The organism is Actinomadura scrupuli, from assembly GCF_050971785.1.
Classification (GTDB): Bacteria; Actinomycetota; Actinomycetes; order Streptosporangiales; family Streptosporangiaceae; genus Actinomadura_E; species Actinomadura_E scrupuli.
Window position 1 is genome coordinate 1 of sequence record NZ_JBPCCU010000017.1, and the last position, 54,605, is coordinate 54,605.

The window sequence follows — 54,605 nt, forward strand, 5'->3', positions numbered from 1 at the left end:
GAACGCCGCGGCCTATCGATGGACCAAGCGTTCACCACCCTGCGTGGCTGGGCGCGCACCAACAACCGCAAACTCGCCGATGTCGCCCTGGCCCTCATCGACAACGACCACACCGTCACCGAACTCGCCCACCAAACCCCAAAGCGCCAGCAACCCTCCACGCCCGGGGCGCCGGTCCAACCGCCTCCGTAGGGCAAATGCTGGATAGTCAAGGGGCCGCGTACGGCACATACTGCATCGAGTGCAACATGGGCGTGGTGATCGGTCCTGGTGATGGGGCCCGCTCAGATCGCTGCTTTCCGCCGCCCGGGTGGACGGCTGAACTGTCGGTGACGGTCGGGGCCTTCCGCCTGGACCGGCCGTTGGGAGGCGTGGTCGCCGTGGCGGTGGGAGACACGCAACGTGGCGTGCCGCTCAGCGCGCGGGAGCGGCCACCGGGGACTGCCAAGCCGCGGCGGCGCGGTCGCACGGCACTTCGGACCGCGGTGTCGACGGCGCTCGTCGCACTCGTCTTCGTGTTCGCCCTCCCGCATTTCGCGTCCTACCGCAGCGCATGGGCCGGCCTACAGCTGATGACGTGGCCGTACGCCCTGGGTGTGGCCGCGGCGGCTGTCGCTAGCATGATCTGTTTCTGGATCATGATCTGTTCGGTGCTACCTTCACTACGGCTGCGTGAAGCGGCGCTGGTCAACCTCGCGTCCACCGCGGTGGCCAACACGTTTCCGGCCGGCGGCGCACTCGCCCTGGGGATCAGCTGGAGAATGCTGTCCAGTTGGGGAGTCAGCACCACCGACTACATGCTCTACACCCTGATATCGGGACTCTGGAACGTCTTCGCCCTCCTCGGGCTACCAGTATTCGCCCTGCTGGTCACAGCGGCGACCACCCGAGCCGACACCGTGCACATCGCCGCCGCCGCCACGGGTCTGGCAGCGTTGGTCGCCCTGGCGGCCGGACTCGGCCTCCTGCTGCACAGCGAGCCCGTTGCCCTCGCAGCCGCCCGCGCCCTGCGACGCGCCGCCGCCATCGCCTGCCGGTTGGCCCGCCGCCCCCCGCCTGCCCACCTCGCCGAACCCTCGCTCGCATTCCGTGACCGCGCCACCGACCTGCTGACCGTCCGCGGCTGGCGGATCAGCGCCGCCACCGCGGCCGGCCACCTCACCTTGTGGCTCACCCTGCTGACCTGCCTACGCGGCGTCGGGCTATCCCAGTCCCAGATCCCCTGGCAGACCTCCCTCGCGGCCTTCACGGCCGTACGGCTGATAACCGCCCTGCCCATCACCCCCGGCGGCGCCGGAATCACCGAACTCGGGCTGGTGGGCAGCCTGGCCAGCGGCGCCGGTCACCCCGCCGGCGCACAGATCGCCGCCGCAGTCCTGCTGTACCGGGCCGCCACGTACCTGCTCCCCATCCCGCTCGGCGCCCTCGCCTACCTCACCTGGCGACACGCCCCCGCGCCGAGACCGCAATCGACCAGCGTCTCAGCACCCCCTTGAGCAAGACGAACCCTCCCGAATGCGAGGACCCGTCGCAATGCCGGACCACGCATTAGTAGGCCCATGATCGGCACCCAGCTCAACGTCCAGGAGGCCCGCCACCGCCTGGCCCGCCGCATCGCCTTCGGCAACCGCGGGTAGTTGCGTCAGCGTTACCGCGAAGGAATGGAAGACCAGCTCGGCAGCCTGGGCCTGGCGCTCAATGCCGTGATCTGGTGGAACAGCCTCTACCTGGACGCCGCCGTCAAGCACCTGCGTGCCCAGGGCTTCCCCGCCACCGATGAGATGTGCGCCCGGCTCTCACCGATCTGCTACGACCACATCAACTTCCTCGGCCGCTACGCCTTCACCTGCGCCGAGCTCAACACCGGGCTCCGCCCCTTCCACGACCCCACCACCGAGCCGTAGCCCCCGACACCTCTGGATCAAATGGGCGGGTCGTCGTCGAAGCCGCCGTCGACAGGAACCGTCGGGCCGTCCGGCAGCAAAGCAGCGCGAGTCGCAGAAGCATGGTGGCCGGGGCCGGTGCTGCTGGACAGGATCGTGTTCACCCGCTGCAACGAGGCCGGGCGATGCGGGGCGAGGGAGAGGTCTTCCAACAAGGGGATTACCGCCAGGGCGGCGGCTTGGCGGACAGCGGGGTCGGGATCATCCAGCAGATCGTGCACGGCCGGGAACAATGAACGGCAGGAAATCGAGCACAGATCCGCTCGCTGCCCTCAGACAGCACGTCTTTGGCGTCCTCGTCAGCGCAGTGACCGTCAAGGACCACCACTTTCTGCTTGTGCGGCCAAGCGAGCCGCTGCGCTCTAGATCTAGAGCACGCCGGCTTCGGCCAGCCACTGCCATAGTTCGTCCTGCCGGACGATCGTGACGCCGAGTTTGTCGGCCTTGCCGGTCTTGGACGCGCCGACGTTCTCGCCAGCGAGGAGGTAGTCGGTATTGGTTGAGACCGACGAGGCGGTCGTCGCTCCCGCCTGCTCGACCAGGCGTGTGACGTCCGGGCGGCTGATCTTCGCGCCTGAGCGTGGGTCGGTGAACGCGCCGGTGATCACGGCCGACTTGCTTTTTAGCGGCGAGTCGCCCGCGGCCGCCGCGTCGAGTGGCCGGTCCTCGTCCAACACGTCGAGGTCCACGCCGCGCTCACGCAGCCTGGCGATCTCTTCCTTGACCTCTGCGCGGGCGAAGAAGGCGACGACGCTCGCGGCGACTTTCGGGCCGATGTCGCGGATCGCCACCAGGTCCTCGACCGTCGCCGCCGCGACGTCCTCGATGCGCTCGTAACCGGCCAGGCATAGGCGCTTGGCCGTGCCCTCAGACGCCATTGGGATCGCCAGGCCGATCAACGCACGCCGTAGCCCTATCCCCTTGGAGGACGCGATCGAGTCGACCATGTTCTTGGCACTGACCTCGCCCATCCGCTCATAGGCGAGCAACTGCTCAGCCGTCAGATCATAAAAACCGCTACGGCTCTTGAGCACACCGTCCTCGGTGAGCTTCTCGATCCAGACGTCGCCGACGCCCTCCATGTCGGCCGCCTGCCGCGAGGCCCAGTGCATCAACCGGCGCGTCGCCTGCGCCGGGCACTGCAGGTTCACACACCAGCGCTCCTCACCGGTGCCACGGACCTCCAGCTCCGAACCGCACGACGGGCAGTGCGCCGGCGGGACGATCTCGACCTCGGTCCCATCACGCTCCTCGGGCAGCGAGCGGCCTGCGAAAGGGATCACATCGCCGCGGCGTACGACCGCCACCGTGTCCCCGATCCGCAGGTCGCGCTCACGGATCAACCTGGGGTTATGGAGGGTGATGTTCTCCACGGTCACTCCGCCGACGAACACCGGCGCGACCTTCGCTCGCGGCGGAACCCGGCCGATCTTGCCCACCGGCCACTCCACCGACAGCAGCCTCGTCAGCTTCTCCTCCGGCGGATACTTGAACGCGATCGCCCCACGCGGCTCGGCGCTGTTGAAGCCCGCCGCGTCGAACGCCGCCGGCTCATGCAACCGCACGACCGCGCCGTCGATGTCGTAGTCAAGCCCGTCGCGGCGGCCGCCGATCTCATCGATCGCCGCCAGCACCTCCTCGACGCTCGCGCACACATACTGGGCAACCGGCTCGAAACCCGCCGGGATCTCCAGCGCGACGCCGTCACGATCGGCACCGAACGCAAAGAACCGCAACAGCCGTTCGGCCTTCGCGGCCGCCGCAGGATCCTTCAGCACCAGCGTCCCAGCCGCGCCCGACCGTGGGTTGGTCAGCGTCCGCTCCGGGTGCGCCTCGTTGTAGGCAGCCCACACCGACCGCAACATCACCGCCTCACCGCGAACCTCCACACGCCCAGGCACCTCGATCTCGACCGGCAGACCAGGAATCACATGACGCACCTTCTCGGTCACCAGCTCACCGACCGCGCCCGTGCCGCGCGTGGCGACATAGTCCAGGCTCCCGTCGACGTAGACCACACTGAGCGAAAGCCCGTCCAGCTTCTCCGACACGCGAAAGACCTGGCCGCCGAAACGCCCGCAGAAGGCACGGATCTGCTCCTGATCGGTCGCCTTCGCCAGCGAAAGCATCGGACGCGCGTGCCGCACCGTCGGACCGGTCAGCTCCGCCGGCGCATTGACCTTGCCAAGCGGGCTGTCGGCCGGCTCCAGCTCCGGGTGCTCAGCGACAAGCGCCGCCAGCTCATCCTTCAACGCGTCGTAATCGGCGTCCGGCAGCGGGCTGTCGCCGGTGCCGTAGTACAGGTCGTTCAGGCGCTTGACCTCAGCGGTCAGCTCAGCAATGCGCTCACCTATGTCCACCCCTCGATTAAACGTCAAGCCACCGACATCCACGCCTTGCCAGAGCTCGCCGCGTGGTTCGTCCCCGATCTACCCCGGCTGGCCGACGTACCGGCCGCCGGCGTCTCTGGGAGTGAACACCCACAGGTGAACGTGCTCGTCGCTCGCCAGAGCGGGCACACGCCCGGCCGCGACCCCGCGGGGATCCAGTGAGTCGACGGTGGCGGTCACGATCGCCGCGCGCATCGCCATGAAACCCTGGTTGCCGCGGTAGAGGACGCTGTCACGGTCACCAGCACCGCGCCAAGCAGTATAGGAACGAGCACCTCTCTGGGGCTGAAGTCGCGGTGCTCGCCACCGGTGGCCAGCCCCCGGGGAGAGCATCTGCAGTCCGGGCACATCCAAGTGGTGGCCCGGTTGGGGCGTGTCGCGCCGGAAGGTCCTGACATCCAGGACAAGCGCCAGCGCCCCCACCGAGAACTGTAGACAGGTAGTTAGCTAATTGCCATACTGCCTTAATGATCGACGTGGACCTGGTGAAGACGCTGGCCAACGACAAGCGCCTGCTGATCTTGGAGTGGTTGCGTGACCCCGAACGGCATTTCCCACCACAGCGCGACGGCGATCTGGCTCGCGACGGAGTCTGCTCGCTCTTCATCGCCGAAAAGCTCGGGGTAAGCCAGCCGACCTGCGGCGAGCACCTGAAGATCCTCAGCCAGGCGGGGCTGGTCCACGGCAAGAAGATCAAGCAATGGGTGTTCTACCAACGCAACGAAGACCGCATCGCGGAGGCCAAGGAGTTGTTGAGCGGTGACTGGTGAACCACAAGGCGATATCGCGGTGCCTGCGCCGACCCTGGACCCGTATGAGCGCCTGATCGCGGATCTGGAGGCCGCCGGGGCGCGCTATCGGCTGATCGACCATGCGCCCGAAGGGCGCACCGACCTGGTCAGCGCGCTTCGCGGGCATGACGTCGCACTCGCCGCCAAATGCCTGATCGTCATGATCAAGGTCGGCAAGAAGCAGACCCGATACGCGCTGGCCGTGGTGCCCGGCGATGCCCGGGTGGATCTACAGGCCATCAGAACGCTGCTGGACGGCACCTATGTGACCTTCGCGGGCAAGGACAAAGCCGAGGAATTGGCCGGCAGCGTGAGCGGAACCGTGCTGCCGTTCAGCTACCACCCCCGGCTGGAACTCATCGCAGATCCAGCGCTGCTCGACGTGCCGGAGTTGTACTTCAACGCCGCCCGGCTGGACCGCTCGATCGCCTTGGCCACCGACGACTACGTACGTCTGGCAGCCCCCCGGACCGCACCCATCACCACCACGCCCTGATCACCCCGGCCGCATGACCCAGCAGTCCGGCGCCCGCCACGGGCCAAGGAGCAGCCATGCCACAGCCCGAGTACGCCATGCACTGCGAGCCGCTATCCACCGCGCTGCAGATGATGGACGTCCAAGCACTGATCGACCAGGTCGACGACCCCTGGCCAACCAGACCCTCCTCCAGGTTGGTGAGGTCCTGGTGCGACCGGGGTCATGCAGGGCGAGTTCCACTGGCACAAACACGACGAGCAGACGAGTTCTTCTTCGTCCTGGACGGCCTGTTCCGCATCGATCTCGACGGCGCCGACACCATAGAGCTCGGTTCCCGCCAGGCGTTCGCCAACCCGGCCGGGATGGCGACCCCCCCATCCGCAGCGCCGTACTGATGATCGAAAAGGCCGGCGTCATCGCCACCGGAGACTGACCTGCGTTCGCTGAAGAGCCTGCGGCGGGCTGCGCGACGGATCGGGACATCCCAGCCTGTTCGCTGCGATCCGGAACACGACCGGCGGCAGCGCTGCGCCGGTCTTCTCCGGGACGGCGCCGGTGCCGTGATGGCCCTGCGCACCCGGGAACGGCACTGGCCAGACCGCGCACACCGGCAACGTGTTCGGCTGGCTGGACGGGTACGGCACCACGCACAACGACATCCTGTCCCAGCAGGTGGCGATCCCGGCCGGCTGCACCAGCACGCTGTCGTTCTGGCTGCACGTCAACACCGCCGAGACCGACAACGTGGCCTACGACAGGCTGACGGTACGGGCCGGCAACACCGTGCTGGCGACCTACTCCAACCTCAACGCGGCCGCCGGGTACGTACTGAAGAGCTTCAACGTCTCGTCCCTGGCCGGGCAGACCGTGACGCTCAGCTTCACCGGCAGCGAGGTCAAGTACGGGATCTGCCCGTCCTGCCACATCGGCCTGCTCTACAAGATCGGGTTTCCTGCCGACTGGCAGTTCAGCGGGCTCGGCAGGCTCGCCCTGGACCAGCTGGAGGCCCGCCACCCGGGCCTGACCTGGTACACCACCGCGCAGCACGCCTAGTCTCGAGGTTTCTACGAAAATTACCAGCAGACCAGCATCAGTCCTTGGACTCCGAAGCAGCACCCCTGCCCGCGTTTCGACTAGCTGAGTGATCTTGCTTGTTGGTGCTCGGCGCTGACGGCTACCGTTTCCCGCACCTGCTGATCGCCGACCACTTCGTGAGAATGGACCCACTGATCACGACCAGCCGCGCACCCCTGGACATGGCGAGGTCACCCGCGGCCGAGCCGGCCTCCGGTGAGGTGCAGCGGCGGCGGCTGTCACGCGCTGCCCCACGGCAGGAGCAGGGCAGGAGCCTTGGCCAAGCGTGGATCTTCGGCCAGGACCGGCTGGGCATCGAATGGCCAGGACTGCTCGCCGAGTTCGGATCTGAACAAGAAGAACAGGAAACGCCACAGGTCCGAGGCGACGACATAGCCGATACGGTCCGGATCGGTCACGGTGTCGATGAAGCCGACGAAGCCCGTCAGCGGGCCGGTGGTCAGCAACACGTAGCAGTTACCGCACCCGTCGCCGGCCACGGGCAACCAGCCCTCGGCCCGCCAACCGGGATGCAGAGCGGACCAGGCGGCGACGTCGACCGCCACCTGATCCGGTCGTGCTCCGAACACTCCCCCGGGGCCGATCACCTCGCCCTTGCAGACGCGAAGCCACGCAACCAGGTCATCGGGCAGATCAGCGCCCACTCGGCGGGCCAGATCCAGTAGATCCGCCTCGCCGGCTCCACCCGGAAACGGCTGTTCCGGCGCCCGCGCCACCCTGGCCAGCAACCGCGCACGTCGTCCTTCAGGTCACTGCCGTGCATGGCACCCACCTTGACACGCCGACCGCGGCGAAGTGACTCCGGTCAGAGGGCCATCATCAGGCTCGACTCAAGGGATGAACGAGATGCGGGGTCCCGCACTCCCGATCACGCGGTGATGAGACTCCCCCGGCTCTGATGCTCCGTTGGCGAGTCGGTCGGCGGTGGTGGCCGGGGTGATGAGGCTGAACCAGCCCGGCGCCTTTACGCTGTAGATCAGACAATGGGCTTCAGGCGGACTTCGTGCTGGCTGACAGGATGATCACGCGACCGAAGTTGTCGGTGAGGAGGACGGGCCCGTCGGCGAGGTCGCCGTGCACGGCGTCCCGCCAGTCGAGCACGATCGCCAGCGCCCAGTCCTCATCGAGGACGAACACCTTCCCGTTGTCGTGGACCAGGTCGACATCAGCGACGGTGGTGCCAGGTGGGCGCAGGGCTGAGGCGATCGCCCCGTACACCTCGCGGCCCGGGTAGGACGCCGTTTTCGGAGGCGACAGCACTGAGCGAAGGTGCCTTGTGAGAACCGATCTCCGAGCTTGGTGAAGCCGATGCGGAGGTGCCGCTCCAGCGTGCGTGGGCGAATGAACAGCTGGGCGCGACCTCGGAGTTGGCGCGCCCGGCTCCGACCAGTCGGGCGCACCTCGTGCTCTGAGGCGGCATGAACTACCGGTTCGGTTGATGACCGCTCTCGACTCTCTGCGGGTCGTCAGTCGGCGATGTGTTCGATGCATGGTTCTCCACGCCGGGCAACTGTCCCTGCTGAGCGACGAGACCGCGATGGCCGCACCCTCCTCGACGTCAACGAGGTGTGAATCGCGGTGAACATCGGCGCTCCGTCAGCGGGCCGCTGGGCATGATGGCGGCACTATGGCCTCCTCACCTTCATCGTCGGCTCAGGCAGCGCGGGAACTCCTGGGCTCGAAAGTTGCGCCCCCTGCGGGAGGGGTGCGAGATCTCGGGCCGGGCCTTCGCGGATCGCGCGGGCTGGAAAGCCCCATCGTCTGTGACGATGATCGAGAAGGAGCAACGGACGATCACTACTCGCCTGCTTGGAGCCGCCACAATCAGTCGGCGGCCTGGGCGGGGAGGTGAGCGCCGGAGCGTTGTGCGGGCGCTCTGTCAGACCTCCGTCCAGGTGAGGGGCTGGGCGGTGCAGGGGCCGCCGGGGTGGACAGCGAGGTGGCCTCTGGTGACGTCGAGGGACACGGTGGCCAGGGTTTCCCAGCGGTGGCCGAGTGGCGCGGTCGGGGCCGCGTGGCAGCACAGGGCCGCGCCCTCGGCGAGGTGGACGGTGAGGGTCTGCAGCAGGGCGCCGCGGTCCGGGGCATCCAGCGGGCGGGTGCGTTTCTGCAGGGCCTTGAAGCGGTGGTAAGTGTCGGGGTCCTGCGTTCCCACGGCCTCTCCGGGGGACAGCTTCGGGGCGAGGAAGTGATTGGTGTGGAGCAGGTAGCCGTCGTCGCCGGGCTGGAGCAGGGCGGGACCGGCCGGGCTGACTTCGACGGTGGCGGCGCGGGCGCGGCCTTCCTCGTAGTCGCACAGGGTGAAGGCGGAAGAGGCCGCGACCGGGGTGCCCATGGCCAGTGCCTTCGCCTCGTCGAGGGTCGCGCAGCGGTCGAGTACCAGGCGGGCCAGGACGTGGACGGGGAGCCATGGGCCGTGGTGTTCGGGGGACTGGTCGGAGCTATGGCCGAGGATGTTGAAGTGGAGGCCGAGTCCGCGGGAGTTGACTCCGATCTTGCCGACGATGCCGTATTCGGTGAGCGTGCGCACCACCCGGCCGTCCGGGTGCTCGACGGTCCACACGAACCAGCCATCGCGCATGCCGTCGTGCCAGTCCCAGGTCTGGGTGGTGACCGGTGGGCCGCCGCCGGCCGGGGTGTGGACGACGGTCGAGCACTCCGGGTGCTGCTGCCCGAGTCGGCCGAGGATCTCCGTGCGGGCATTGAGTGCGGCGATCTGATGCGGCGGCAGGCCGGAGCCGCGGGCGATGCCGTCGATCTCGGCGGTCAGGTCGGGGGCCAGCGCGCCGATGTGCTCCAAGGCCTCCTCGCCCCACTTGGTGACGTCCTGCCGAGCCGCCCCGGCGGTCGCGAACAGCTCGCCGTAGAACTCCCAAGTCCGCCGGATCCTGTCCGGGAAGGCCCGGCCGAGGAGCAGTCCTCGGTCGCCGGGGGCGGCGGAAGCTGATCGGAAGACCGTGGGGCTGGGCATGAAGTGGGTTCCCCCAATCCGAAAGTCGACGCGATGCACGCGACGATCATCCGTGTAGCCAAGCTGCGTTATACCGTCTTTCCAGCAGGTCGCGGCTCGGATAGGCGTCTAGTCAGTTGCCGCTGGGGCGGCCCGTGCCATACGGGAGAGCCAGGTCGTGAGCAGCGTTTCGAGTGTTGTGGTCTCGGTGGGCGTCAGCAAGTTCAGTAGGCGGCGCTCGTTGTGCATTTGGTCGGTGAAGGCCGTGCGTACGCAGACCAACCGGTCGGGGCTGCGAGGGAGGCTGCTGAGAGTTCGGCGGCGTCGCGGCCGAGCCGCTTCATCTCGTGCACCGTGCGGATGACCCGCCAGTCGGACCGTGGCCATCCACTCCCTACGGGCGTACACGGATGACTGTCTTCCCGCTGCGTCGCGTGGTCGGGTTAAGGGCACCAATGGCATCATCGAAGCTCGCGACGTCACCGATGTTCGTCCGCAGCCGTCCGTCCCGCACCCGCTGCACGATCTCACCCAGTTCGGCACGATCGGCCTCGACAACGAAGTCCACCGCCAGGCCGTCAGTGGGCCGCGCCTCGACCGGGCCGACGATGGACACCAGCATTCCTCCGGCCTTGATCAGGGCAGCGGACCGCTTCTGAACGTCGCCACCGATGACATCGAAGACCAGATCGACGCCGCCGACGTCTTTCAGCGCGTCGTTCTCGAGGTCGACGAACTCATGCGCGCCGAAGTCGAGTGCCTTCTCACGGTCGGCGGCGCGTCCGGTGCCGATGACGTAAGCGCCGACCTCACGTGCGAGCTGAGTCACCATCGTCCCGACTGCCCCGGCTGCGCCATGGGCGAGGACGGTCTGGCCACCCTGAAGGCGGCCGTGCTGGAACAGCCCCTGCCACGCGGTCAGACCCGAGATTGGCAGGGACGCGCCTACCGTGAAGTCGACGTCGCCGGGCAGCGGTGCGAGGTTGCGTGCTTCGATCGCCACATACTCCGCCAGGGTGCCGTCGCGATGCCAGTCGGCGAGGCCGAACACCCGCTGCCCGACCGACAGCCCCGTCGTGCCGTAGCCGAAGGCGGTGACCACTCCGGCCAGCTCGTGGCCGGGGATCGACGGTGTCCTGTCACGGCCGGCGCGATCGGTCCAGGTCGATGGCCACTCCATCTCAGTCGGGACGAAGCCCGATGCATGAATCTGAACGATGACGTCGTTGATCGCTGCGGGCGGCTCAGGCCGCTCCGTCAGCGTCATCCCGGCCGTTCCCGCAGCCTGGTCGGTTACCACAATGGCTTTCATTGAGATCGTCCCCTTCCTCGTATGAGCTCGTAACACGATCATGAGCGGTGCTTCTCCAGCCGCCTCCAGCAGATGAGGCTGCAGGCCAATGAGCCGCGTGCATCGTGAATTCGCAGGTCATGGGCCTGGTGTGCGTGGCGGTTCGGGTACTTGCGCCGGTCGGTGGCCGATGACCATGGCGTAGATCATCCGGCAGGTCCGGTTCTGGCGGGATGCCGTGTTCGGCTGCGCCCGAGACCCCCCGCCTACGATCCGTCAGTCGGTCGCCCGTGGCTGACCCCGGGCAGCGCCAGTGCCGTGTCGCGCGCTCTGTCCTGGAGCTTCTCGCCGCTGATGGGCATGACGAAGGTCAGGCGCGGCGGCCGTAGGTGCGCGGATCCACGGGCTGCTCGGACTTGGGAAGCCCGCCGACCACGAGACGGTAGGAGTCGATCACGAGCTCCTTCACTAGCTTCTCGTCGATGGTGCCCCCGCCTTCCACCGTAATCCAGTGCTTCTTGTTCATGTGATAGCCGGGGGTAATGTCTGCGTACTGCTCACGCAGGGCTGCGGCATCGTCCGGATCAGCTTTCAGGATCACGACGGGGCGCCCCGGCATGTCGGTCATGAGCATGAAGACCTTGCCGCGCACTTTGTAGACCTTCCAGTCGGGGCCGAAACGATGCTCCAGGTCGACGCCGGGCAGTCCCACAGTGCAGTCGCCCGCGATTCTCTGCAGCTCCTGTCCGTCCAAGGTGATCAACTCCTCTATCGATCCGAGTGCCCTGACCGGCCGGCCAAGGCCCAAGGTGGCGTCTCCCGCATGGCCGCCATGAACGGCTGCGCCCGCACGCCGGCAACCTCAACAAGATCGCGTTACGAGCTCTATGTGTTGTGGGTTTTGGTTTCCGGGTGGGTGTTTAGATGAAGGTGAACAGCTGGTCGGCGACGAATCGTGAGATCGGCGTGGTGTACACCCTCTCCGGGTCGGGGTAGCCGAGGGCCAGCAGCACCGTCGTGCTGTGTCCGGTCTCGCGGATCTTGAACGCCTTGTCGACACTGGTCGGGTCGAACCCCTCCAGCGGCGTGGCCTCGACGCCGAGCTCAGCGGCCGCCATCATGGTCAGGCCCACCGCCATGTAGGTCTGCTTCTCCATCCAGTGGTTCAGGTCCTTGTAGCCGTAGTTGCGCAGGTTGAGGAAGTCTCGGGTCATTGATTCCCACAGCTCCTGCTTTGACGGGTCAGGGAACCGGCCGTCGGCCCTCTCCTTCGTGAACACCGCCTCGAGGTGGCTGTCAGGCACATCTGCCCGGGTGGTGAGGATGATGGTGTGCGACGCGTTCAGGATCTTCTCGGCGTTGTCCTGGAATCGTTCGCCCAGGTTGTTGGCGAGCCGCTCTTTGCCTTCGGGCGTGGCGAGGACGTAGAAGTGGTTGGGCTGTACGTTCACCGATGACGGCGTGGAGCGCAGGAACCTCAGCAGCTGCTGAAGGGTTTCCTCCGGAATGGTCTTGCTCGGGTCGAAATACCTGGTGAGGTGCTTGTTCATGAGCTTGTCGAGATTCATGTCTGCCTTCTTCTTGCGATGAGTGGGTGAGGAGCGGTGGTTCGCAGGTTTTGGGCTAGTTCGTGCCGCGGGCAAGCAGGTCGCTGATGCGCTCGAAGCTGATTCCTGTCGTCGCGGAGGCGAGGTCACCCGCGACGAGAGCCTTGGTGGCCTGTTCGAGTGCCCCCATTGCGTGGGTGTAGAGCGCCGGACCCACGCTGATGCGCTTGACCCCGGCCTTCTGCAGTTCAGCGACGGTCAGCACCTTGTCCGCCGGCGAGATGAGGACGTTGACCGGCACCGGCGCGACGGCGGTGACGATCGCGGTCAGGGCATCGAGGTCCGGTGGGTAAGGCGCGTAGAGCACATCCGCGCCGACCTCGGCGAAGGCCGTCAGACGCCGGATGGTGTCGTCGAGATCGGGCCGCCCCTGGATGAAGTTGTCGGTGCGGCCGGTGACGACGATGCGTCCCTTGGCCGCGTTGACGGCACTACGCATGCGGTTGACAGCATCGTCGAAGTCGCGGATCGGTTGATCGGGATTGCCCGATGTGTCTTCGATCCCGATACCGGCCAGGCCAGACGCCACGGCGGCTTCCACGGTCGCAGCGACGTCTTCAGGCGTGTCGCCGTAGCCGTCCTCAAAGTCTCCGTTAACGGGCAGCCCGGTGAGCTGACCGAACAGCCGCGCCTGCTCGAGGTGCTCGCTACGGGTGACTTCGTGACGCCCGTCGGACCGGCCGAGCGTGGCAGCGAGCGCCGCTGACGATGTCGCGATCGCCTCGAAGCCGGCATCGGCCAGCATCAGCGCCGAGAGGCCATCCCATGCGTTCGGCATGACGAGGCCACCGTCGCGGGTGTGCAGTGCCATGAATCTCTCATAGAGTTCGAAGACCGGCATACCGAACCTTTCCCGAGTGATCGTTGGAGACAGTGACGGATTGAGCGGCTAGGTACGCCGCCTCGACGAGGACGCCGACGCTCATCCCGGCGTACCGACAGAGCTGGCGGCGGGGATGTCGATGTCGGTCTGGTTGACGTTGTTGATGAAGTTGGTCAGCAGGACCTGCACCGCCACCGTGACGATCGCCAAGATCTGCGGGTCGGTGTACCCAGCACCCCGCACAGCCGCCAGGTCGGCGTCGCTCACCTGACCGCGGCTCTCCACCAGCCGCTGAGCGAAACGAGCGACCGCGGCGCGCTTGGGATCGATCGAGCTCCCGGCCCGGGCCAAGTCGATGTCATCGCTCGACATGCCACCGAGTTCGGACGATACGTACGTGTGCATCGCCAGGCAGTAATCGCAACCGTTGGCTTGCGACACGGCGAGCGCGATGGTGTGCCGCGTCTTCGCGTCCAGAACCCGACTCAAGGTGCCCTGCAGTGTCATGACGACGTCGAGGACGGTCGGGTTCGACGCGAGAGTCGCGAAAATGTTCGGGACGAAGCCGAACTGTGCGCCGACGTTGTCGAGGATGCCCTCCGCCCCGTCGGGGACGTCGTCCGGAGAGGGAAGGTTCAGTCGTGACATGGCGAATCAGCCTCCAGTGAGTGGTCGTCGTCAGCCCGGGTTGCGCTGGAGCTGTTTTGGGCTTGCCAGCCCACTTCTTGAGTGAACACTACTTGTGACTGGGCCGTCAAGCCCAATCTAGGTATCGTCTGAAGCATGAAACCCACCGCAGGAGCTCGGGAGCTCCACAAGCTCACCGACAAGGGACAGGCAACGCGGGCCCGCATCCTGGAGCACGCCGCGGAGCTCATCTACACCAAGGGGGTCCACGCGACGAACAACGAACAGCTCCGCCGCGCCGCCGACGTCAGCGGATCGCAGCTCAACCACTACTTCCCGACCAAGGAGAGTCTCGTCCTGGCCGTGATCGCCTGGCAGGCCGAGCGCGTCCTCACGTTCCACCGCGGCGAGCGATTCGCCCGCTTCGACAACCTCGACGCGTTTCGGGCGTGGGCGGATTTCTACGTCGGCTATGAGCGCGCCTACCAGGAAGGCTGCAGCCTCGGCTCTCTGGCGAGCGAGATCATCAAGACGGACCTTGACGTTCACGACGAGCTCGCGAGTGCGTTCGACCAGTGGAGGGACATCTTCCGCGATGGAATCGAGCGCATGCAGCAACTCAGCCGCATCAGCGCTGAGGCAGATCCCACGCAGCTGGCCAATCTGCTCCTTGCTGCCTTCCAGGGCGGCACGCTCCTCGCCCAGGTCGCGCGGGACATCGCTCCACTGAAAGATGCGTTGCAGACAGCCATCGACTACGTGCAGACCTTCGCGACGTCTCCCGACGCCGGCGTACTCCAAGCTCAGTAGCCGCTTCCACGTGTATGGGTCAGCGGAGCTTGGCATTATGCGACGCCGCAGAGCACTCCGCCGGCAAACGATCGCGCCCCAACCCGAGTGCCAGACGCCGTCCGCATGACGTCCAAACGCACCGTCACGGCCAGCTTGAGCGTCTACCAAACGTGTAGATCTTGACATTGACGACGAGTCGTCAATGCTCGCTGCATCTCGACAACGGCGGTACACCGGACGTGGCCCGCGCGGGTGTTCGTCAAACGCTCGTCAGATGAACGCCCGGGTGGCTCGCCGGGTGGTCAGATCTCGCCGTCGTCTTCGGTGGTGTCCGGGTCGCGGAGGTCGCGGATGGCGCCGGGCGCGAGGTCGGGCAGGGCGAAGGTGTAGGTGCCGTGGACGCCCAGATTGGAGTGGACGAACAGCGACAGCCGGGCCATGTCTTCCTCCCGCACCGGGTAGCCCTGGGCTTTCAGCCGACGGACGGCGGCGTCGGGCCCTCAACGAACTCAGAACGCGGTGAAGGTGACCGGGTGGCCGTGGCTGTCCAAAGGGGTGACCGTCCACCAGCCCCAGCCCTGGGAGAGAGCGGTGACGGACCGGGCGGTGAGTTGTCCTGTCGGGTCCACGTCGGCGATGAAGTACCGGCCGGCCGGGATGCCAGGCAGCCTGGGCAGCGGTGCGGTCGGCACGGTCCTGGTGGGCGCCCCGGGTAGGACAGCCGTACGCTGACCGCCGCGGGTGGGACCGGACCGAGGATGAAGGAGGAACCACCGGTCCTTGTCCAGTTCCAAAAGCCCTCAGGGGAGCTGTCGTCGAATTCGCACATACCGGCGGTCTGCCGCCCCCCGACCATGAGGATCCTTGACGGCCTGGGCCGTCCTTTCGGATGCGATGGTCATTTCGGCTTCCTCCTGATGAAGCCTTCCAGCACGGCTGGTCCGCGCTCGGTGTTGCATCCCCGGCGGGTTCTGGGTGCGCTCGCGCGGAGTCTGCGGACGGATTCCCTCACAGCACCGGCCGGCCGTCCCTCATCGCCGTGTGGCACCTATCTGGACCCCGCCGTCGCCATGGCCGCCCGAGCCCAAGCCGAGCGCGCGGGCCTGCCGGAACGCCTGGTCCAGATCACGGCCGAGGCCGTACTACTCAAGACCGCGCTCCGCATGAAACGCGAGGAGGCGATGCCTTCCGCGCAACCCCTGCCCGAAGCCTCGCCACCGGTCCGGGACCGGCCACCGAACTCGCCTGGCTGGTCGACCTCGCGCACGCCTTCACCCGAACGCCCGCAACCGCCGACACCGCCCCGAAGTTCCACCAGGATGGTTCTCACGCCCCCGCATGACCGGCCCGCCGCACAGGAGCACCATGGATCCGACAACGCACACCGCACCCGGCCGCCCCACGGCCCTGGTCAATGACGCTGACTTCATGGCCGATCCGTTCGCAACCTACGCCGAGTGGCGTCAAGCCGGGCCCGTGCACCGGACTCGTACGCCCGACGGCGCGTGGGTGTGGCTGGTCACCCGGTACGACGACGTCCGGGCCGCGCTCGCCGACCCCACCCTTTCCCTGAACAGGAAGAACGCCCGACCGGGCGGCTACCACGGGTTCTCCCTGCCGCCCGCGCTGGATGCCAACCTGCTCAACCTCGATCCGCCCGACCACACCCGGCTCCGCCGACTCGTCTCCACCGCATTCACCCGCGTACGGATCGAAGCCCTACGCCCGCTCGTCCAGCAGCACACCGACGCCCTGCTCACCGAGCTCCTCGCCGGCACCGGCCGCGCGGACCTCATCAGCGCTTTCGCCGCACCCCTGCCGATCGCCGTCATCAGCGACCTGCTCGGCATACCCCCCGGCAACCGTGCGGACTTCCGCACCTGGACCAACACCCTGATCACCCCGGACCCCGGCCAGCCGGCAGCCGCCCGGCAGGCGCTCTCCGACATGCTGCGCTTCCTGACCCGGCTGATCGCCGACAAACGCACCGACCCCCGCGACGACCTGATCACCGCCATGCTCACCGCCCGCGACGAACACGACCACCTCAGCGAAAGCGAACTGCTCTCCCTGACCTTCCTGCTCCTGTGGGCGGGATACGAGAACTCGGTCCACCTGATAGGCAACGCCCTCCTGGCCCTGCTCACCCACCCCGAACAGGCAGCGACACTGGACCCCGGCTCTCCCGTCCCCAGCCAAGCCTTGGGCGAGTTCCTGCGCTTCGCCGACCCCAACCAGTACGCGATCAGGCGGTTCCCTACCGAGGACATCACCATCAGCGGAGTGACCATCCCCGCCGGGGACACCGTGCTGCTCTCCCTCGCCTCCGCCAACCGCGACCCCGACCGGTTCCCCCATCCTGAGACACTCGATCTCACCCGCTCCGACAACCCCCACCTGAGCTTCGGCGCCGGAATCCACTACTGCCTCGGCGCCCCGCTGGCTCGCCTCGAAGCAGAAATCGCCCTCGGTACGATGCTCCGCCGCCTCCCGGACCTCACCCTTGCCACCCCTGCCGACCAACTGCGCTGGCGCCCCTCCTTCCGCAGCCGCGGCCTGCACGAACTCCCAGTCACCTTCACCCCCGCCGCCGTCGGCAGGCTTCCGATTCCAGGTTCCTGATCTTGGAGGATGCTCCGGGCGGTTTGCGGCCGTTCCGGGCCTGCGTCCACCGAACACCAGGAGACACCGGCCGGGAGCGCCAAGCTCCGATGTGATGCCACGACGGCCCTTCAGGGCTCACGGCGCAACTTCTCGTACAGGTCGGTGGTCAGCGGTTCGAGCTTCCCTTGAGGGAGGTGGCCGGTCAGTTCCTCGTAGCAATGGCGGACGGCTTCGAGGCGTCCGAGCTCGGCGTAAATGTTCAAGGGACGACCTCCTGCACACGAAGGTCTACGCGATGGCCGCGCAGCTTCTCGCGGTGTGCGTCCTTGACCGTCGACCACAATCTCGCGGGCCCTCGGCCGTCCATCAACGGGACGAGCGAATGGGCTCTCGCAGGGAGTCGGGCACGTCCGGCAGCCGCGGCGCGTGGTCCGCTCCCTGGCCCGACTGAGCATGGCAGCCGCTCGCCGAGCCGATCCACGTCGCTCGTCCTCGCTGCGCTCCGGGCGCTCCACCTGGATGGCCCGCTGATCGGCCGCCTGTCAGCCGCCGGCCAGGGACGGTACCCGCGCCGCCGATACGGCGGCCGCCACTCCCCCGGCCGGAGGGAGAATCATGCTGTCTCGCCAGGTGGCATGGTGGTCGAACTGGTGGCCCCTGATTTCGGCTGTCGCCGCGTGGACCGTGCTGGCCTGCGGTGTAGCGCACTACCCCGTGACGGTGTCGTGTTCGTCGCTGTGGTCGCGGTCTACACCCTCACGTTCGTCGTGACAGCGATCATCGAGGTCATCCGCGACCGGAGGCGGCACGCGGGAATGGTCCGTGTTCGGATCTTCCACAATCTGGTCACCGGCCGGTTCGGGCTGGCGGCCTACACGCCCGGTCACAGCGTCACCGAGAGGCCTTCCGGACCTTCATGCCGGCCGCGTCGCCGGACAAGGTCTGCGAGCAGATCTTCGCACTTCTCGGCCACGACCGCGCCACCATTCTGCCGTAGCTTCCACCGGCGGAACCGATGATGGCCAGGCGCGGTCTCGAGCTCGGTGACGAAACACGAAGAGTGCGGCCGGAATGCGGCAGATATAGGCCGCGCCGGAGCGTTATGAGAGGGTCTTTCCACGTCGGCGCTGTGCCGCCAGAACGGTCACCGATTCGGTCTCACCAGCACCTCCTCCGGTTGCCGACGTCCTGCGCGAGGTGATGTGATCACCGGCCTGCGACGGCGGCCTGCATCCGGCGGGAGATCAGCGCTCAATGGAAGTGACGATGCTCTTAGCGGCTCTCCGCTTCATCCCAAGGTTCAGCCGGAGCAGCGACTGACCATCGCTGCGGTCGGCGACCGTGACCTGGGTGAGCAGGCCGGACTTCAAGGAGGCGGTGAGAGCTGGGCGCGGCGCCTCAAAGACCAGGTCGCCAGGCTTCGACGCGCTGTGGGTCTTGGTGAAGAGCAGGACCCGGTGTGAGGTCACCACGACCCAGACGGCCGGAGGAACGGTGAATGCGATCAGCCCGGCCCCGCCCGTCGCCGCCGTCGTCGCCAGCCCGGTCACCAGGCCGGTCGCCAGGCCCTTGCCCAACTGCTTCTTCATCCCACGCTTGAGCTGGGCAATGACGGCGACCTCGATCGTCTCCCCGTCATGTACGTGGGCGGCGAGATGGCGCAGAACCCTAGTGTTGACCGACATCGAAATCCCCTTAAAGCGCACATGAAGTGCGAGCATCGTAGAGCACCGGCACCGTCAGAAGGAATGGCGCGGACCTGTTTCGGCCCGCAAGACCGGCAAAAGTAGCGTGCCGTGGATTCCCATCGGCACACGGCCCGTTTCTGCCGTAATCCGGAAGCGATCACTATTTCATCGGGCAACAGGCTCGCCTCCGGCCCAGCCCCACCGCGTTATGAGACGGCGCAGGCGTGAAGGTGAACCTCCGGCGCGTCGTGAGCACCCCCGTTCCCGACCCGGCGCTGGCTGGGCCGGAAACCACCTACCCGAACGGCCGCGAGCTCGGCCATCAGCGCTCAACGGCTGTGTTCCTACGCGGTCTGGCCGGATCGGCCATCCTTGAGGCGATGGGCGAGGAAGTCTGCGATGTCGGTGAACGCCTGAATTTCATTGTCGCGGTTGGTGAAGCCGTGGCCTTCGTCCTCGTAGAGGTCGTAGCTGACCTCCACATCGCGGGCGCGTAGCCGCTCCACGATCTGGTCGGCTTCGGCCTTGGGCACCCGCGGATCCTGAGCCCCCTGGATGACGAACAAGGGCGCTGAGATGTTCTCCACATAGTTGACGGGTGAGCGGGAGCTGAGCAGCTCGGCGTCCTTGTCGGGGTCACCGAGCGTGGCGTTGACGAAGTACCGCCAGGTGGGCGGGCACGCGCGGGCCAGCGTCATCAGGTTCGAGGGGCCCTCGGGTTACGCGATCAATCCTGGTCTGATCGTGGAAGGCAGTTGGGGTATGGCGGCTGCCGTCTTCGACAGCAGCCGGATCGCCGGCCTGGGCACTGTCATTGACCGGTGTCGAATCGCGCTTCAAGGTCGCGCGGCAGCGCGAGCTGGGAGCACTCCTGCTGAGCAGCGCCCACCAGTTGACCCGAGCACTCGCTTGACTGCGGACGAGATCGCGTTCCAGGCTTGCCGTCGCCTTACTGTTTCAGGTACGGGTGACGGCGTCGCCTTGATGAGCCCCTCAAACTGGCAGCTTCTCCACGGAAGTTCGGCTCCTCGCCGAGCAGCCAGCCCGTCGGACCGCCTAGTCCCCTAGGCAGTCCGACGGACACGAGATACGCCCCATCGGCGCCGTCGGGAGACCTGTCGCTATCCGCGTGCACTGCGGGCAGTCTCGTGCCGCTCGGCCGCTGAACGGAACACCGAACAAGATCGGCCACTCTGCGGCCCAGATTCCGCATGCGGTGACGGGCCGACCGACACGTCGCGCATGGACTTGGCCCTCGAGCGTCCACTGACCACCCCGCACCACCGGTCGACGTCGACGGCTCGGACCGGTGGAATACCAGACGTCCTCGGTCGAAGAGCCCCGTGACTCTGCGGGTGTGCGGGACCGTCCGATCGCTTCCGCCATGATCAGGATGGACCGGATGTCGGCTGTCGGCGCATCACGTGTCCCTACGCTTCGGTCGCTGCTCGTCGAGCCTGGTCAGTTCCCCGCCAGGGCCGAGAACAGCTGCTCGTATCGTTCCGACGGATCAAGCGCGAGTCCGGACTTCACGAACCTCGCCCAGTCGTCGGCCAGCACCTCGTCGAGACCCGACTCGATGGCGTCCAGACCGGCAGCCGCCAAGGTCGTCGGGGAGATCTTCGGCGCTTGCACGCCTGCGGCCATGTCCGTGTCGACAAGGCCCATGTGCACGCCGACGACGTGCGTGCCTTGATCCGCGAGCTCGAGGCGCGCACTGTCGGTGAGGCTCCAAGCCGCTGCCTTGGAAGCAGCGTAGGCGCCAGCCCCCGGGACGGTGAACCACGAGACTGCCGAGACGACATTGAGGATGGCACCTCCCCCGTTGGCCTTCAGAATCGGAGCGAACGCTTGAGTCATGAGCAGGGGGCCGAAGAAGTTCGTGTCCATCTCTCGCCTGATGTCCGCCACGTCGCCGGAGATGACGGACGTACCAGTCGAGATTCCCGCATTGTTGACCAGGACCTGGACGTCGCCGGCCGCGTCGGCAGCGGCCCGGACCTGTGACGGGTCCGTGATATCGAGCTGGATCGGCTCGACGCCGTCCACGTCGACGGCGCTCGCATTGCGCGAGGCCGCGTAGATCTTCGCCGCTCCGCGCGCCTTGAGCTGCGCGACGAACTCTGCGCCAATGCCTCGGTTGGCTCCGGTGACCAGCACCACGGCGTTCTTCAACTGCATGAGATCTCTTTCTATAGCGATCACTATGAATTGCGATCCGACCATACCACATTCCATAGCGGTCGCTACGATATGCTGAGGACATGGCCGGCAGACCTCGAAGCTTCGACCGCGACACCGCGCTGGCGGCCGCCATCGAGCTGTTCTGGCGCGCAGGCTACGAGGAGACCACCATCGCGATGCTGACGAGAGCCATGGGCGTGACTCCCCCGAGCTTGTACGCGGCGTTCGGCGACAAGGACAGCCTGTTCAATGAAGCCTCCGCGCTGTACTTCCGCCGGACCTGCGAGGCTGTCGACTCTGCGGCCGCCCGCCCGACCGCCCGCGAGGCCATAGCCGTCATGCTCGACGACACCGCCCGCGCGCACACCGACACGCTGACGCCGCTGGGCTGCCTCATGCTGACCGAGCCACGCCTGGCCGCGCAACGGGAGGACATACACGGTCGGCTCAAGGACCGGATCGCACGAGGGATCACAGACGGCGACCTCCCGGCGACCGTTCAGCCCGACCATCTGGCGTCGTTCCTGATGGCGGTCATGCGAGGCATGTCTGGGTGCGCCAAGGACGGAGGTTCCACCGAAGAACTTCTCGCCATCGCCAGCTTCGCCGTGGCCGCCATACCAGAATCGCCGCCCACCCAGAATCAGGGATGACGAAGCAGATCGAGCATGTCGATACATCGGCTCGTGTCACTCAGTGACGAGCCCGCGCCCTAGTAAAAGCGTGTTGCCCCCTGAGACGTTGATCGTCGCGCCCGACACGAACGAGGCGCGGTCGAAGCACAGGTACACGGTCGTGTCTGCGATCTCCTCCGGACGCCCGAAACGGCGCAACGGCGTCGCGGCCTCCATCGCGGCCCGCTGCTCCGACGACAGACCCGCTCGCATCATGGCGGTATCGATGAGTCCCGGCGCGATGTGGATCGACGGCATCCGCATCGGCGCCCATCGCGCCACCGAACACTGGCTCGACCAAGCCGACCGAACCCTCACCGAACACAGATGGATCCGCCCCGACCACGCCCCTGAACATCGGCACTGACCCACCTCCGCCCCAGACCGACCTATCTCACTGCAGAAGAGCTACACCCGTTCCAGACGGCCATCGAGGCCGTCGATGAGCTGCAGTCCGCCGTATGGCGATGCGCCTACCGGCGGGTGCAAATGATCAAGCGGTGGCCGTGGGCCGCAAGGTAGAACCTGAGCGCTGGAGAGCGGAGCCCGACAAGCTCCTCGACCGGATGGCCGGGCGGTTCGCCCTGGTGGCGACCCGCCGCCGCGCCCGCGGGCCGGGAACTGAGTGACCTTGACCGGCGGGAGGGTGAGCAGCGGCGAGCCGAGCACTTCGGCCGCTACGGCCACCAGGCCTACGCCGATCCCGACCTCATGCGCACACCCAGCACCGAGACCGAACAACCGAGCACAGATCCCGTGACGGCGAACCCGAAAACGACGACGCGACACCTCCACCGTCATGAGCCCAAGGCCAGTTGCGACACCGTCCGGCAAGGTAGAAACGCTTCAGGAAACGGCCCTTCTGCCAGGTAAATTGGCGCAAGGGACCACCCCGCACCCAGCCACCAACGGCGCCGATGGCAGCGGACGAGCTGCAGTGGGCACCAGTGCGGCTCGATGGGGCGGCGAGGGCAGTGCAGCCAGCCGGCCCGGAAGGGCGCTGAGCCCGGCTGAGCCGAGGAAGAGCCGCGGCGTCTGGCTCAAGCTCGCGGCCGGCGGCGTCGGCCGATGGTGAGGACGGCGGACCAGTGCCGGGTGAGTCGTCCGTCCGGGCGCGCGGCGAGGCGGCGGCGTACTTCGCGGTAGAGGTATTCGCGCTTGGCGGGCTCCATGGCGATGTGGCCGGAGAATGTCTCGAGCAGGGCGATGTACTCATCCGCGGTATAGCGCCGGGCCCAGACGTAGCGTCGTGTCCCGACGACCGTGAAGTGCCCGGAGTCCTCGAACTCGGCGGCGGTCGAGTCGGGCTGGTCCTCGGGCGGTGGCGGTGGCCAGGGGCCGCCATCGCCTTCGTCTATCTGCTCATAGACCTGTTGGATCTCGGTGAAGAACGGGTCGAAGTCCGTGGGGAAGGCGTGCCCGGCGTCCCACACCGCCAAGTGGCCGCCTTGGGTGAGGAGGGCGGAGGCCTTGGCGTACTTGGCTTCCGGATCCACCCATTTCCAGGCGGTAGCCGCGTAGATGAGATCGAACAGGACGCCTGTCGGCGGCTCCCAGCCCTCGAATGACGACGTGATCACCGAAGCATCGGCGAGTTCTGCCAGACGGTGCCGTGCCTCCGCCGCCAGAGCATCGCCGAGTTCGATCGCGGTGATCCTAAAGCCCATACGTGCCAGCGGCAGCGTGGCCTTCCCCGGGCCGCATCCGACCTCCAGCAGGTGCGCGGGTGGCTCGACCCCCGCGATCGCGAGCAGGTCGGAATACAGCTCGGCAGGGTAGTCGGGGCGCGCGTCCTGATAGAGGGCAGCCGCTCTGTCGAAGGTGGCTCGCAACCGATGCTCGCGGGACATGCTCCCATGTTGCATGGCTGGGCGGCTCAGGGCGGGCCTGGTCGGGGGGGCACAGGATGTAGTCGAAACTGAACGTTCGTGGAACTGGCCGCTGGGCTCGAGTACCAGGAGCGTGCACCGAAGGTCAGCCTCGAAGTCCCGGACGGCGTCGCCGAAGGTGGCTTTGGATGCCGCCGCCGTCTTAATCTGAACGTTGCCAGCTGCCTTGCCACCTAAGTCCGGAACTTGCCAAGTCACGCGGACAGGACAACAGCGGCCTTATGCCCAAGGCGGGCGAAGCTCCCTTCTTGCCCGGAGCAAGTTATCGGTTATCTCTGAGATACGTTCTGGATCTTGCTTCGGATGGCTACCGTACGCAGTGGGCGGGCCGCGCATGCCTCCCGTGAACCAGGCCATGTGAGTGAGGCAGGAGGCGGCTGGTGAGCGCGGCATCCGAAGGCGCCGACCCGACGGCACGCCGGCCCAAGAACCGGATCCGCCGCGATCGCAAGGTGGGGCCGCTTTCGCTGTCGGGTGAGGAGATGGCGATCCTGCGGCGGGCCGCCGTCCAAGCCGGTCTCACCCCGGGCGCGTACGCGGCCCAGGTTGTGGTCGCGGTCGCACGCCAGGAGATCACTGTGCTGCCCTCGGATGTGCGGGGGCTTGTCTTGGAGCTGGTACAAGCGCGTGCCCAACTCGGTGCGGTCGGCGCCGTGCTGCGGACGATCGCTGGTGGTATCGGCAGGGAGAGCGATGCGGGCGTTGTGTTGCGGCGTCTGCGGTGCTCCAAAACCGGCTAAAAGCTGAATATCGGCAAAGCACTATGCGTCGGCGAGATAGCTTCACACGTGGAGGTGCTCATGCCTACGTCGCTACGAAGCGCCCCGGGATCGTAGCGGCCGTGACCGGCCGGGCGATCGCGTGCTTCGCCGACAAGGCTACCTCGGTGCCGGCGGAGCGATCGGTACCCCTCGCCGCAGACCCAAGGGCCGCGGACTGAACAGACCGAAGAAGCTATTCAACCGCCACCACGCCAAGATCCGCGCCCTCGGCGAACGAGGCGCTGCGACCCTCAAGAGCTGGCACATCCTACGCAAGGCCCGCTGCTCACCATCTCGCCTGACCACCATCGTCCAGGCCATCCTTACCCTGCACCACCAGGCCCAATGAAGATGGAAAAGGCTCAGTGTGCGTTGTGAATGTTCTCCCAGTCTGAGTGCTCTTGGCGTCCATTCTCTGGGATGATCTTAGTGCTCGCGTGAAACTTGATGTTCGGAGGGACTGGCATGTCAGCAAAGGAGAGAGCGGCTGAGCTGCTGGACTATATGCCAGGCTTCACGGCTCGAGATTCCAGGTAGATCATCCGGGCAGACCATTTTCGTCATTGTCCATGAGTTTCGCGCGAAATGTCTGTAACGTCCCGCCGCAGGGCATCGGTCGGCGCCCCCTTGACAATGTCTTGCGCATGCACGAGCATCATTTGAGCCCCCTGTTGTGGAAATGCACATCGGGAGATGGGGGGTTGCGGTGACGAAATCAGCCGGGGGCGCCGAGGGTTCGGTCGAGCCTGGAGGTTACCGACAGGAGGTGACACGGACGCCCGGTCCCTCACAGGGAGGTTGTTCCTCCTGGCCGGCTTGTGTTCAACCGCGAGGCGCTCGAGCCCAAGCCCTGAGGCGCAAGCGTCGTCACGCATTGACGAGCGGTAGCCGTCTGACTGCCATGGCAGGAAAGTGCCGCTCATGACCACGGGCAAGAGCCGGCCAGCTCAGCTCACCGGCCGGGTCATCCACCCCGACAGCCCTACGTACACCAAGGCTCGCACCGACTGGGACGGGCTCTACCGCTCCTACCCCTTGGTGATCGTCTTCGCCAAGACGACGGAGGACGTCGTCAACGCGATCTCCTGGGCACGCCAGAACGACGTCGCGCTGCGGGTGCGCAGCGGCCGCCACAGCCTCGAGGGCTGGTCCAATGTGTCCGGTGGGATCGTCATCGACGTCAGTGAGATGAAGTCCGCTCGGCTCGACCCGGCGTCTCGTACTGTGACCGTCGGGGCGGGTTTCACCCAGGGTGAGGCCGTGACGACGCTCGGCGAGGAGGGCTTTGCCGTGGCGACCGGAGGGGAGGCGACCGTCGGGCTCGCTGGTGCGACGCTCGGCGGCGGCTTGGGCTTCCTCACCCGCAACTTTGGCATGGCCTGCGACAACTTGCTGGCGGCCGAGGTTGTCGTCCCCTCGGGCGACGACGGCGCCAAGGTGATCACCGCCGAGGAGCACAACAACCCGGACCTGCTGTGGGCCCTGCGGGGCGCCGGCAACGGCAACTTCGGAATCGTGACCTCCTTCACCTACAGGATGCACCCGCTGAAGCAGGTCAGCTTGCTCGAGGCGCGGTGGAATGGTTTCGAGGACCTGCGGGGTGTCTTCGACGCGTGGCAGCGGCAGGCGCCAGCGACCGACTTGCGCCTCAGCAGCGTGCTCGACATCGGTCCGGACGGGATCAACCTCTTGGCTGTGCTGCAATCGGGGTCGCCGACCAAGGCCAAGGAGCTGCTCGCGCCGGTGCTGTCGGTGGGCAACCCCGACGTCTCCGTCGAGGCCGGGAGCTGGGCCGACATCTTTGCCCGACTCCAACCGCCGTCGAAGAGTGCGGTTGAGAAAGCAAAGAACTGGAAGTTCTTCTCGCAGTTCGTCACTGAGCCGTACCCGGCGGAGGCGATCGATATCGTCGGCACGTTCATGAGGAACGCACCTTCGGAAGTGAGCGATTACTTCTGCTCGAGCCTCGGCGGCGCGGTTAAGAAGGCGCCACCGGGGGGCTCGGCGTTCGTGCACCGCGACGCGCTCTTCTACGCCGAGCCGGGCGCGGGCTGGAGCGGCGACGCGATCACGCCCAGGGCACAGGCCTGGGTCGCCGAGTTCAGCCAGGCGCTGCGACCCTACGTCAACGGCGCGTACGTCAACGTGCCGAACCCGGGCATGGTCGATTGGGAGACCGCCTACTGGGGTGACCATTACGCCCGTTTGCGCGAGATCAAGGCCAAGTACGACCCTGACAACGTCTTCCAGTACGAGCAGAGCATCCCACCGGCCTGAACATGCTCACCATCCTGATATACGTGCTGATTCTCTGGGGCTTCATCGCGCTCGGATGGCTTGTGGCGTGGTGGCTGAAGCGGCGCGGGGCGGCCATGTCCGGGCAGTTCACCAACGTCGTCCTGTTCGTCGGGTTCTTGTTCGGGTTCCTGCTCACCACGCTCCAGGTATTCGCGACCAACCACTACTCTGACGCCCGTTCTCAGGCCCAGTCCGAGCCGACGAGCCTGGTGGCGGTGTATGACGAACTAGGCGTATTTCCGCCGCAGGTCCGCACAACGGCGCGTCGCGAGGTCATCTGTTACATGTGGTCGGTCGCCGAGCGTGACTGGAAGGCGCAAGGGCGGGGGGGCATTGAGGAGGCGCCCGACACGATCGTGCGGGGCGACCGCCTGCGTAACCTCAGGACCATGCTTCCCCAGGGCTCGCCGGCAACCCAGGCCGCATCTCAACAGGTCAGCACGGACCTGAGCGACGCGGGCAAGGCGCGCCAGCAGCTCCTGTTCCTGGCTCAACCCCGAATACCGGCAATCCTGTGGGCTATCGTGTTCGTCAGTGGTGGCCTGCTGATTTTCTTGCTGGTCGGCGACTCGCAATCGCAACAAAAGATCATCAGGCGCATAGTGTTGGTTGCAGTGGCCGTGCTGATGACTGTCGAAGTCGCTTCCCTCGCCGTCCTCGACCGCCCGTTCTCTCCCATCGCTCAGGTTCAGGCCAACGCGATGAAAGACGCCATCGCACTGTTGGAGGCCGGCCGCACCGGGCAACCCACCCCGCACGACTGTGGTCTGTAGCCACCGACCCGGACCACCATCCGGGATCTCGTGGTCCGGATGGCCACCGAGAATCCAACGTGGGGATATAGGCGCATCGCCGGCGAGCTGGCCAAGCTCGGCCGTCGCATCGCCCCCACGACCGTCTGGTCCATCCTCAAGAAGGCAGGCATCGACCCCGCACCGCGTCGCAAGGGGCCCACCTGGGGCGAGTTCCTACGCTCGCAGGCCGAAGGAATCCTGGCGTGCGACTTCTTCATCACCCTGGCACGGTTGTACTGCTTCGCCATCGTCGAGCACGCCACCCGCCGGGTCCACGTCCTGGGCGTCACGGCGCACCCGACCGGACCGTGGGTCACCCAGCAAGCCCGCAACCTCATGCTTCACCTCGGTGAACGCGTCGACGGTTTCAAGTTCCTGATCAGGGACCGCGACCGGAAGTTCACCGGCATGTTCGACGAGGTCTTTCGGGCCGAAGGCCTGCGCATCGTGCTTACGGTGCCGCAGGCACCACACATGAACGCGATCATGGAACGGTGGGTCGGCAGCGTACGCCGCGAGCTACTCGACCGAACTCTCATCCTCAACGCCGCGCACCTGCGCAAGGTCCTGGCCGAGTACGAAACCCACTTCAACAAGCACCGGCCACACCGGGCGCTGAACCAGGCATGCCCATTGCGGACGCTCCCCCACCCCACCGAGACGGAGACCAAGGTCGTCCGACACGATCGTCTCGGCGGCCTCCTCCACGAGTACAGGTCCCATAGGGTGGCCGAGTTTCCGGCACCGACAGGCTCCCCGTTTGGCTCCCCTCGGCCAACAAGATCGAAAAAGGGCCCCGGAATGATCTCCGGGACCCTCTCTGACCTGCTGAAACCCGGTGGGCGATGCTGGGATCGAACCAGTGACCTCTTCGGTGTGAACACCATCCGCCACCCCAACCACACAGGCCTTTCATGCCTCCGCCCAGCGCAGAGACGCGACTTCCGTTCCATAGGAACCCGTTCCGAGAAGATCAAGTCGGTTCTGATCTCCCGCAATTAACACTTCCCTCCTCCATAGCACGGTTACTCACAGTTACGACGCTCCTGCTGACGGACAAGACGGACATCGATAGCCTGTGCCGCGCCAGAACTTGTGCAGGGCGGTTGACCTGGGCGTCTACCCTCATCGGTCATGGCCTCCGGACTCCTGTATTTGGTCTTCGTTCGTCTGATCGGCTGGCTGATGCTGCTCGCCCGAACTTCGGCCTCCGAAGACGCGGAGATTGTGGTGTTGCACCATGCGGTCTCCGTGCTGCGGCGCCAGGTATCCCGGCCGCAACCGGACTGGGCTGACCGGGCGATCTTGGCCGCCCTGACACGTGCCCTGTCGGCCTGGCTGCGCGGTCATCGGATCGTGACGCCCGGCACGCTACTGGCCTTTCACGGCTCACAACCTCGGACGAGGTCCGCAACGCCCTCAACCGGCTGACGGACATCGGAGCCGACGAGATCATCTTCTACTGCTGGTCCCCCGGACGCCTGGCAGATCGACCGCTTCGCCGAGGTATAGGGCACGATCATCGGGAGGAACTGCTGCCAGGCCGGCCCGCCCCGGGTCGTACGCTGACAGGGCACTCCCACATCACCGGATCGGAAAACCCGCTGATCCTCCATGAATTCTGGACTGGACGATGGGCGTCACGGGCTCACTGCCACGCCGTAGGGGCTGGTCCCGACCGGGATCGTTGCGACGATCTTGAGGGTCTTGGGATCGATGACCGTGAGGGTGCTGGCTCCCTGCTCGGTGACGTAGACCGCGCTGGAGGCGACCGCCACATTGAACGGGTCGGTGCCCGGGGGGCCGACCGAAACGCTCGCCGAGACCCGATGACGACGGGCTTCGAGCACAGTCACCTTCCCCGGGCCGAGAACGCAGACGTAGGCCGACCGGCCGTCCGGGGCGAGCGCGACATCGAGAGGACCCTCGCCGACCGGCACGGTGGCCGTCACCGTGCCGGTACGGGTTCCGACCACCGTGACGCTCGCAGCCGCCTCGTCTCCAACGTAGACCGATCCGCCGTCCGAGGTGACCGCTACGCCCACCGGAGAACGGCCCGCAGGCAGAACGCGCACGGCCCGACGCGTACGGGTGTCGATGACCGACACACTGCCCGACCCTGCGTTGGCGACGTAGGCTGCAGCACCGTCGCGACTGACGACCACGCTCACCGGCGAGGTGCCGACCGGAACAGTCGCGATCACCCGGTTGGTACGGGTGTCGAGCACCGAGATGCTGTTCGAACCGCCGTCGGCGACGTAGAGGAACCTGCCGTCCGGCGTCAGATCAACACCACTGGGACTCTTCCCGACCGGTACGGTTGCGACGATCTTGTTGGTTCGGGTATCAAGCACTGAGACCTCGGCCGATCCGTTGTCGGCGATGTAGGCGTGTCTGCCGTCCGGAGCGACCACGATGCCTTCGGGCGCGGTGCCGGCCGGCACGGTCGCGACGACCCTGTTGGCTCGGGCATCGACCACGGAGACCGTGTTATCGAGCTGGTTGGTGACGTACACGTGGCCGCTAACGCCCGAAAGAACGGCCCCGGAGGGCATAGAGGCCGAGGCTGGACCAGCCGATGCGGCGGGGAGACCGGACGCCGGCAAGAGCCCGATGCCAGCTCCCAGTAAAACCCGGATCGCCTTCCTACGCAGCCGGCCGGCGGTGTCGACTCTGGTTCGCCGGTGGAAATGCATCTCGCCTCCTGTGCACATCGCAGGGGTCCAGGGGCCGAACCGCCTCGCCGGAGACCGCCCCTCCCTGTGGCGGCGGTCAGGTCAGGAGTCCACGGGCGTAGTAGTCCTGGTCGTCGCGTACGCCTGGAAGGGCGAAGAAGTAACCTCCGCCCCGCGGACTGATATACGGCACCAGTGCTTCGCCTTCCAACCGGTTCTGCATCGTGATGTAGGTGTTGAGCTCGCGCTGGAAGCAACAGAACGCGTGCCCCAGGTCGAGGCCCCCGTGTACGTCAGGGCTTCGGTCGTAGTCGTAGCTGCGACGCAGAATCGCGCTGGTCGACGCGGTCTGCGGGGTCTGCGGATTGGCGAGGCGAATATGCGAGTCCAACGGGGTGATCAGCCCCTGCGGGTCGTTGGTGTAGATGGGATCGAGGAGGTCCGAGGCGTTGTCGGACATGGCGTACATCGGGGCGCCACTGACCTTGCGGCGTCCGAAGATCCGCTCCTGTTGGGCCAGTGGCACCCGCTGCCACTTTTCGATATTGAAATGGACGATGCGCACCACCTGGTAAGTACCTCCCGCCGCCCAGGCGGGCTCAGTGGTGTGCGGCTGCACCCAGACCTCCTGGTTCATCTGAGCGGTGTCCGTGGTGTCCGGGTTGGCGGTGCCGTCCTTGAAACCGAACCAGTCGCGTGGGGTACCGACCGGGCGCGGCGGATTGCGCTGGCAGTTGATGCGCCAGCGCGGCGTCATCGCGCCGTTGGTATGGGCCAGGACATCGAGCAGTGTGTGCACCGTCGTGTCTCGGTGTCCCGCGCACACCTGCACCAGCACGTCGCCCTGGGACAGCGCGGGGTCCAGGTCATCGTGGCGGAAGGGCCGCATGGTGACGAGCTGGACCGGTTTGCGCGCGCCTAATCCGTAGCGACCGTCGAAGAGGGACGCACCGAGGGCGAGGGAGATGGTGAGATCGTCCGGCACGACCTCGGGCCCCAGGAGGTCGTTGTCCGGTGGCGCTGAACCCTCAGACGCCTTCGGCGGAGTGCCGCCCCTTGTAAGAAAGCGCGCCCGCGCGGTCAGGGTTCGGAACAGGTCAGTGAGTTCTCTGCGGTCAGACGCGATCACGTCGAAGGAGACGAAGGTCCCGATCGGCTGTGGAGGGGTGGCGATACCCGCTTGATGGTAGCCGTGGAACGGAATCGCACTCGTGCTCCCGTTGTCGCTCCACGCCCTGTTGGCGAAGGCCGCATCGCTGCCCAGCATCTTCCCGCCCGCCGCCCCGACAAGGCCAGCGGCTGTGCCCCGCAGAAACGACCTCCGCCCAAAGCCGCCCGCCGGGCATCCTCCGCTGCGCCACCCGTCGTCCTGGGGGGAGGGGCGCCATTCGTCGGTCATGCTTTCCCCCGAATGAGTGTGTCGGCGGTACGCGAACCGACCGCCAATGGTCCTTAATAGGCGAAAATACCCAAACCTAGGTGCTCAACTCCCAGCCGGGTTCGTCTTTCGTCACCCACAGTGACCTGCCGTGTGGGCAGAGCGTGGCACAACACCCACAATGATCATCCCCCTTGAAGGACACTCGGCTTTGGGTCAGGTGGATGTCGGCGGCAGGGGACCTCCTGCCCGTCCGCGGTGCAGACCCTTTGATCGTGACGCGCACGGCATCGCCGACGTGAACCTGATGGAAGCCGACAACACGGGACTCAGTCGCCGCGTACAACTTCACCGGGATGGTGACCAGACCCAAACAGATCGCGCCCTTCCCGATCGCACATTCCCTCCGGGTGCCGGGGGGCCGCGGTGCGGGAGCCACACCATGAGCGGCAACTGACTGCAAGGGGCGTCACGTGAGCTGAGGCCTGGGTGACCCCCGTTGCCTGGCCCAAAACCGCCTGAATCTGCCACGGCGAACGTTCGTGGGCAGCGCGCTAGCGATCTCCTCGCACCGGGCCTCAGAGGCCAGGAAAGCCCGACTCCGGCGGCAGCGGACTCGGCCTTGCCATCTCCCGCGACATCGCCCACACCCACCACGGAACCCTGCGCATCGAGGACTCACCACGAGGCGCCCGATTCGTCCTTCGGCTACCGCTCCTGGACACCCAAACACGTCCAGGTGCGGACGAGGTCGAGCGCAGCCGCGCGCTGACCGAACAGACCGAAGCACCGGCTCCGAAGCAGGCACAGACGCCGGCCATCCAGGTGAAGGTGATTAATCCGGCCCGCGCTCAGCGGCTGATCGCTTGGGCACTATGCCAGGGGGCCCTGGACCGCCGCCTGGGTGCCGTAGCCCAGGTCGATCCCACCGCCGTGGTGACGGCCGTCGACGACTCTTCCTGCGCAACCGATCGTACGGCGGCCCTGCGCTGCGCTTGGCGAAAATCTCATCCGTTCAGGTCAGGCGGCATGCTGGTACTCATGGAGGGTCTCCGGACTGCCGTACACCTTCCTGCGCAACAGCTGGTACGCGGAGATGTACGGCGGCGACCTGCCCGGCATGGTGGAGCGCGGCGCCATCGTCACCACATCATCCCAGCGCCAGATCGACGGAGTCATCCAGGACCGGATCGGCGGCCCGGTATCCGGGCTCGCGTCGCAGTCGCAGTCGCAGAAGACCCTCGGCGATGGCCGCCGAAAGGCCCGCGTGCCATGCCGCGCCGAATGCACGCTGCGGCTTGCTGATCAAAGTTCGAGTTGTTCGAGCAGGTACAGCCAGACCTCACTGACCGTGGGGAACGATGGCACGGCCTGCCGCAGACGTTCGAGCGGCACCTCGCCGATGATGGCGATGGTCGCGGAGTGCAGCGGCTCCTGCATGGTGGGGCCGGTGAAAGTGGCGCCGATGATCACCCGCCGCTCGGAATCCACGACCAGTTGGAACCCGGCGAGCCGCGGCGAGCACGTCGCCGGGACGTAAGAGCGCTTTGCTGGGGATGCATCCCCAGTAGGCGCATTCACCGCCGACCAGCTCGCGCTCGACCACGGTGACGGTGAGCCCATCGTCGGCGCACCGGCAGGCGGCGCCCTCCCCCGCGGGGCCTGCCCCGACCACGATCACATCAGCGTCGTCCATGTCAGCCTCCTCGCACGAACGTCACGAGATACTGTCTTCTGACGCGCCCAAGCGCTACAGGACACCGCTGGAAATGTCTCGGTCAGCGGGAATCCTGGAACTCAATTTCACCGAGTCATCCCGTTATGGGCGTAACGCCAGCCGCTCTGGCAGGACCACACGAGGTCAGATCCCTGCGTCCGGGAGCAGTCGTAATTACGATACCGATCGCCAACTACGCTCTGGTGTCCGACCGCCGCTCCGCCGCGATGCCTCGGTCGACTGGCTGTGCTTCCCCCGGTTCGACAACCCATCCGTCTCCGCCCGCCTGCTGGACGACGAGGTCGGTCACTGGTCGATCCGCTTCCTGGAGCCGCTACGCCGCTAGCCTTTCCCGGGCCTGGGCCACTACGACGACGCCCTCGCCGCGCTCGGCGGACCCGGAGCCATCAAGGTGTACATGGAGATCGCCGAACCGACCACGGGGGGTGACCACTCACCGGTTCGCCGGCCCGCCTCACATCGCCCCACCCGTCCTCGCGGACCGGGGCTACGGTGGCGGTTCGGCCGGCGGGCGCGCACGATCCCGCAACAGCGCCAGCGCACTAGTCGGGAACAGCAGGACGGACAACAGGCCCGCACAGATCAGCGCCGCGGCCGTGACCCGGGTCATCAAACCGATGACGACGCCGATCTGCGACGCCGCGACAATGAACGGCAGAGACGTGGCCTGCAATAGCCCTACCGCCAATGACGCCCGGCGGCCAAACGAGCGCTTGTACAGAAGTGCCGGGACACCCCGCACAATGAGGAGTGCGAGCAGGAACAACGGCACGCGCAACAACGCCGACGGCTCATGAAACAACCCTCTCAGATCAAGGCGCAACCCGCTGACAACGAAGAAGACCGGGACCACGAAGCCGTACCCGATCCCCTCGAGCTTCGCGCGAAACCGCGGATGAGTAGAGGTGTCGCGGTCCACGAGACCGACGACCGCGCCGGCCATGAACGCACCCAGAATGGTCTCCAGACCGAACCGCTCGGCGAGAGCGGCGAAAGCCATCAACAGCACGACCGCCGCCCGCACACGGATCTCCGCCGTGGTGTCCTGCAGCCGCCGTACTTCCCTACGGAGCCGCATCCACCGATCAGCCAGCAGCACAGCGCCTGCCGTGACGGCGACCAGCACGGCGAAGGCGAATAGCAGCACGATCCGTCCACCAGTGCTACCGCCCGAGGTGGAGAAGAGCAAGGACAGCAACACGACCGCGCCGAAATCGGCCACCGAGGCCGCCGCGACCGTGTTCTGCCCCAACTCACCCTCGATTTGCCCGGCATCCTCCAGGATCGGCACCACCAAACCCAAAGAGGTTGCCGAAAGCAGGACAGCGAGCAGGAGCGGGCTGCGCACCCAATCCAGCCAGTAAAAAGACAGGCCCCCGAGCACGGCAAGGACAAGAGAGATCCCATAGCCGCCCAGCGCGAGAACGAGCCGGCGCCCCCGCAGACTGTGAACATCGATTTCCAACCCGGCCAGGAACAGCAGGAACGCCAGGCCGATCAAGGACATGACCCGTACCGGAAGATCAACGCGGATCAGACCCAGCCCCGCCGGTCCCAAGACGGCACCCGCCACGATCTCCACCACGATCGCCGGAATCCGCAAGCCGGGGACCAGGCCGAGCAGCAGCGGCGACAGCAACGCGATCAACGCGACGGCGAACAAATTGACGAATGACACCTCCGGCATAGCAGCCCCCTGCAAGCCGTGTTCCTTCAACCGGCCGGGCGGCGGGCCTCGTGATCCCTTCGAGAGCGGCCTCATCACCGTGTCCGAGCCGCTATATGGTCAAGCTGTCGGCGTCAAGTTCGGGAATCACCGGAGTACCTCTGCCCTGTCCTGGCCGCCGGATTCTTTCTGTCAGCCTAGTGAGACAGAAGCCTTGCCGAGTTACCAGGGGAGGCGAACGTCCTGGGCCGTCGGCGTGGCCATGCGGGTCAGCTCGGCGATCTGATCGGCGATCTCCAAACCGGTCGGGCCGCCGCCGATCGCCGCCGATCACCACGAAGGATCCCGATGAGGTCGGAGTTCATTGTGATGTGGCGGACCAGGTCGTGGGTATGGATGGGTTAGGCCGACCTGCCAGTTCGTGGCTTTTCGGGGAATTCCTAGCCAGTCGGCCGTCAGGCGTACCGGGCTCGAGACGACGCCACCGACACGTAAGACGCGCAACAGGCGTCCAGGGACTGAGCGGGGGATCATGGACGTACCGCATGGGCAGGTCCTGGTGCTGTACGGCATCGCCGGGGATCTCGCCAAGAAGATGATCATTCCGGCCTTGTATCAACTCGTCGCCCGCGGCGTACTCAACATACCGGTCATCGGCGTGGATCGCGGCGACCTGGACGTCGCCACGCTGCGGAGACACGCCCACGATAGCGTCACGGCAGCTTTCGGGCGGGTCGATGAGGACGTGTTCGGTGCGCTGACCGACAGGCTGGTGCCGGTCACCGGCGATATGACCGAACCTGCGATCTACACCGAACTCGCGAGGCATATCGCCGACGATGCATTCGCCGTCCACTACCTGGCCGTGCCACCCGTACTGTTCGCGCCGATAGCCGCAGGGCTGGGCGTCGCGGGGCTGAATACCCGGGGCCGGTTGGTGGTGGAGAAGCCGTTCGGCCACGACCTCGCGTCCGCGCAGCGGCTCACCACGGAACTGCACCGGCACTTCTCCGAGGAGCGGTTACTGCGTGTCGACCATTTCCTCGAGAAGGAGTCGGTTCAGAACCTCGTGATGTTCCGCTTCGCCAACAGCCTGCTGGAGCCCATCTGGAACCGCGACCATGTCGCTGCCGTAGAGATCACGATGGCCGAGGCGTTCGATGTCGCCGATCGGGGGGCGTTCTACGACGCGGTGGGGGCCGTCCGCGATGTCGTGCAGAACCATCTGCTGCAGGTCCTGGCGTATCTGACCATGGATCCTCCGGCCGACGCCGGCGCCGAGATCGAACGCGATGAGAAACGTCGGCTGATGTGCGCGATACGGGCGATCGACCCCGATGACCTGGTCCGGGGCCAGTACGCCGGTTATCTCGACACGCCGGGTGTGGCCGCCGGGTCGAGCACCGAGACCTACGCCGCGGTGCGGTTGTGGATCGACAACTGGCGCTGGTCCGACGTCCCTTTCCTGATCAGGACCGGTAAGGCACTCGCGGTCACCAGCACCGAGATCGCGGTCCGGCTCCGCAGGCCGCCCCGCATGCTGTTCCTGTCCGCAGACGCAGGCCGCCCGCGATCCAACATCGTCCGGTTCCGGCTGGAACCCGATCCCGGGGTCACCTTCGAACTGCTCGCCAAGGATCACGGCGAGGTCGACGCGATCCGCGAGGTGGCGGTGTCGATCGACTTCGCGGGGGAGCCGGGTCAAGCGGAGAGCCCTTACGAACGAATCTTCACCGACGCGATCTCCGGCGACCCCCGCCACTTCGCTCGCAAGGACACCGTGGAGGAGGAATGGCGCATCGTCGATCCCATTCTGGACTCCAGGACGCCACCAGAGCCGTACGAGCGCGGCGGCTGGGGGCCGTCCCACGCCGACCGGCTCACCGACGACGGCCGCTGGATCCCCACACAGGTGCGTACGTGACCGTGATCAATCCGCTGGCCCGAGACCATCGTGTTCCCACTTGAGGGAAGGATTAAACGGCCTTTGGTCCCTGGGTTCGCGGTCGCCCGACTCTTGGCGGCGCGGCCGCGGCGATGAAGCCTGATGTTGAATACGTCAATGCTGCCATCGCAGAGCATGCGCGCCAGCTCGCGATCTCCGAGTTCGGACCGGCACCTCCACTGCGGACCGTCGGGTTCCGGCATCGAGGGAGTCCTGCAGATCATGACCGATTTCGACATGCTTTCCATCAACACGATCCGCGGCCTGTGCATGGACGCGATCCAGTTCGCGGACTCCGGGCACCCCGGCACCCCGCTGGACATAGCTCCGGTCGCCTACATGTTGTGGCAGCGCTTCCTGAGATTCGATCCCGCCGATCCGATCTGGCCGAACCGCGACCGGTTCGTGCTCTCGGAGGGTCACGCCTCGGCCCTGCTGTGGTCGCTGTTTCATCTGACCGGGGTGCATGCCGTTGATCCGGACTATGAGATCCTCGGCCGCCGTGCGGTCACGCTCGATGACCTGAGGTCGTTTCGCCGGCTCGATTCGCATTGTCCTGGCCATCCCGAATACCGCCTGACGAGCGGTGTCGAGGCGACGACCGGTCCACTCGGCCAGGGTGTGGCGACCTCGGTGGGCATGGCGATCGCGGGCCGGTGGCTCGCCGCCCGCTACAACCGCGACGGTTTCCCCCTGTTCGATTTCGACGTGTACGCCCTGGCCGGGGACGGTTGCATGATGGAGGGCATCTCCTCCGAGGCGGCCTCGCTCGCAGGCCACTTGGGATTGTCCAAACTGTGCTGGATCTACGACTCGAACCGGGTGACGATCGAGGGCCGTACCGGGATCACCTTCACTGAGGACGTTGCGGCGCGCTTCCTCGCCTACGGCTGGAACGTGACGACTGTGGCCGACGCGAACGACCTCGATGGGGTGAGCCGGGCGCTGCACACGTTCAAGGCCGAGAACGAGCGGCCCACTCTCGTGGTGGTGCACAGCCATATCGGATACGGCTCGCCGGTGGAGAACACGCCGGAGGCACACGGAACGCCGCTGGGTCCCGACGGCGTCCGTGCGGCCAAGCGCTTCTTCGGGCTACCGGAGGATGCCGACTTCTTCGTTCCACCGCAGGTCTACGAGTGGTTCACCGAAGGCATCGGCGCACGTGGCGACAGAGCCAGGGCCGCGTGGGAGGGCCTCCTCAAGGCGTACGGGGATGCCTATCCGCAGGCCGCCGACGAGCTCGAACGCATCCAGCGCCGGGAACTCCCGGACGACTGGGAGGCGGCGTTGCCCACCTTCCCACCGGACTCCAAGGGCATCGCCACCCGTGACTCCTCCGGGCGCGTGCTGAACGCCCTGGCCCAGGCGGTGCCCTGGTTGCTGGGCGGCTCGGCCGACCTCACGCCGTCGACGAAGACACGCCTCGTCTTCGACGGCGCAGGGGACTTCCAGTCCGGCGACCACTCAGGACGTAATCTCCATTTCGGTGTGCGGGAGCACACGGCGGCCGCGATCGCCAACGGCATGGCGCTCACCAAGCTCCGGCCGTTCTGGTCCGGGTTCTTGATCTTCTCGGACTACGCGCGCGGCGCGATCCGCCTGTCCGCGCTGATGGAGATCCCGGTCCTGCACATCTTCACCCACGATTCCATCGGTGTCGGGCAGGACGGCCCGACCCACCAGCCCGTCGAACAACTCGCATCGCTGCGCGCGATGCCCGGCCTACTGGTATTCCGGCCCGCGGACGCGAACGAGGTCGTCGAGACCTGGCGTGTGGTGGCCGCACTCCACCGGGAACCCGCAGCGCTGGTCCTGTCCCGGCAAGCCCTCCCCACGTTCGACCGGTCCACGCTCGGCGCCGCGTCCGGAGTCGCAAAAGGCGCCTACGTGCTGGCGGAGGCCCCCTCAGGCACCCCGGACGTGATCCTGCTGGCCACCGGCTCGGAGGTGGCGCTCGCACTCGCCGCCCGCGACGAACTGTCCGCAGGGGGCATCGGCGCCCGGGTGGTGAGCATGCCGTGCTGGGAACTGTTCGACCGCCAGCCCAAGGAGTACCGCGACCAGGTGATCCCGCCAGAGGTGACGGCCCGGGTCGCGATCGAACAGGGCTCGACGTTCGGCTGGGATCGCTACGTCGGTGACGGCGGCGCGGTCGTCGGGATGCACACCTTCGGCGCCTCCGCACCGCTCAAACAACTGCTCACCAAGTTCGGGTTCACCCCCGAACGCGTATCGCAGGTCGCCCGCGAAAGCGTGGCCGCCGGAAGGGGGAAGGCGTGAAAGCGACCCAGGCCCTGCACGAACGCGGACAGAGCCTTTGGCTCGACAACATCACGCGGGCGATCCTCGACTCCGGACAGATCCAGCACTACATCGACAACTACGCGGTGACCGGACTCACCTCCAACCCGTCGATCTTCGATAAGGCCATCGAGTCCGGCTACTACGACGACGCCATCCGCGCCAAGGCCGGCGCGGGTCTCTCTGGTGAGGGCCTGTTCTTCGAGCTGGCCATCGAGGACGTCCAGCGGGCCGCCGATGAGTTCCTGCCCGTTCACGAGCGCACCGACGGCGTCGATGGGTGGGTATCGCTGGAGGTGTCGCCGCTGCTGGCCTACGACACCGCCGCCACCGTCGAGGCGGCGAAGGCGTTGCACCGCTGGGCTGCGCGGCGCAATCTGTTCATCAAGATCCCTGGCACCGCCGAAGGTCTGCCGGCGGTCACCGAGTGCGTGGCCTGCGGTGTCCCGGTCAACGTGACGCTGTTGTTCTCCGCCGACCACTACCGGGCTGCCGCGGACGCCTACCTCACCGGCGTGCAGCGCCGGGTCGATCAGGGACTGGACCCGGCCGTGGGCTCGGTGGCATCGGTGTTCATGTCGCGGTGGGACAAGGCGGTCGCCGGCACGGTGCCCGAACGGCTCAAGGATCGGCTCGGGCTCGCCGTCGGGCTCGACACCTACCGGGCGTACCGGCAGCTCATGGACTCCGACCGGATGCAGCGACTGGAGAACGCCGGCGCGCGGGTGCAGCGGCTGCTGTGGGCCAGCACGCAGACCAAGGACCCCAAAGCGTCCGACACCCTCTACGTGCATGGGCTCGCGGCGCCCTTCACCATCAACACGATGCCCGATTCGACGCTCGAGGCGTTCTACGACCACGGCGAGGTGAGCGATCCCATGCCCGCCGACGGCGGCGGCTGCGACGCGATCCTGCGCCGGTTCACCGACGCCGGCGTCGACCTGACGGCGCTCGCCGAGCGACTCCAGCGGCAAGGCGCGGAGTCCTTCACCACCGCCTGGAACGACCTGGTAGGGAGGATCTCCGCGCAGCGCACCTCACTCACCTGACCGGCCGCTCACCGTCCCGCCAATGATCGGAGGAAACGATGCCGACCATCCCGCTCCGTGACCGAGCTTCGTGGAAGGCGCTTGAGCAGCACCGCGCCGAGATCGGGGGGCGGCACCTGCGCGAGTTGTTCGCCGAGGATCCAGGGCGCGGCAAGCGCATGTGCGCCGAGGCCACCGGACTGTACCTGGACTACTCGAAGAACCGCATCACCAGCGAGACGCTGCGCCTGTTGATCGAGCTCGCCCGGGAATCGGCGCTTGAGCAGCGCAGGGACATGATGTTCCGGGGCGAGCCGATCAACACCTCCGAGTACCGGTCGGTACTGCACGTCGCGCTGCGGATGCCGGAAGGCAGTTCACTCGTCGTCGACGGCGTCGACGTGGTCGCGGAGGTCCATGACGTCCTCGCCCGGATGGCGGTCCTTGCCCGGCATGTTCGCTCCGGGCAGTGGAAGGGATACACCGGCAAGCCGATCAAGAACATCGTCAACGTGGGAATCGGCGGGTCTGATCTCGGGCCGGTCATGGCCTACGAGGCACTGCGCCACTACAGCCGGCGCGATCTGAGGTTCCGGTTCGTCTCGAACGTCGACTCCGCCGATTTCGTCGAGGCGACCCACGACCTGTTCGCCGACGAGACGTTGTTCATCATCTGCTCCAAAACGTTCGGCACGCTGGAGACCCTGACCAACGCCCATTCGGCGCGCGACTGGGTGATCGGCCAGCTGGGCACCGAGAAGGCGATCTCCCGGCACTTCGTCGCGGTCTCGACCGACGCGGAGCGCGTCGCGGAGTTCGGTATCGACCCCGCGAACATGTTCGGCTTCTGGGACTGGGTCGGCGGTCGTTACTCGATGGACTCCGCCATCGGGCTGTCGACGATGATCGCTATCGGCCCCGAGCATTTCGGTGAGATGCTCGGGGGCTTTCATGAGATGGACGAACACTTCCGTACGGCCCCGCTCGATGCGAACCTGCCGGTCCTGATGGGGCTGCTCGCCGTGTGGTACGTGAACTTCTTCGGGGTGCAGACCATCGGCGTCATGCCGTACGAGCGGTATCTGACGCGGTTCCCCGCCTACCTGCAACAGCTCACGATGGAATCGAACGGCAAGCATGTGAGCCGCGATGGCCGTGTCGTCGACTACGACACCGGCCCGGTCTACTGGGGTGAGCCGGGCACGAACGGTCAGCACAGCTTCTACCAGCTGATCCACCAGGGCACCCGGCTGATCCCGCTCGACCTGATCGGTTTCGGTAAGAGCCTCAACCCGTTGCGCAATCATCATGACCTGTTGTCGGCCAACGTCTTCGCGCAGGCGCAGGCACTGGCCTTCGGCCGGACCGAGGAAGAGGTGCGGGCCGAGGGCACCGCGCAGGACGTCGTACCGCATCGGGTCATGCAGGGTAACCGTCCCACCAACGTGCTGCTCGCCGAGATCCTCACCCCACACCGGCTCGGCACTCTCGTGGCGCTCTACGAGCACAGCGTGTTCACCCAGGGGACGATCTGGGGGATCGACTCCTTCGACCAATGGGGCGTCGAGCTCGGCAAGGTGCTCGCGGGACGGATCGCGCCCGAGCTGGAGGCCGATGCCGAACCCAAGCTCGCCCACGACTCGTCGACCAACGTTCTCATCCGCCGCTACCGGAGGCTGAAGAAGATCTAGGGGGATTCGATGACGACCGACAGACCAATGCAGCTCGGCATGGTGGGGCTCGGGAGAATGGGTGCCAACCTCGTCCGACGGCTGATGCGGGACGGCCACCGGTGCGTGGTCTACGACCTCGACGCGGACGCCGTGCGGGAGCTCGCGGGCGAGGGCGCGGTCGGCGCGACCTCGCTTGAGGACTTCGTGGCGAAGCTCGAAAACCCGCGTGCCGTCTGGCTCATGCTGCCCGCCGCAGTCGTGGGGCCGACGCTCGACGAGCTGGCTGGCCTGCTCGAATCGGACGACATCGTGATCGACGGCGGCAACTCCTTCTACCGGGACGACATCGCCCGCGCGAAGCGGCTCGCCGCACGGCAGCTCCATTACGTGGACTGCGGGACCTCTGGCGGGGTCTGGGGCCTCGAACGCGGCTACTGCCTCATGATCGGCGGCGACGACGCGGCCGTACGGCGACTGGACCCGATATTCCACACCATCGCACCCGGTACGGGCAGCGCCGAACCCACACCCAGCAGAACGCGGAACGGGACCGCACCCGACGGCTACCTGCACTGCGGACCCAGCGGCGCCGGCCACTTCGTGAAGATGATCCACAACGGCATCGAGTACGGCATGATGGGCGCGATCGCGGAGGGGCTGTCCATCATCCGGCACGCCAACGTGGGCAAGAAGGGCCGCGCGACCGACGCGGAGACCGCCCCTCTTCGGAACCCAGAGGCCTATCAGTACGACATCGACGTCGCCGAGGTCTCCGAGGTCTGGCGGCGCGGCTCGGTCATCGGGTCATGGCTCGTCGACCTGATCGCCGACGCGCTCGCCCGGTCACCGCAGCTCGACGGCTTCGAGGGACGAGTCTCCGACTCCGGCGAAGGCCGCTGGACCGTGGATGCGGCGATCGACGAGAGCGTGCCCGCCCCGGTCATCACATCGGCGCTCATCGAACGATTCGAGTCGCGCGGGCTCGGACACTTCACCGACGCGGCCCTGTCCGCGATGCGCAGCGCGTTCGGCGGCCACGCCGAGAAACGCGGATGACGGGGGAAACCGTGATGCGCCACCTACTCGAAGCCCTGACGAGCCCGCAGGCCGTCGGCGCCCGAGGGGCCGAGCTTGTCGCGCGGTGCGCGCGGGCGGCCGTGGCCGACCACGACCGCTTCCGCGACGGTGGACCCGGTGCCGAGGCCGACGGCCATGCCGTCTTCCGTGAATTCGGCGGCAGCCTGGGCCGCCGCCTGCTTTTCTCGCTCGACGTTCACCGGTACTTTGCTTCCCCCTCGTCACACGTCACACACCGTGGAAGCAGTGAGTTCCCGCTGCGCCTGACGGTGCGTGCGGGGTGACAGACATGAGGACTCCGGCGTCGAACGAGGTATGGAAGGTCGAAGGCCTGCGCATGAACGGGGGGAACCGATGCTGGCGTTGACGGATCAGGTACGGGCGTGCCTTTTCGACATGGACGGGGTGCTGACCCGCACGGCCACGGTGCACCGCGTAGCAGTGATCGGCGGTGGCCTCGACACCGATGGTGAAGCATGACCTGATGCTCAGCGTTGGCTGACGTTTCGAGTCCTACACTGAGCGATATAACCGACGCGTCAGGCGAGGACTTCATGAAAATGCACCGCATCGAAAAAATAGTGCATAGTGTGGGGATTTCGACCATTCGGTATGGACTTGTGATCAACCTTCTGGAGATCGGGCGAATAAAATTTGAAGACTACGAGGTAGAAAATATTCGTCCCCTCGTAACCTCAAGCCCCCCACTCTCGCGGCTTATCGCCAGATTGGGAGAGAAGAAGGTCGCTAGATTGATCGGCGTCACTGAAATCGTTCTGGGCTCGCTGATCGGAGCAAAACCGATTGCGCCGAGAGCGTCAGCCCTCGGCAGCCTCGCCGCCGTCGGCATGTTCGCCACCACCCTCAGCTTCCTGGCTACGACACCCGAGGCGTGGCAAGAGACACGCGGGGAACCGAAGCTGTCCCTCGCGGGGCAGTTCCTGGTGAAGGACGTCGTGCTCCTCGGAGCCTCCTTGCTGACGGCCGCGGACGCCCTGCAAGCCGCCGAGTGCCGGTAGCCCAGAGCCTGGCCGGGTACCGGTCCACCGCGCTCGGCCCTGGCCCAGGGCATGTGGTTGCGGTCGGCCTTTCTGCTCAGGTCCAGAGCAGGTCGGCGATGCGGTGGATGTAGTCGGTCTGGAGCCTCCGGAGCTGTCCTCCGCCGTCACATTGATCGACTCCGCCATCGACTCGGCCGCAGAGTGGGCTGCTTGTCGCCCGCCCTGAGGGGAGGACGGCGCTCCTGGGTTCGCCGGCGGGCGGGCTCGATCCGCTCCATCAGGTTGGGTGCGTTTACCGTTGCCAGGGGCTACGCGGCCGGGATCCTTCATGGTTCTCGGCCAGGGGGATCCGGAGGACGAAGCGTGCCCCGCCCGACGCTGAGTCTTCGACATGGAGGTTGCCGTTGTGGGCGTGGGCGAAGTCGAGGCCGGTGCCTCCGCAGTCGCGGCTGCGGGCCGAGTCCAGCCGGAAGAAGCGGTGGAAGATGCGCTCACGGTCGGCTTGGGCGATTCCTTCTCCGTCATCGGCGATGGCCGTTCGGATCGGCCGCCGCCGCCAAAGGCGACAGCCCAGTCCAGCAGCGACATGAGTCGGCTATGGAAGCGACGAGGTAGACGAGGTGGACCAACAACCACATCAGCCACGCCGGGAACCCAGCAAGCCGTAGCCGGCCAATGCAGGCCACGGCCCGGAACTTGGCGACGGTGGCCATGCTGCCCTTGTCTCGGTAACAGAACGGACGCCTGGACGGCTCCCCTTGTAGCCTTCGCAGGATCTCAGCGGCCGCGTGCCGCCCGCTCTGCATCGCGACCTGAGCCACGCCGGGGAGATTCTGTAGGGACATCATGTCCCCGACGACGAAAACTTCGGGGTGACCGGGCAGGCTGCAGTCGGGTTCGACTTTGATCCGGCCTGCGTGGTCGACTTGCGTGCCGCGCTGGCCGGCCAGCTGGGCGCCGAGCGGGGATGCGGCCACTCCCGCAGCCCAGACCTTGGACATGGCCTCGACACGGGACCGTGTGCCGTCGCCAGCGACGACGTCTACGCCCGTCTCGTCCACGCCGACGATCTTGGTGTTTACCCGTAGCTCCACGCCCACGCGCCGAGGCTCGTGCGCAGCCTGTCCGACAGCCGCTCGCCGAAGCGTGGATCGCGGCCCCCTGGACGGCGGCCATTCTGTGTGAGCACCGAGCAGGGTCATCCCGGCCTCGGTGATCGCCACACCGGTGGAGGTCCGGACGAGCAGTTCGACGCCGAGCTCGCGTTCCAGCGTGCTGATCGTCCGTCGAACCGGCATGATCGCGCCGTGGACGAAGCCGGCCCGGTCTGAGGCCAGAAACGCGCTTCGGCGATCTCCTCGGCGGTGCCAGGCCGTCCGGCCGGTCCGGCCGCGGCCAGCTCGTTCAGGGCATCTCACCCATGGCCGCGGTGCCCTCGGTGCGGGTCGGGCCGGGGCTGACGGCGTTGATGCGTACGCCGCGTGGCCCGTACTCGGCGGCCGGCCAGGGCCACCGCGTGGCCCTGCCGATCCCGCTGGTTCCGCCGGTGACCAGTGCCACGGCCCTGGACAGTTCTGATGTCATGACGATTCACCCTTCCGCTCGACAGTCCGACCGGTACGCCCCGGCCGACGACGACTGCAAGACGCGACAGGCTCGCAGGTGTTCGGCATCTCCGATAGCTGCCATAAGGGTCTCTTTGACGCTACTGACCTGGCCTTATACCCACGACGGAGCGGAACGAAGGTTCGTGATCATTCCGGACGTGGCCGCGTTGCAGTGGGGTGGCGCGAGCGAAATCCGCAGGACGAAGCGTGCGCCTCCGGTCGGCGGCTTCTCGACGTGCAGCGTGCCGTTCGAGATTGGCCATGGCGGATGACGGCCGGCGAGGCCGGCACCGGTGCTCCTGGCCGATCCGCGCCCGGCACCGGGCCCACCAGCCGGGGGCGATGTTCGTGGCTGGTAGCCTTTTAGTTAGGGGAAGTATGGATGCTTTATCCATCAATACCATCCGTGGCCTGTGTCTGGACGCGATCCAGCAGGCCGAGTCGGGGCATCCGGGTACGCCGATGGACATCGCGCCGGTCGCCTACATGTTGTGGCAGCGGTTCTTGCGGTTCGACCCGTCCGATCCGATCTGGCCCAATCGCGACCGTTTCGTACTGTCGGAAGGGCACGCATCGACGTTGCTGTGGTCGCTGCTGCACCTGACGGGCGTTCGCGCCGTGAACTCCGACTACGAGGTGCTCGGCCGGCCCGCGGTCACCCTTGAGGACCTGAAAACGTTCCGGCGTACCGGCGGCTCATGGACTCCGACCTCCGACACCACACTGGAGGCCTTCTACGACCACGGTCAGGTCGACGCCGGGATGCCCGCCGACGGCGGTGATGCCGATGAGGTCCTCGCCCGCTTCACCGAAGCCGGCGTCGATGTCGCCGCCCTGGCGAACAAGCTGCAACGCGACGACGCGAAGGCGTTCGTGACGGCCTGGAACGATCTCATGACCTGTGTTTCCACCCAAAGCGCCTCACTCGTCTGACCGACCGGGAGGAGATTGTGCCGATGCCCACCACCCCGCTGCGGGACCTCCCGGCCTGGCAGATACTCCAGCGGCATCACGCGCAGATCGAGGGGCGCCACCTGCGTGAGCTGTTCGCGGACGATCCCGGGCGCGGCGAGCGCATGTGTGCGCAGGCCGCCGGGCTCTATCTCGACTATTCCAAGAACCGGATCACCGACGAGACGTTGCGCCTCCTGATCCGGCTTGCGCGCGAGTCGGAGGTGGAGCAGCGCCGGGACATGATGTTCTCCGGCGAGCCGATCACCACCTCTGAGCACCGCCCCGTACTGCACGTTGCCCTTCGCATGCCCACCGGCGGCTCGCTCATCCATTACAGCAGGCTCGACATGAGGTTCCGGTTCGTGTCCAACATCGACTCGACCGATCTCCTTGAAGCGAATGGTGACCTGTCGGCGGCCGAAACGTTGTTCATCGTCTCGTCCAAGACGTTCGGCACCCTGGAGACCCTCACCAACGCTCGCTCCGCCCGCGAGAAGAGGGACTGACCGCGATGCGCCACGACCTGCAGATCCTCGACGATCCGGACTCTGTGGCCACCCGCGCCGCCGACGAGGTCGCGAACCGCGCCACCACCGCGGTCGCCGACCATGGGCGCTTCACCTTCGCCGTCAGCGGCGGCCACACCCCATGCAAGATGTTCGCCGCGCTCGCCACCCGCGACCTACCCTGGCAGGACATCACCATCTTCCAGGTCGACGAGCGCGTCGCACCCGATGGCGATCCGGATCGAAACCTGACCCACCTGCGAGAAAGCCTCGGCACGGCACCCGCCGAGGTCGTACCCATGCCGGTGACCGACGCCGACCCGGAAGCCGCGGCACGGCGGTACGCCGAGCTGTTGCCGGCCAGATTCGATCTCCTCCATCTCGGCCTCGGCCCGGACGGTCACACCGCCTCCCTGGTCCCCGGCGACCCGGTGCTCACCGTGGCCGATCGGCTGGTCGCGCTCACCCGGCCGTACCAGGGCCATCCGCGGATGACGCTCACCTATCCCGCCCTCGCCCGCGCCGACGAGCTGCTCTGGCTCATCACCGGAGCCAACAAGCGAACACCACTACGCAAGCTACTGGCCGGTGATCCGGCGATCCCCGCCGGACGGGTGGAGGCGGCACGCTCATACGTGCTCGCAGGCAAGGACGCCGCGGGGTCGTGATGCGACCGATCCAGGACCTGTCACGGCCGCACCGTTCGTCGCTCGATCGAATCACCACAGCCGATCAGCACCTCCGTGACAAGCTCGGAGGGAAACAGCCCGTGCCCGACGACGCCCGGTGTCGCCGACAGCCATTCGGACAACCTTGCCGGCTCACCCACGTCACCGTGAAAGTCGGCGAGGATCCCACCATCCGTGCTCTTCGGCGCCGCGCGCACCAGGGCGGGCACCAGCCTGCGCAGGGTCGCCGACAGGCCGAACTCCAGCAGCTCAAGCGGGGTCGGAGCACGAATCACCTCGACGGGTTTTCGCGAATCACCGATCATCACGAACCGGCTTGCCGCCGCAGCAACGATCTTCTCCCTGGTGTGCGCTCCTCCACCACCCTTGACCAACCAGCCGTCCGGAGCGATCTGATCCGCGCCGTCGATCGCCATGTCGAGATGATCGACGATGTCGAACGGCCTGACATCAAGACCCAGGCCCGAGGCCGCTCGCATGGTGCGCGGCGACGTCGCAACACAACTGATCGACAACCTCCGCCGCGCAAGGGCAGGCAACAGGAAACCGACCGTCGACCCGGTGCCCAGCCCGACGATCATGCCGTCTTCGACGAGTTCGGCCGCGGCCTCGGCGGCCAGTCGCTTCTCCTGCTCTACATTCACCGGCTCTCAGCTCCCCGAATCCCGGGAACGGGACACCCTAGGAGGGGGTCATGACCCAAGCAACGCGCCTGCTCCTGGCCGACGTCGACGGGACTCTGGTCACACCGGACAAGATCCTCACCGACCGCGCGTGCCAGGCCGTCCACAGGCTCCACGAGGCCGGCATCCTATTCGCGATCACCAGCGGCCGCCCGCCGCGTGGCATGTCCATGCTCATCGAACCCCTCCGGCTCAGTACGCCGATCGCCGCGTTCAACGGCGGCCTGTTCGTGGAACCCGACATGTCGGCAATCGGGCAGAAGGTAATCCCGGACACAATGGTCGCCCCGGTGATCTCGCTGCTGGAGTCGTTCGATCTCGATGTCTGGGTCTACCAGGGCACCGAATGGTACGTGCGGAACCCGAACGGGCCGCACGTCGACCGGGAAGCCTGGACCGTCAAGTTCGCGCCCACCACCACGAACAGTTACGCCCACGCCCGCGAGGTTGCCAAGATCGTCGGCGTGAGCGACGACCTCGACACGGTCGCGAAGGCCTCCGAAGCCGCCCACGCGCGGTTCGGCGACCACGTCTCGGCGGCCCGTTCCCAGCCGTACTACCTCGACATCACCCATCCCGACGCGAACAAAGGACAGGTGGCGCAATTCCTGGCCGAACGGTTCTCGATCCCCGTCGCCGAGATCGCCACCATCGGTGATATGCCCAACGACGTGCTCATGTTCGCCCACTCCGGTCTCAGCATCGCGATGGGAAACGCGAGCAGAGAGGTCCAGCGAGCGGCCCGGCGGATCACGACGTCCAACGAGGACGAAGGCTTCGCCAATGCCGTCGAGCGCTACATTCTGCGATCGTCGTCCTGAAGCGCACGGGGCGTTCAAGGGCCACATCGGAATCGGTGGACTCAACCGCAGCACCGACGATCTTGTCCCCGCCCTCGTCCTCACTGTCGCCCTAGCTCACGACCTCGCCGTCGACCTCGACCTTGCCCCCGACCTCGACGTGGAACGCGCCCTCGGTATCGACCTCTCCCTCGACGATTTCGACCTCGACTTCACCCCCGCCCCCGCCCGAGGCCTGGCTGTCCGGCCGCCAACGGTAGACGGGTTCCTATGGGCCCAAGCCCTTGCCTCCGGCCGGGCGTGGGATTCCGCCCGGCCGGAGGAGCCTGTGTGCTCGCGTGTTGCCAAGGCGAGCCGGTCTTGACATGAGGTCAGATGATGGTGGCCTCCCCCGGCCGCGCTTGAGATGCAACGCCCCGTCCGGATCGACGCGCACGGGGTCGTCACTCCAGAGTGCGACCTGCCGGTGCTGGGCGAGGTCGACAGCAGAAGCCCAGGCGGTCAACGTGTCCGCCGCGGGCCCGCACCGCAGTTCGCCGTCTACATCTGGCGGTCCGTACGAGCCACCGGCGACACCAAGACGAAGAAGTCTCGCCGCACGCTGGAACTGCCCCGGCAGGTGGCGGTCGCTCTTCGGACGCACCACACCCAGGAAGAGGCGGACAAGGAGAGGGCCGGCGAGGCGTGGCAGGATCACGGCCTGGTCTTCTGCACGAGGATCGGAACCCCGCCTCGACGCGGGCAACATCCGGCGCTCGTTCCGCACCATCACCACCAAGAAGGCGAAGATCGGGGAGAAGTGGACTCCCCGGGAACTCCGTCACTCGTTCGTATCGATCATGAGTGACAAGGGCGTGCCCATCGAGACGATCGCCGACCTCTGCGGGCATGCAGGAACGGCGGTCACCGAGCAGGTCTACCGGCACCAGCTCAAGCCGGTGATCACCAAGGGCGCCGAGACCATGAACGCCATCTTCGGGTCGAGCACGTCCGCCACGAGCGGCGAACAGTCCGCCAAGTCCGCGTGACGATGGCTCCCCGTTTGGCTCCCCTCGGCCAACAAGATCGAAAAATGGCCCCGGAATGATCTCCGAGACCCTCTCTGACCTGCTGAAACCCGGTGGGCGATACTGGGATCGAACCAGTGACCTCTTCGGTGTGAACACCATCTGCCGCCCCTGCGGCACGGGCCTTTTGTACCTCCGCCCAGCTCAGAGACCTATCTTCCGTTCCACACGAACCTGTTCTGAGAAGATCAAGTCAGTTCTGATCTCCCGCAATTAACGCTTCCCTGCCCCACGGCGTAACCACCTGCCGTCCTCACTGTAGAGGAGCTGGTGGGGGAACGCGCTTCGGCACACCAAGTCCGGACAGGACGACGGGTCGTTCACGGTGGAGGCTTGGTTCGCAGGGGAACTAGCGGCTGTCTCGGTCGCCGACCAGGATGGCCCCGGGGGAACCCGTGGTTCGCGATGCCATCCCACTGGACGAGTTCGGCCGCGGCCTGATCTCCAGTTCGGGACTACCGAGTCTCGAGCCCAATGCCCCCGAGCGATGTGAGACCTCACTCGGTGTCGATGTCGGTCTCACCCTCGCCGGGCATGGCGGCGAGCCCGAACCGGGCCATGAACGCCCGTTCACGCTGGGCGAGGAAGTCCCGCCGTACCTCGATGAACCCCTCATCGTCCCCGGCCGCGAGCCGATCCATCGCCTTCCTCGGGATTCCGTGACTGGCGGGCACGGAATCACGGAGACCGTCGGGGAGGTTGAGTAGGATGTCCTTGACCAACTCTCTGGGTTCTGCCGTTATAATGATCCGGTTGGCAGGGCTCAGCGTGGCATATCGACTGCGTTTCATGACAATGCTTCGATAGGCCGAGGAGACGCCACGGGCGAGCATGTCCACGCCATTTAGCTTGAGCCCGTCCCTTGTCAGGCGGTTGGAAAATTCCTGCAAGTCCCAGATTATAAAGGCGCGAACCCGCGCGCTTCGCAGATCGAAGCGATCCGGGAACGGACGAGCTTGGACGCCCTTTGGAGTAATCGCACCTCCGCCCCTCGCGAGCCTTCTCATGTCCGAGATCGCCCGGTTTATCTGCGTGGCACCAGCGCCTGCGAAGTATCCCGACCAGGATGTCACCCAGAACCAGCGCGTCAACTCCTTTAGTTGTCGCGAATCCGGATCCGGGCGGTGATGGAAGAACGTAATAAGCAACATCAACTGGTCGTTGTACGGAATCAGTCCCGCCAACGGCACCCCGACCACGTCTCGCAGGAAGATCACGGCACGGATCAACGCCTCCTGGGTGGCTTCAACGAAATCGCGGAGTTCCCCTTGTACGTGCGTTGCCAGCGCTTCCCATCGAGTCCCATGGGACCTGTCCTCGCCAGCAATGGCGAGCAATGCGCGGAAGACCACGTCGGAGGAGAACTCACCAAATCCTGTAGCCGCGACCTGCTCTGTGACGGTGTCGAGGTGCTCCGCGAGAGAGGGTTTGCCAGCACGGTAGGTCAGTGCCGACAACATGTCACTGGGGCGCATCGCCTGGCCGGCGGTGTTGATCCGAGTGAACACCTCCACGGCATTGGAGAGGTCCCCACCGACCAACCGGACGACCGATACCTGGTAGGACCTGATCCTCTGAGCTGCTACCTCGGCCTCTCTGATCAGCTCTTCAGCGTCCATCCCTTCGGGGGGGGCGTTAAAGAGCTGCCTCGAGAAAGCCAGGAAATCGCGAGCGCGCAGTATGGCGCGGAGAGGCAGGTAGTTACTTGGCGGGTTGGCGCTCTTCCAAAGCTGATACCTCAGCATGCCCTTCGCCTCACCCAAGACCCGGTAAGGGGACCACATGAAGTCATCTTGCTTGGGCGAGCGTAGGGCAGGGGCCGGGCGCCGCAAGGTCCCGTACAGAGCCGCCAATCGCTGGTGACCGTCAAGGACGTAGGAGACCGGACGGCCCCATGGGGGCGGCGTCGGCAACGGAAGATCGCCGATGGTGTCGAAGGTGTCGAACACCTCCTCGGTCTCCCAGAAAAGCAGACTGCCGATCGGATAGCCGCGTTCGATGCTGTCGAACAGCTCAAGGATCTGCTGGGAGCGCCAGACGAACGGCCGGGGGAACCGTGGAACCCGAAGCCTGCCCTCGTCGAGGAGCCTCATTAGCTCCTCTAGCCGGAAGGCCTCCGGTCTGACGGAGATCTCGGGGTCGTCCGCTGCCATGCATCTACCCTTACAGGATCTCTCGCAGCATCGCGAGAAGGGCGCGCAGCTCATCGGGCACGGCCCGGCCGATGTCACGGCTGAGGTCGGTGTCGGTGAGGCGGTCTGCCATGGACTCGAAGGTGGGCAGCAGCAGGTTCTGGCCGAAGCCACCGTCCGAGAGTCTGGCTATCGTCCTGGGGGCTACATCGGCGAACAGCTCCCGCTGCTGCTCTGGCACTCCGTTCGTCTTCTTGAAGCCGTACTTCATGTCGAAGTGCCCGCGCTGGGCGTGGTCGAGCTTCTTGAGATGGCTGACCCTCGCCATCGACTTCCGGATCGGCTTCACCGCGTGCAGCACCTTGTTGGGCACGTAGTTCTCGGCCTCGCGAAGCGTTAGCACATGGACCCGCATACCTAGCGCGCGGAGCTCCGCAATGCGGTGTGCGTTCTTTTCCGGGGTACCCGGCGCCAACCGGTCGCTATCGAGCAACGCCGCCGCACGCCTGACCTGGTGGAAGGAGCCGTGTTCCTCTCGCGCGCGCCGGTAGATGTCTCCGCCGCCGCCGTGCCCGAACTCCAGCCAGCGCTTGTCGAGAGCCTCCAGGATGTCCGAGGCCCCGAAGATCTTGGCGACGGCTTTGACAAAGCACTTATCGGATCCGTCGTTCTCCACTACGAGGACGGCCGGGCGGTCGAGGTCCTCGACAAGTTCCTTGAGATCCTCCGGGGTGATCCGCACCGGCTGTGGAGCCATCGCCGTCCTGTAGGCATGCTGCTGCTTGGCGGCCAAGCTGGCGAGCTTCTTGTACGTCGGCACGCGGCGCGGAGCCATGTTCCGTTCAATGAGGGATTCGACGGCCTCGACGAGCTGTGGGTCGATCACCCACGAATGCCGGCGCTTGTTGAAGTGGCCGAGGAGGGTTGAGATCTCGTCCGCAGGCTCGTCCATCTTGAGGAGCGCCACTGTCAGCTCAATTCGCATCGCTCTCCAGCTGCGTCTCCTGAGCCTCGGCAAGGGCGCGCACCTCTTCGAAGCTCTCTTCGAAGATCCCTTCCGGCCAGTAGTCCACGTTGCCTAGTTCATCGACGTTGATTTGCCGGACGACCGACGACTCCCCGTCATCGTCGATGAAGTAGAGCGCGAGCCGATCCGCGTCCAGCTGGCCCTCTGCGACGCGTCGGCGCAGTCGCAGCAGGAAGGGCTCGCTGTGCGTCTCCACAAGAAACCGGACACGCTGGTTGTCGACAGCCCTGATGTAGAGATCGGCAAGCATGGCCTGAGCGGACGGATGCAGATGGAGTTCGGGCTCCTCGATGATCTCCAGGATGTCCTGCTCGGGCGGGCTCAGCTCATCCTGCGCGCGACGCACCAGGAATGGCAGGATCTGGGCGATCCCGGTCCCTGATTCGGTGGCCGGAACCCACAGCTTGGGATTCTTTCGCGACTGCAGGCCGATCATATAGCCGTCGAGGTGGGGGCGAACTTCCAGTTCCCAAGCTGGGAGGGGAGCACGAAGGTACTCGTTGACCTTCTCGATGAGACGGCCCTTCCGACGAACATGATGGAAGACGAGGATCTCAGCCGCGCGGCTGCCGAACTCGTCCTGGACGGGCTCTCGTGTCGGCAGCCGGACCAGGCGCTTGGGCTTCAGACGGAACGGCCCCAGGTGACGGACGAGCCCGAAAGACGAACGGATGCGCTCGGCGTCGAACCATGGGGCGTCACCGTCCGGCAGTTCCGTCGGCACCAGCCCCCTGAAGTTCAGTAACGTCAGGTCGGTGTCGTCGTCCGTCCTCTGGTAGGGCTGGGGTTCGGATTCCTCCAGCTCCTCCGAATCCGCTGAGATGGACCACTCGTAGGCCACGGTGTCGCCGCCGGACCGCAGCGACCAATTCACCACGCGCTGGATGTACTCATCAGGGAGGTCCTGGATGACCGCGTTGAGCGCGTACTCCTCGCCTTCGGGGCCGGTCATCCCAAGGCCCACGAAGATGTTGCG

General features: G+C 66.4%; 60 protein-coding genes and 3 pseudogenes (1 of these 63 running past the window's edge). 30 read left to right on the forward strand and 33 right to left on the reverse strand.

The annotated features are described in order from the left end of the window. The 3 genes from ACRYCC_RS42650 to ACRYCC_RS42660 all read left to right on the forward strand — a co-directional run. Window positions 1-192: ANTAR domain-containing protein (locus ACRYCC_RS42650; protein ID WP_433819902.1), on the forward strand; the 192-nt coding region annotated here is incomplete at its 5' end. Window positions 193-248: 56 nt separating this feature from the next. After that, window positions 249-1,496, forward strand: a complete 1,248-nt coding sequence (locus tag ACRYCC_RS42655) for a lysylphosphatidylglycerol synthase domain-containing protein (RefSeq protein ID WP_433819903.1) — start codon at window positions 249-251, stop codon at window positions 1,494-1,496. 141 nt (window positions 1,497-1,637) lie between these two features. Then, on the forward strand, window positions 1,638-1,904 hold the full coding sequence (locus tag ACRYCC_RS42660; RefSeq protein ID WP_433819905.1) for a Tn3 family transposase: 267 nt from the start codon (window positions 1,638-1,640) through the stop codon (window positions 1,902-1,904). 17 nt (window positions 1,905-1,921) lie between these two features. On the opposite strand, the gene ACRYCC_RS42665 is transcribed toward ACRYCC_RS42660, so the two are convergent. The 3 genes from ACRYCC_RS42665 to ACRYCC_RS42675 all read right to left on the reverse strand — a co-directional run bounded on the left by ACRYCC_RS42665 (window position 1,922) and on the right by ACRYCC_RS42675 (window position 4,534). Next, complete coding sequence (locus ACRYCC_RS42665) at window positions 1,922-2,164, reverse strand: hypothetical protein (RefSeq protein ID WP_433819906.1); 243 nt, start codon at window positions 2,162-2,164, stop codon at window positions 1,922-1,924. A 147-nt stretch (window positions 2,165-2,311) separates the two neighbouring features. Next, on the reverse strand, window positions 2,312-4,303 hold the full coding sequence (gene ligA / locus ACRYCC_RS42670; RefSeq protein ID WP_433819907.1) for an NAD-dependent DNA ligase LigA: 1,992 nt from the start codon (window positions 4,301-4,303) through the stop codon (window positions 2,312-2,314). 69 nt (window positions 4,304-4,372) lie between these two features. Further along, window positions 4,373-4,534, reverse strand: a complete 162-nt coding sequence (locus tag ACRYCC_RS42675) for a hypothetical protein (RefSeq protein WP_433819908.1) — start codon at window positions 4,532-4,534, stop codon at window positions 4,373-4,375. A 266-nt stretch (window positions 4,535-4,800) separates the two neighbouring features. Here ACRYCC_RS42675 and ACRYCC_RS42680 point away from each other — a divergent pair, with 266 nt between their 5' ends. From ACRYCC_RS42680 to ACRYCC_RS42695, 4 genes are all read left to right on the forward strand, one after another. Beyond that, the gene (locus ACRYCC_RS42680; RefSeq protein ID WP_433819909.1) at window positions 4,801-5,103 is read left to right on the forward strand and encodes an ArsR/SmtB family transcription factor; all 303 of its coding nucleotides are present in this window, start codon (window positions 4,801-4,803) and stop codon (window positions 5,101-5,103) included. Further along, entirely contained in the window at window positions 5,093-5,620 is a 528-nt protein-coding gene (locus ACRYCC_RS42685; RefSeq protein WP_433819910.1) for a YbaK/EbsC family protein, read from the forward strand. Before ACRYCC_RS42680 ends, ACRYCC_RS42685 begins: the two co-directional genes overlap by 11 nt. A 56-nt stretch (window positions 5,621-5,676) precedes the next feature. Then, complete coding sequence (locus tag ACRYCC_RS42690) at window positions 5,677-5,997, forward strand: cupin domain-containing protein (RefSeq protein WP_433819911.1); 321 nt, start codon at window positions 5,677-5,679, stop codon at window positions 5,995-5,997. 220 nt (window positions 5,998-6,217) lie between these two features. Next, on the forward strand, window positions 6,218-6,655 hold the full coding sequence (locus ACRYCC_RS42695; protein ID WP_433819912.1) for a hypothetical protein: 438 nt from the start codon (window positions 6,218-6,220) through the stop codon (window positions 6,653-6,655). 260 nt (window positions 6,656-6,915) lie between these two features. Here ACRYCC_RS42695 and ACRYCC_RS42700 read toward each other — a convergent pair whose 3' ends face one another. The 8 genes from ACRYCC_RS42700 to ACRYCC_RS42735 form a co-directional block, all read right to left on the reverse strand. After that, window positions 6,916-7,425, reverse strand: coding sequence for an SMI1/KNR4 family protein (locus ACRYCC_RS42700; protein WP_433819913.1), 510 nt, complete (start codon window positions 7,423-7,425; stop codon window positions 6,916-6,918). Window positions 7,426-7,687: 262 nt separating this feature from the next. Continuing rightward, entirely contained in the window at window positions 7,688-7,957 is a 270-nt protein-coding gene (locus ACRYCC_RS42705) for a hypothetical protein (RefSeq protein WP_433819914.1), read from the reverse strand. Between the two features lie 619 nt (window positions 7,958-8,576). Next, the gene (locus tag ACRYCC_RS42710) at window positions 8,577-9,668 is read right to left on the reverse strand and encodes a C45 family autoproteolytic acyltransferase/hydrolase (RefSeq protein ID WP_433819915.1); all 1,092 of its coding nucleotides are present in this window, start codon (window positions 9,666-9,668) and stop codon (window positions 8,577-8,579) included. Window positions 9,669-10,041: 373 nt separating this feature from the next. Further along, window positions 10,042-10,959, reverse strand: coding sequence for an NADP-dependent oxidoreductase (locus ACRYCC_RS42715; protein WP_433819916.1), 918 nt, complete (start codon window positions 10,957-10,959; stop codon window positions 10,042-10,044). Between the two features lie 349 nt (window positions 10,960-11,308). After that, entirely contained in the window at window positions 11,309-11,692 is a 384-nt protein-coding gene (locus tag ACRYCC_RS42720) for an MmcQ/YjbR family DNA-binding protein (protein WP_433819917.1), read from the reverse strand. 166 nt (window positions 11,693-11,858) lie between these two features. After that, window positions 11,859-12,506, reverse strand: coding sequence for a nitroreductase family protein (locus tag ACRYCC_RS42725; RefSeq protein ID WP_433819918.1), 648 nt, complete (start codon window positions 12,504-12,506; stop codon window positions 11,859-11,861). Window positions 12,507-12,561: 55 nt separating this feature from the next. After that, window positions 12,562-13,356, reverse strand: a complete 795-nt coding sequence (locus ACRYCC_RS42730; RefSeq protein ID WP_433819919.1) for an isocitrate lyase/PEP mutase family protein — start codon at window positions 13,354-13,356, stop codon at window positions 12,562-12,564. A gap of 111 nt (window positions 13,357-13,467) precedes the next feature. After that, the gene (locus ACRYCC_RS42735) at window positions 13,468-14,016 is read right to left on the reverse strand and encodes a carboxymuconolactone decarboxylase family protein (RefSeq protein ID WP_433819921.1); all 549 of its coding nucleotides are present in this window, start codon (window positions 14,014-14,016) and stop codon (window positions 13,468-13,470) included. Between the two features lie 135 nt (window positions 14,017-14,151). On the opposite strand from ACRYCC_RS42735, the gene ACRYCC_RS42740 reads away from it, so the two are divergent. Next, window positions 14,152-14,805, forward strand: coding sequence for a TetR/AcrR family transcriptional regulator (locus tag ACRYCC_RS42740; RefSeq protein ID WP_433819922.1), 654 nt, complete (start codon window positions 14,152-14,154; stop codon window positions 14,803-14,805). Between the two features lie 284 nt (window positions 14,806-15,089). Here ACRYCC_RS42740 and ACRYCC_RS42745 read toward each other — a convergent pair whose 3' ends face one another. Together ACRYCC_RS42745 and ACRYCC_RS42750 are read right to left on the reverse strand one after the other, a co-directional pair. Continuing rightward, entirely contained in the window at window positions 15,090-15,242 is a 153-nt protein-coding gene (locus tag ACRYCC_RS42745) for a hypothetical protein (RefSeq protein ID WP_433819923.1), read from the reverse strand. A 54-nt stretch (window positions 15,243-15,296) separates the two neighbouring features. After that, on the reverse strand, window positions 15,297-15,479 hold the full coding sequence (locus ACRYCC_RS42750) for a hypothetical protein (RefSeq protein ID WP_433819924.1): 183 nt from the start codon (window positions 15,477-15,479) through the stop codon (window positions 15,297-15,299). Between the two features lie 673 nt (window positions 15,480-16,152). On the opposite strand from ACRYCC_RS42750, the gene ACRYCC_RS42755 reads away from it, so the two are divergent. Continuing rightward, on the forward strand, window positions 16,153-17,409 hold the full coding sequence (locus ACRYCC_RS42755; protein WP_433819926.1) for a cytochrome P450 family protein: 1,257 nt from the start codon (window positions 16,153-16,155) through the stop codon (window positions 17,407-17,409). 110 nt (window positions 17,410-17,519) lie between these two features. Here the strand turns inward: ACRYCC_RS42755 and ACRYCC_RS42760 are convergent, their stop codons facing one another. From ACRYCC_RS42760 to ACRYCC_RS42775, 4 genes are all read right to left on the reverse strand, one after another. After that, on the reverse strand, window positions 17,520-17,654 hold the full coding sequence (locus tag ACRYCC_RS42760; protein WP_433819928.1) for a hypothetical protein: 135 nt from the start codon (window positions 17,652-17,654) through the stop codon (window positions 17,520-17,522). 981 nt (window positions 17,655-18,635) lie between these two features. After that, window positions 18,636-19,076, reverse strand: a complete 441-nt coding sequence (locus ACRYCC_RS42765; RefSeq protein WP_433819930.1) for a hypothetical protein — start codon at window positions 19,074-19,076, stop codon at window positions 18,636-18,638. Window positions 19,077-19,423: 347 nt separating this feature from the next. After that, window positions 19,424-19,780, reverse strand: a complete 357-nt coding sequence (locus ACRYCC_RS42770; protein WP_433819985.1) for an alpha/beta hydrolase family protein — start codon at window positions 19,778-19,780, stop codon at window positions 19,424-19,426. A gap of 760 nt (window positions 19,781-20,540) precedes the next feature. Beyond that, a complete protein-coding gene (locus ACRYCC_RS42775) occupies window positions 20,541-21,260 on the reverse strand; it encodes an SDR family oxidoreductase (RefSeq protein WP_433819932.1) in 720 nt (239 codons plus the stop codon). Between the two features lie 83 nt (window positions 21,261-21,343). On the opposite strand from ACRYCC_RS42775, the gene ACRYCC_RS42780 reads away from it, so the two are divergent. Continuing rightward, the gene (locus ACRYCC_RS42780) at window positions 21,344-21,916 is read left to right on the forward strand and encodes a TetR/AcrR family transcriptional regulator (protein WP_433819933.1); all 573 of its coding nucleotides are present in this window, start codon (window positions 21,344-21,346) and stop codon (window positions 21,914-21,916) included. A 36-nt stretch (window positions 21,917-21,952) separates the two neighbouring features. Here the strand turns inward: ACRYCC_RS42780 and ACRYCC_RS42785 are convergent, their stop codons facing one another. Then, a complete protein-coding gene (locus tag ACRYCC_RS42785) occupies window positions 21,953-22,201 on the reverse strand; it encodes an SDR family oxidoreductase (RefSeq protein WP_433819934.1) in 249 nt (82 codons plus the stop codon). Window positions 22,202-22,977: 776 nt separating this feature from the next. Next, window positions 22,978-23,787, reverse strand: a complete 810-nt coding sequence (locus ACRYCC_RS42790; protein WP_433819935.1) for a class I SAM-dependent methyltransferase — start codon at window positions 23,785-23,787, stop codon at window positions 22,978-22,980. A gap of 419 nt (window positions 23,788-24,206) precedes the next feature. On the opposite strand from ACRYCC_RS42790, the gene ACRYCC_RS42795 reads away from it, so the two are divergent. From ACRYCC_RS42795 to ACRYCC_RS42820, 6 genes and pseudogenes are all read left to right on the forward strand, one after another. Beyond that, entirely contained in the window at window positions 24,207-24,566 is a 360-nt protein-coding gene (locus tag ACRYCC_RS42795; RefSeq protein ID WP_433819936.1) for a hypothetical protein, read from the forward strand. Between the two features lie 118 nt (window positions 24,567-24,684). Then, a pseudogene (locus tag ACRYCC_RS42800) lies at window positions 24,685-24,936 on the forward strand (transposase family protein); the annotation flags it as partial. A 572-nt stretch (window positions 24,937-25,508) separates the two neighbouring features. Then, window positions 25,509-26,864 carry an FAD-binding oxidoreductase gene (locus ACRYCC_RS42805; protein ID WP_433819937.1) on the forward strand — a complete coding sequence of 452 codons (1,356 nt, stop codon included), beginning with the start codon at window positions 25,509-25,511 and terminating at the stop codon, window positions 26,862-26,864. Window positions 26,865-26,866: 2 nt separating this feature from the next. After that, window positions 26,867-27,658: a bestrophin-like domain gene (locus tag ACRYCC_RS42810; RefSeq protein WP_433819938.1), complete on the forward strand. Its 792-nt coding sequence runs from the start codon at window positions 26,867-26,869 to the stop codon at window positions 27,656-27,658. A gap of 39 nt (window positions 27,659-27,697) precedes the next feature. Then, entirely contained in the window at window positions 27,698-28,681 is a 984-nt protein-coding gene (locus ACRYCC_RS42815; protein ID WP_433819939.1) for an integrase core domain-containing protein, read from the forward strand. A gap of 132 nt (window positions 28,682-28,813) precedes the next feature. Beyond that, entirely contained in the window at window positions 28,814-29,110 is a 297-nt protein-coding gene (locus ACRYCC_RS42820; RefSeq protein ID WP_433819940.1) for a hypothetical protein, read from the forward strand. 209 nt (window positions 29,111-29,319) lie between these two features. Here ACRYCC_RS42820 and ACRYCC_RS42825 read toward each other — a convergent pair whose 3' ends face one another. Together ACRYCC_RS42825 and ACRYCC_RS42830 are read right to left on the reverse strand one after the other, a co-directional pair. Continuing rightward, a complete protein-coding gene (locus ACRYCC_RS42825) occupies window positions 29,320-30,195 on the reverse strand; it encodes a YVTN family beta-propeller repeat protein (RefSeq protein WP_433819941.1) in 876 nt (291 codons plus the stop codon). A gap of 256 nt (window positions 30,196-30,451) precedes the next feature. Continuing rightward, complete coding sequence (locus tag ACRYCC_RS42830) at window positions 30,452-31,753, reverse strand: Dyp-type peroxidase (RefSeq protein WP_433819942.1); 1,302 nt, start codon at window positions 31,751-31,753, stop codon at window positions 30,452-30,454. 582 nt (window positions 31,754-32,335) lie between these two features. Here ACRYCC_RS42830 and ACRYCC_RS42835 point away from each other — a divergent pair. Continuing rightward, window positions 32,336-32,437 (forward strand): annotated as a pseudogene (locus ACRYCC_RS42835) (ATP-binding protein); the annotation flags it as partial. A 315-nt stretch (window positions 32,438-32,752) separates the two neighbouring features. Here the strand turns inward: ACRYCC_RS42835 and ACRYCC_RS42840 are convergent. The 4 genes and pseudogenes from ACRYCC_RS42840 to ACRYCC_RS42855 all read right to left on the reverse strand — a co-directional run bounded on the left by ACRYCC_RS42840 (window position 32,753) and on the right by ACRYCC_RS42855 (window position 35,157). Next, complete coding sequence (locus ACRYCC_RS42840; RefSeq protein ID WP_433819943.1) at window positions 32,753-32,911, reverse strand: hypothetical protein; 159 nt, start codon at window positions 32,909-32,911, stop codon at window positions 32,753-32,755. Window positions 32,912-33,037: 126 nt separating this feature from the next. Beyond that, a complete protein-coding gene (locus ACRYCC_RS42845) occupies window positions 33,038-33,313 on the reverse strand; it encodes an oxidoreductase dimerization domain-containing protein (RefSeq protein WP_433819944.1) in 276 nt (91 codons plus the stop codon). Further along, a pseudogene (locus tag ACRYCC_RS42850) lies at window positions 33,210-33,428 on the reverse strand (FAD-dependent oxidoreductase); the annotation flags it as partial. The pseudogene ACRYCC_RS42850 and the gene ACRYCC_RS42845, both read right to left, overlap by 104 nt. Window positions 33,429-33,957: 529 nt before the next feature. Beyond that, a complete protein-coding gene (locus ACRYCC_RS42855) occupies window positions 33,958-35,157 on the reverse strand; it encodes a cation:proton antiporter (RefSeq protein ID WP_433819945.1) in 1,200 nt (399 codons plus the stop codon). A 511-nt stretch (window positions 35,158-35,668) separates the two neighbouring features. Between ACRYCC_RS42855 and zwf the strand changes: the two genes are divergently transcribed. The 5 genes from zwf to gnd all read left to right on the forward strand — a co-directional run bounded on the left by zwf (window position 35,669) and on the right by gnd (window position 43,142). Next, window positions 35,669-37,060: a glucose-6-phosphate dehydrogenase gene (zwf, locus tag ACRYCC_RS42860; RefSeq protein WP_433819946.1), complete on the forward strand. Its 1,392-nt coding sequence runs from the start codon at window positions 35,669-35,671 to the stop codon at window positions 37,058-37,060. Between the two features lie 243 nt (window positions 37,061-37,303). Next, on the forward strand, window positions 37,304-39,364 hold the full coding sequence (gene tkt, locus ACRYCC_RS42865; RefSeq protein WP_433819947.1) for a transketolase: 2,061 nt from the start codon (window positions 37,304-37,306) through the stop codon (window positions 39,362-39,364). Next, window positions 39,361-40,434 carry a transaldolase gene (gene tal / locus ACRYCC_RS42870; protein ID WP_433819948.1) on the forward strand — a complete coding sequence of 358 codons (1,074 nt, stop codon included), beginning with the start codon at window positions 39,361-39,363 and terminating at the stop codon, window positions 40,432-40,434. Before tkt ends, tal begins: the two co-directional genes overlap by 4 nt. A gap of 38 nt (window positions 40,435-40,472) precedes the next feature. Then, window positions 40,473-42,104: a glucose-6-phosphate isomerase gene (gene pgi / locus ACRYCC_RS42875; RefSeq protein ID WP_433819949.1), complete on the forward strand. Its 1,632-nt coding sequence runs from the start codon at window positions 40,473-40,475 to the stop codon at window positions 42,102-42,104. A 9-nt stretch (window positions 42,105-42,113) separates the two neighbouring features. Further along, window positions 42,114-43,142 (forward strand): phosphogluconate dehydrogenase (NAD(+)-dependent, decarboxylating), encoded by a 1,029-nt coding sequence (gene gnd / locus ACRYCC_RS42880; RefSeq protein WP_433819950.1) that lies wholly within the window; start codon window positions 42,114-42,116, stop codon window positions 43,140-43,142. Window positions 43,143-43,165: 23 nt separating this feature from the next. On the opposite strand, the gene ACRYCC_RS42885 is transcribed toward gnd, so the two are convergent. Then, the gene (locus tag ACRYCC_RS42885) at window positions 43,166-43,363 is read right to left on the reverse strand and encodes a hypothetical protein (protein ID WP_433819951.1); all 198 of its coding nucleotides are present in this window, start codon (window positions 43,361-43,363) and stop codon (window positions 43,166-43,168) included. Window positions 43,364-43,517: 154 nt separating this feature from the next. Between ACRYCC_RS42885 and ACRYCC_RS42890 the strand changes: the two genes are divergently transcribed. Both ACRYCC_RS42890 and ACRYCC_RS42895 read left to right on the forward strand, forming a co-directional pair. Continuing rightward, window positions 43,518-43,643 carry a hypothetical protein gene (locus ACRYCC_RS42890; RefSeq protein WP_433819952.1) on the forward strand — a complete coding sequence of 42 codons (126 nt, stop codon included), beginning with the start codon at window positions 43,518-43,520 and terminating at the stop codon, window positions 43,641-43,643. Between the two features lie 74 nt (window positions 43,644-43,717). After that, the gene (locus ACRYCC_RS42895; RefSeq protein ID WP_433819953.1) at window positions 43,718-44,182 is read left to right on the forward strand and encodes a YkgB family protein; all 465 of its coding nucleotides are present in this window, start codon (window positions 43,718-43,720) and stop codon (window positions 44,180-44,182) included. Between the two features lie 274 nt (window positions 44,183-44,456). On the opposite strand, the gene ACRYCC_RS42900 is transcribed toward ACRYCC_RS42895, so the two are convergent. After that, window positions 44,457-44,738: an ATP-binding protein gene (locus ACRYCC_RS42900; RefSeq protein ID WP_433819986.1), complete on the reverse strand. Its 282-nt coding sequence runs from the start codon at window positions 44,736-44,738 to the stop codon at window positions 44,457-44,459. Continuing rightward, window positions 44,686-45,366: an NAD(P)/FAD-dependent oxidoreductase gene (locus tag ACRYCC_RS42905; protein ID WP_433819987.1), complete on the reverse strand. Its 681-nt coding sequence runs from the start codon at window positions 45,364-45,366 to the stop codon at window positions 44,686-44,688. Before ACRYCC_RS42905 ends, ACRYCC_RS42900 begins: the two co-directional genes overlap by 53 nt. Here ACRYCC_RS42905 and ACRYCC_RS42910 point away from each other — a divergent pair. Further along, window positions 45,346-45,495: a hypothetical protein gene (locus ACRYCC_RS42910; RefSeq protein ID WP_433819988.1), complete on the forward strand. Its 150-nt coding sequence runs from the start codon at window positions 45,346-45,348 to the stop codon at window positions 45,493-45,495. The genes ACRYCC_RS42905 and ACRYCC_RS42910 overlap by 21 nt on opposite strands. 73 nt (window positions 45,496-45,568) lie before the next feature. Here ACRYCC_RS42910 and ACRYCC_RS42915 read toward each other — a convergent pair whose 3' ends face one another. Beyond that, window positions 45,569-45,748 (reverse strand): SDR family oxidoreductase, encoded by a 180-nt coding sequence (locus ACRYCC_RS42915; protein WP_433819954.1) that lies wholly within the window; start codon window positions 45,746-45,748, stop codon window positions 45,569-45,571. Between the two features lie 401 nt (window positions 45,749-46,149). Here ACRYCC_RS42915 and ACRYCC_RS42920 point away from each other — a divergent pair, with 401 nt between their 5' ends. From ACRYCC_RS42920 to pgl, 3 genes are read left to right on the forward strand one after another with little or no spacing between them, the layout of a single operon-like run. Beyond that, window positions 46,150-46,704 (forward strand): thiamine pyrophosphate-binding protein, encoded by a 555-nt coding sequence (locus ACRYCC_RS42920; protein ID WP_433819955.1) that lies wholly within the window; start codon window positions 46,150-46,152, stop codon window positions 46,702-46,704. Between the two features lie 23 nt (window positions 46,705-46,727). Then, window positions 46,728-47,231, forward strand: a complete 504-nt coding sequence (locus ACRYCC_RS42925) for a phosphoglucose isomerase-related protein (protein WP_433819956.1) — start codon at window positions 46,728-46,730, stop codon at window positions 47,229-47,231. A 5-nt stretch (window positions 47,232-47,236) separates the two neighbouring features. After that, window positions 47,237-47,899 carry a 6-phosphogluconolactonase gene (gene pgl, locus ACRYCC_RS42930; RefSeq protein WP_433819957.1) on the forward strand — a complete coding sequence of 221 codons (663 nt, stop codon included), beginning with the start codon at window positions 47,237-47,239 and terminating at the stop codon, window positions 47,897-47,899. Between the two features lie 20 nt (window positions 47,900-47,919). Here pgl and rpiA read toward each other — a convergent pair whose 3' ends face one another. Continuing rightward, window positions 47,920-48,564, reverse strand: coding sequence for a ribose 5-phosphate isomerase A (gene rpiA, locus ACRYCC_RS42935; RefSeq protein WP_433819959.1), 645 nt, complete (start codon window positions 48,562-48,564; stop codon window positions 47,920-47,922). Between the two features lie 50 nt (window positions 48,565-48,614). Here rpiA and ACRYCC_RS42940 point away from each other — a divergent pair, with 50 nt between their 5' ends. Continuing rightward, window positions 48,615-49,424, forward strand: coding sequence for a Cof-type HAD-IIB family hydrolase (locus ACRYCC_RS42940; RefSeq protein ID WP_433819961.1), 810 nt, complete (start codon window positions 48,615-48,617; stop codon window positions 49,422-49,424). A 344-nt stretch (window positions 49,425-49,768) separates the two neighbouring features. Continuing rightward, window positions 49,769-50,431 (forward strand): tyrosine-type recombinase/integrase, encoded by a 663-nt coding sequence (locus tag ACRYCC_RS42945; protein ID WP_433819962.1) that lies wholly within the window; start codon window positions 49,769-49,771, stop codon window positions 50,429-50,431. Between the two features lie 536 nt (window positions 50,432-50,967). On the opposite strand, the gene ACRYCC_RS42950 is transcribed toward ACRYCC_RS42945, so the two are convergent. The 3 genes in view from ACRYCC_RS42950 to ACRYCC_RS42960 are tightly spaced (at most 10 nt apart) and all read right to left on the reverse strand, a layout consistent with a single transcriptional unit that may run on beyond the window. Then, the gene (locus ACRYCC_RS42950) at window positions 50,968-52,623 is read right to left on the reverse strand and encodes a DUF262 domain-containing protein (RefSeq protein ID WP_433819963.1); all 1,656 of its coding nucleotides are present in this window, start codon (window positions 52,621-52,623) and stop codon (window positions 50,968-50,970) included. Between the two features lie 10 nt (window positions 52,624-52,633). Further along, window positions 52,634-53,587, reverse strand: a complete 954-nt coding sequence (locus ACRYCC_RS42955) for a hypothetical protein (RefSeq protein ID WP_433819964.1) — start codon at window positions 53,585-53,587, stop codon at window positions 52,634-52,636. Further along, window positions 53,577-54,605, reverse strand: partial view of a DUF3696 domain-containing protein gene (locus tag ACRYCC_RS42960; protein ID WP_433819965.1) — the 3' portion only. The gene runs 240 nt beyond the window's last position; only the last 1,029 of its 1,269 coding nucleotides appear in the window; its start codon lies beyond the right edge, outside the window; its stop codon occupies window positions 53,577-53,579. The genes ACRYCC_RS42955 and ACRYCC_RS42960 overlap by 11 nt, the downstream gene beginning before the upstream one ends.

Excerpts from the sequence above, each read along its gene's own strand:
- ACRYCC_RS42735 (WP_433819921.1), bottom strand. The coding sequence starts at position 14,016 with ATGTCACGACTGAACCTTCCCTCTCCGGACGACGTCCCCGACGGGGCG.
- ACRYCC_RS42725 (WP_433819918.1), bottom strand. The coding sequence starts at position 12,506 with ATGAATCTCGACAAGCTCATGAACAAGCACCTCACCAGGTATTTCGAC.
- ACRYCC_RS42690 (WP_433819911.1), top strand. The coding sequence starts at position 5,677 with ATGCCACAGCCCGAGTACGCCATGCACTGCGAGCCGCTATCCACCGCG.
- ACRYCC_RS42730 (WP_433819919.1), bottom strand. The coding sequence starts at position 13,356 with ATGGCACTGCACACCCGCGACGGTGGCCTCGTCATGCCGAACGCATGG.
- ACRYCC_RS42925 (WP_433819956.1), top strand. The coding sequence starts at position 46,728 with ATGCCCACCACCCCGCTGCGGGACCTCCCGGCCTGGCAGATACTCCAG.
- ACRYCC_RS42815 (WP_433819939.1), top strand. The coding sequence starts at position 27,698 with ATGGCCACCGAGAATCCAACGTGGGGATATAGGCGCATCGCCGGCGAG.
- pgl (WP_433819957.1), top strand. The coding sequence starts at position 47,237 with ATGCGCCACGACCTGCAGATCCTCGACGATCCGGACTCTGTGGCCACC.
- ACRYCC_RS42840 (WP_433819943.1), bottom strand. The coding sequence starts at position 32,911 with ATGACTCCGTCGATCTGGCGCTGGGATGATGTGGTGACGATGGCGCCG.
- ACRYCC_RS42895 (WP_433819953.1), top strand. The coding sequence starts at position 43,718 with ATGAAAATGCACCGCATCGAAAAAATAGTGCATAGTGTGGGGATTTCG.
- ACRYCC_RS42955 (WP_433819964.1), bottom strand. The coding sequence starts at position 53,587 with ATGCGAATTGAGCTGACAGTGGCGCTCCTCAAGATGGACGAGCCTGCG.
- tkt (WP_433819947.1), top strand. The coding sequence starts at position 37,304 with ATGACCGATTTCGACATGCTTTCCATCAACACGATCCGCGGCCTGTGC.
- ACRYCC_RS42810 (WP_433819938.1), top strand. The coding sequence starts at position 26,867 with ATGCTCACCATCCTGATATACGTGCTGATTCTCTGGGGCTTCATCGCG.
- ACRYCC_RS42710 (WP_433819915.1), bottom strand. The coding sequence starts at position 9,668 with ATGCCCAGCCCCACGGTCTTCCGATCAGCTTCCGCCGCCCCCGGCGAC.
- ACRYCC_RS42740 (WP_433819922.1), top strand. The coding sequence starts at position 14,152 with ATGAAACCCACCGCAGGAGCTCGGGAGCTCCACAAGCTCACCGACAAG.
- ACRYCC_RS42945 (WP_433819962.1), top strand. The coding sequence starts at position 49,769 with ATGAGGTCAGATGATGGTGGCCTCCCCCGGCCGCGCTTGAGATGCAAC.
- gnd (WP_433819950.1), top strand. The coding sequence starts at position 42,114 with ATGACGACCGACAGACCAATGCAGCTCGGCATGGTGGGGCTCGGGAGA.
- ACRYCC_RS42655 (WP_433819903.1), top strand. The coding sequence starts at position 249 with ATGGGCGTGGTGATCGGTCCTGGTGATGGGGCCCGCTCAGATCGCTGC.
- ACRYCC_RS42715 (WP_433819916.1), bottom strand. The coding sequence starts at position 10,959 with ATGAAAGCCATTGTGGTAACCGACCAGGCTGCGGGAACGGCCGGGATG.
- ACRYCC_RS42855 (WP_433819945.1), bottom strand. The coding sequence starts at position 35,157 with ATGCCGGAGGTGTCATTCGTCAATTTGTTCGCCGTCGCGTTGATCGCG.
- ACRYCC_RS42790 (WP_433819935.1), bottom strand. The coding sequence starts at position 23,787 with ATGTCCCGCGAGCATCGGTTGCGAGCCACCTTCGACAGAGCGGCTGCC.
- ACRYCC_RS42675 (WP_433819908.1), bottom strand. The coding sequence starts at position 4,534 with ATGGCGATGCGCGCGGCGATCGTGACCGCCACCGTCGACTCACTGGAT.
- ACRYCC_RS42950 (WP_433819963.1), bottom strand. The coding sequence starts at position 52,623 with ATGGCAGCGGACGACCCCGAGATCTCCGTCAGACCGGAGGCCTTCCGG.
- ACRYCC_RS42830 (WP_433819942.1), bottom strand. The coding sequence starts at position 31,753 with ATGACCGACGAATGGCGCCCCTCCCCCCAGGACGACGGGTGGCGCAGC.
- pgi (WP_433819949.1), top strand. The coding sequence starts at position 40,473 with ATGCCGACCATCCCGCTCCGTGACCGAGCTTCGTGGAAGGCGCTTGAG.
- zwf (WP_433819946.1), top strand. The coding sequence starts at position 35,669 with ATGGACGTACCGCATGGGCAGGTCCTGGTGCTGTACGGCATCGCCGGG.
- ACRYCC_RS42765 (WP_433819930.1), bottom strand. The coding sequence starts at position 19,076 with ATGTCGGTCAACACTAGGGTTCTGCGCCATCTCGCCGCCCACGTACAT.
- ACRYCC_RS42905 (WP_433819987.1), bottom strand. The coding sequence starts at position 45,366 with ATGACCCTGCTCGGTGCTCACACAGAATGGCCGCCGTCCAGGGGGCCG.
- ACRYCC_RS42915 (WP_433819954.1), bottom strand. The coding sequence starts at position 45,748 with ATGACATCAGAACTGTCCAGGGCCGTGGCACTGGTCACCGGCGGAACC.
- ACRYCC_RS42940 (WP_433819961.1), top strand. The coding sequence starts at position 48,615 with ATGACCCAAGCAACGCGCCTGCTCCTGGCCGACGTCGACGGGACTCTG.
- ACRYCC_RS42785 (WP_433819934.1), bottom strand. The coding sequence starts at position 22,201 with ATGCGGATGCCGTCGATCCACATCGCGCCGGGACTCATCGATACCGCC.
- ACRYCC_RS42775 (WP_433819932.1), bottom strand. The coding sequence starts at position 21,260 with ATGCAGTTGAAGAACGCCGTGGTGCTGGTCACCGGAGCCAACCGAGGC.
- ACRYCC_RS42780 (WP_433819933.1), top strand. The coding sequence starts at position 21,344 with ATGGCCGGCAGACCTCGAAGCTTCGACCGCGACACCGCGCTGGCGGCC.
- ACRYCC_RS42680 (WP_433819909.1), top strand. The coding sequence starts at position 4,801 with ATGATCGACGTGGACCTGGTGAAGACGCTGGCCAACGACAAGCGCCTG.
- ACRYCC_RS42755 (WP_433819926.1), top strand. The coding sequence starts at position 16,153 with ATGGATCCGACAACGCACACCGCACCCGGCCGCCCCACGGCCCTGGTC.
- ACRYCC_RS42805 (WP_433819937.1), top strand. The coding sequence starts at position 25,509 with ATGACCACGGGCAAGAGCCGGCCAGCTCAGCTCACCGGCCGGGTCATC.
- ACRYCC_RS42890 (WP_433819952.1), top strand. The coding sequence starts at position 43,518 with ATGCTGGCGTTGACGGATCAGGTACGGGCGTGCCTTTTCGACATGGAC.
- ACRYCC_RS42920 (WP_433819955.1), top strand. The coding sequence starts at position 46,150 with ATGGATGCTTTATCCATCAATACCATCCGTGGCCTGTGTCTGGACGCG.
- ACRYCC_RS42820 (WP_433819940.1), top strand. The coding sequence starts at position 28,814 with ATGGCCTCCGGACTCCTGTATTTGGTCTTCGTTCGTCTGATCGGCTGG.